This window comes from Bradyrhizobium sp. Rc2d (assembly GCF_900099855.1).
GTDB lineage: Bacteria > Pseudomonadota > Alphaproteobacteria > Rhizobiales > Xanthobacteraceae > Bradyrhizobium.
The window spans coordinates 113550-156641 of record NZ_FNCU01000020.1 but is presented as its reverse complement, the minus strand read 5'-3'; the positions used below and the strand labels follow the sequence as shown (position 1 = coordinate 156641).

At 64.3% G+C, this 43092-nt stretch carries 35 protein-coding genes (1 of these 35 cut by a window edge); 22 read left to right on the top strand and 13 right to left on the bottom strand.

The window, feature by feature from the left end; genetic code table 11:
- Together BLV07_RS24555 and BLV07_RS24550 are read right to left on the bottom strand one after the other, a co-directional pair.
- Positions 1-224 (bottom strand): transposase (locus BLV07_RS24555; protein WP_502690209.1); only part of this gene is annotated, 224 nt, incomplete at its 3' end.
- A gap of 141 nt (positions 225-365) precedes the next feature.
- Complete coding sequence (locus tag BLV07_RS24550; protein WP_091890686.1) at positions 366-1097, bottom strand: transglutaminase-like cysteine peptidase; 732 nt, start codon at positions 1095-1097, stop codon at positions 366-368.
- A gap of 622 nt (positions 1098-1719) precedes the next feature.
- Here BLV07_RS24550 and BLV07_RS24545 point away from each other — a divergent pair.
- Both BLV07_RS24545 and BLV07_RS24540 read left to right on the top strand, forming a co-directional pair.
- The gene (locus BLV07_RS24545) at positions 1720-7608 is read left to right on the top strand and encodes a VCBS domain-containing protein (protein WP_502690208.1); all 5889 of its coding nucleotides are present in this window, start codon (positions 1720-1722) and stop codon (positions 7606-7608) included.
- Between the two features lie 147 nt (positions 7609-7755).
- A complete protein-coding gene (locus BLV07_RS24540) occupies positions 7756-9987 on the top strand; it encodes a CHASE2 domain-containing protein (protein WP_091890683.1) in 2232 nt (743 codons plus the stop codon).
- A 366-nt stretch (positions 9988-10353) separates the two neighbouring features.
- On the opposite strand, the gene BLV07_RS24535 is transcribed toward BLV07_RS24540, so the two are convergent.
- Complete coding sequence (locus BLV07_RS24535) at positions 10354-11949, bottom strand: ABC transporter substrate-binding protein (RefSeq protein WP_091890680.1); 1596 nt, start codon at positions 11947-11949, stop codon at positions 10354-10356.
- 200 nt (positions 11950-12149) lie between these two features.
- On the opposite strand from BLV07_RS24535, the gene BLV07_RS24530 reads away from it, so the two are divergent.
- The 13 genes from BLV07_RS24530 (at position 12150) to BLV07_RS24470 (ending at position 26529) form a co-directional block, all read left to right on the top strand.
- Entirely contained in the window at positions 12150-13811 is a 1662-nt protein-coding gene (locus BLV07_RS24530; protein ID WP_091890677.1) for an ABC transporter substrate-binding protein, read from the top strand.
- A gap of 221 nt (positions 13812-14032) precedes the next feature.
- Positions 14033-14986, top strand: coding sequence for an ABC transporter permease (locus BLV07_RS24525; RefSeq protein WP_091890674.1), 954 nt, complete (start codon positions 14033-14035; stop codon positions 14984-14986).
- A 2-nt stretch (positions 14987-14988) separates the two neighbouring features.
- Positions 14989-15891, top strand: a complete 903-nt coding sequence (locus BLV07_RS24520; RefSeq protein ID WP_091890672.1) for an ABC transporter permease — start codon at positions 14989-14991, stop codon at positions 15889-15891.
- Between the two features lie 185 nt (positions 15892-16076).
- Complete coding sequence (locus BLV07_RS24515) at positions 16077-17138, top strand: ABC transporter ATP-binding protein (protein ID WP_176945727.1); 1062 nt, start codon at positions 16077-16079, stop codon at positions 17136-17138.
- The gene (locus tag BLV07_RS24510; RefSeq protein WP_091890669.1) at positions 17135-17332 is read left to right on the top strand and encodes a hypothetical protein; all 198 of its coding nucleotides are present in this window, start codon (positions 17135-17137) and stop codon (positions 17330-17332) included. Before BLV07_RS24515 ends, BLV07_RS24510 begins: the two co-directional genes overlap by 4 nt.
- Complete coding sequence (locus tag BLV07_RS24505; RefSeq protein WP_091890665.1) at positions 17329-18744, top strand: amidase; 1416 nt, start codon at positions 17329-17331, stop codon at positions 18742-18744. The genes BLV07_RS24510 and BLV07_RS24505 overlap by 4 nt, the downstream gene beginning before the upstream one ends.
- Entirely contained in the window at positions 18741-19718 is a 978-nt protein-coding gene (locus BLV07_RS24500) for an ABC transporter ATP-binding protein (protein ID WP_091890662.1), read from the top strand. Before BLV07_RS24505 ends, BLV07_RS24500 begins: the two co-directional genes overlap by 4 nt.
- Before the next feature lie 159 nt (positions 19719-19877).
- The gene (locus tag BLV07_RS24495) at positions 19878-20147 is read left to right on the top strand and encodes a GlsB/YeaQ/YmgE family stress response membrane protein (protein WP_091890659.1); all 270 of its coding nucleotides are present in this window, start codon (positions 19878-19880) and stop codon (positions 20145-20147) included.
- 254 nt (positions 20148-20401) lie between these two features.
- Complete coding sequence (locus BLV07_RS24490) at positions 20402-22150, top strand: type I secretion system permease/ATPase (protein WP_091890656.1); 1749 nt, start codon at positions 20402-20404, stop codon at positions 22148-22150.
- Positions 22147-23481 (top strand): HlyD family type I secretion periplasmic adaptor subunit, encoded by a 1335-nt coding sequence (locus tag BLV07_RS24485; RefSeq protein WP_091890653.1) that lies wholly within the window; start codon positions 22147-22149, stop codon positions 23479-23481. Before BLV07_RS24490 ends, BLV07_RS24485 begins: the two co-directional genes overlap by 4 nt.
- 372 nt (positions 23482-23853) lie before the next feature.
- Positions 23854-25323, top strand: a complete 1470-nt coding sequence (locus BLV07_RS24480; RefSeq protein WP_091890650.1) for an AMP nucleosidase — start codon at positions 23854-23856, stop codon at positions 25321-25323.
- A 155-nt stretch (positions 25324-25478) separates the two neighbouring features.
- A complete protein-coding gene (locus BLV07_RS24475) occupies positions 25479-26090 on the top strand; it encodes a tetratricopeptide repeat protein (protein ID WP_091890647.1) in 612 nt (203 codons plus the stop codon).
- 163 nt (positions 26091-26253) lie between these two features.
- Positions 26254-26529, top strand: coding sequence for a DUF1488 family protein (locus BLV07_RS24470; protein ID WP_091890644.1), 276 nt, complete (start codon positions 26254-26256; stop codon positions 26527-26529).
- A 184-nt stretch (positions 26530-26713) separates the two neighbouring features.
- Here BLV07_RS24470 and BLV07_RS24465 read toward each other — a convergent pair whose 3' ends face one another.
- Positions 26714-27196, bottom strand: a complete 483-nt coding sequence (locus tag BLV07_RS24465; RefSeq protein WP_091890641.1) for a CinA family protein — start codon at positions 27194-27196, stop codon at positions 26714-26716.
- A gap of 180 nt (positions 27197-27376) precedes the next feature.
- Between BLV07_RS24465 and BLV07_RS24460 the strand changes: the two genes are divergently transcribed.
- Genes BLV07_RS24460 through BLV07_RS24450 form a run of 3 tightly spaced genes read left to right on the top strand, consistent with a single transcriptional unit; the run spans position 27377 to position 29982 of the window.
- Complete coding sequence (locus BLV07_RS24460) at positions 27377-28435, top strand: amidohydrolase family protein (RefSeq protein ID WP_091890638.1); 1059 nt, start codon at positions 27377-27379, stop codon at positions 28433-28435.
- 24 nt (positions 28436-28459) lie between these two features.
- On the top strand, positions 28460-29569 hold the full coding sequence (locus BLV07_RS24455; RefSeq protein WP_091890635.1) for an amidohydrolase family protein: 1110 nt from the start codon (positions 28460-28462) through the stop codon (positions 29567-29569).
- The gene (locus BLV07_RS24450) at positions 29569-29982 is read left to right on the top strand and encodes a Rieske (2Fe-2S) protein (RefSeq protein WP_091890632.1); all 414 of its coding nucleotides are present in this window, start codon (positions 29569-29571) and stop codon (positions 29980-29982) included. The genes BLV07_RS24455 and BLV07_RS24450 overlap by 1 nt, the downstream gene beginning before the upstream one ends.
- Before the next feature lie 198 nt (positions 29983-30180).
- Here BLV07_RS24450 and BLV07_RS24445 read toward each other — a convergent pair whose 3' ends face one another.
- Positions 30181-31509, bottom strand: a complete 1329-nt coding sequence (locus BLV07_RS24445) for an MFS transporter (RefSeq protein WP_091890629.1) — start codon at positions 31507-31509, stop codon at positions 30181-30183.
- Positions 31510-31651: 142 nt separating this feature from the next.
- On the bottom strand, positions 31652-32551 hold the full coding sequence (locus BLV07_RS24440) for a transcriptional regulator GcvA (protein WP_091890626.1): 900 nt from the start codon (positions 32549-32551) through the stop codon (positions 31652-31654).
- 110 nt (positions 32552-32661) lie between these two features.
- Here BLV07_RS24440 and BLV07_RS24435 point away from each other — a divergent pair, with 110 nt between their 5' ends.
- Complete coding sequence (locus tag BLV07_RS24435; RefSeq protein ID WP_091890623.1) at positions 32662-32865, top strand: DUF1127 domain-containing protein; 204 nt, start codon at positions 32662-32664, stop codon at positions 32863-32865.
- A gap of 68 nt (positions 32866-32933) precedes the next feature.
- Positions 32934-33557, top strand: a complete 624-nt coding sequence (locus BLV07_RS24430) for a GNAT family N-acetyltransferase (RefSeq protein ID WP_091890620.1) — start codon at positions 32934-32936, stop codon at positions 33555-33557.
- 46 nt (positions 33558-33603) lie between these two features.
- Here BLV07_RS24430 and BLV07_RS24425 read toward each other — a convergent pair whose 3' ends face one another.
- From BLV07_RS24425 to BLV07_RS47720, 3 genes are all read right to left on the bottom strand, one after another.
- The gene (locus BLV07_RS24425; protein ID WP_091890617.1) at positions 33604-34434 is read right to left on the bottom strand and encodes an enoyl-CoA hydratase; all 831 of its coding nucleotides are present in this window, start codon (positions 34432-34434) and stop codon (positions 33604-33606) included.
- Positions 34435-34602: 168 nt separating this feature from the next.
- A complete protein-coding gene (locus BLV07_RS24420; RefSeq protein ID WP_091890615.1) occupies positions 34603-35304 on the bottom strand; it encodes an SDR family oxidoreductase in 702 nt (233 codons plus the stop codon).
- Positions 35305-35360: 56 nt separating this feature from the next.
- On the bottom strand, positions 35361-35528 hold the full coding sequence (locus tag BLV07_RS47720; protein WP_176945726.1) for a hypothetical protein: 168 nt from the start codon (positions 35526-35528) through the stop codon (positions 35361-35363).
- Between BLV07_RS47720 and BLV07_RS24415 the strand changes: the two genes are divergently transcribed.
- Positions 35527-37311, top strand: coding sequence for an acyl-CoA dehydrogenase family protein (locus tag BLV07_RS24415; RefSeq protein ID WP_091890612.1), 1785 nt, complete (start codon positions 35527-35529; stop codon positions 37309-37311). The two genes, BLV07_RS47720 and BLV07_RS24415, sit on opposite strands and share 2 nt — an antisense overlap.
- A gap of 156 nt (positions 37312-37467) precedes the next feature.
- Positions 37468-38556: a Zn-dependent alcohol dehydrogenase gene (locus BLV07_RS24410; protein ID WP_091890609.1), complete on the top strand. Its 1089-nt coding sequence runs from the start codon at positions 37468-37470 to the stop codon at positions 38554-38556.
- Positions 38557-38769: 213 nt separating this feature from the next.
- Here the strand turns inward: BLV07_RS24410 and BLV07_RS24405 are convergent, their stop codons facing one another.
- The 4 genes from BLV07_RS24405 to BLV07_RS24390 form a co-directional block, all read right to left on the bottom strand.
- A complete protein-coding gene (locus BLV07_RS24405; protein ID WP_091890606.1) occupies positions 38770-39123 on the bottom strand; it encodes a nuclear transport factor 2 family protein in 354 nt (117 codons plus the stop codon).
- A 188-nt stretch (positions 39124-39311) separates the two neighbouring features.
- Entirely contained in the window at positions 39312-40784 is a 1473-nt protein-coding gene (locus tag BLV07_RS24400; RefSeq protein ID WP_091890605.1) for an amidase, read from the bottom strand.
- A 250-nt stretch (positions 40785-41034) separates the two neighbouring features.
- Entirely contained in the window at positions 41035-42006 is a 972-nt protein-coding gene (gene mbfA, locus BLV07_RS24395; protein WP_091890602.1) for an iron exporter MbfA, read from the bottom strand.
- Positions 42007-42071: 65 nt separating this feature from the next.
- Positions 42072-43092, bottom strand: the 3' portion of a protein-coding gene (locus tag BLV07_RS24390) for an alpha/beta hydrolase (protein ID WP_091890599.1). 128 nt of this gene lie beyond the right edge of the window; only the last 1021 of its 1149 coding nucleotides appear in the window; its start codon lies beyond the right edge, outside the window; its stop codon occupies positions 42072-42074.

Below are 43092 nucleotides of genomic sequence, written 5' to 3'. Positions count from 1 at the left end.
CGGTTGGTGTAGCCATAAAGATAGAGCTTCAGCAGATCGGCAGGATCGTAAGGCGGTTGTCCCGCCCCGCCACCCGACCCGGCATGACCGAAGCCAAGCCGCTCAAGGTCCAGCGCTGCGACAAACGCCTCGATCGCCCGAACCGGGTTCTCTCGACCCACATAATCTTCCACCCGCGCGGGCAGAAGGCTGACCTGATCCCGGCTCACCCCGGTCTTGAACATGCGATTCGTCATACCGAATCGTACACTCGTTCACCCAAACGGCTAGGATTCTTGCCCAACCTCGCAGCGCAATCCGGGATTCGCTCTGCGGACACAGGGGTCCCGGATTACGCTTTCGCTCCATCCGGGCTACGAGATGGATCAGTGAGCCTCGGTGGCGGCCATCGAGAACCGCACGGGTTCGTCGACATATTTCATCACGGCTGACTGATAGAGCACGAACAGCGGCTGGTAGATCGGTGCCGCGTCGTCCTCGACCATCGCCATGCGGCGGTTGTCGAGCATCAGCCAGTGGCCGTCGAGCCGTGCGGCGGCCACCGCATGCGCCTCGCCGGCGTGGGTGTCGCGCACCACGACGATGCGGAGGTCTTCGGCGGCAACGCCGGCGAGCCGCAGGGCGGCGAGCTTGGCAATGGCATAGTCTTCGCAATCGCCGGCGCCGCGCTGGAAGGTCGCAAGCGGCGAGCTCCAGACGTCGTCGGTGCCGTCATTGGCGGCCCGGATGGCGAGGTTGATGGCGCGGTTGGCCTCGCCCAGCCGCGCGCGGCCGTCGCGATCACGGGCCTGGTCGACGATGGCGAGCAGCTTCAGGGCCGGAGGCGATGCACAATGGTCCCGGTCGCCATCGCACAGCGCGAGCTGCACCATGTCGTCGTCGAGCTTGTCCTTCAGCGCGAGCCATTTCCGTTGCAGGCTGCCCGACGAGATGGCGAAGGCGAACACGCCGAACGGCTCGGCGGATTTGCGCACGAGGACGCCAGCGCCCGGCGACAGCAACGTGCCGGCGCGAAGCTCGGCGACCGATCCGAGCAGGATCAATGCGCACAAGACAAGGATTGCGCGCCAAGCGCGCGAGCGAGCAGCGGTCTCCATCTGACATCCCCTTCCCAAGCTTCGCGAGATCCCCTCGATCTCGACGTGCCGGGCTTTGTTGCTTTCGCGGAAATAGTGCGAGATGGGCCGTTTTGTTCTGCTTAACGCGCCCGGCAGGGGTCCCGAAACCGGGGAACAGGCTGAAACGAGCCTGCCCAAATTGCATAAAATTTTACGAATCGGGGGCTAGGGGAAGCGCCGCCTGCCGCGAAATGGAGCCAATTGCAGGTATTGGTTGTGCGCTAGCCGATTCCGCGTCCCATGGCTAACGACCCCGATATTTCACGGGTTCTGTTAGTTGGGTCACAGATTTGGTTCCGTATTTGCCCCAGTGTGCTGCGGGGCACCACGAACAAAAGATGACACAAGTATTCGTCGCCAGATCTATACAATGGAATACGTGGGAGTGCCGGAAATGGGCTCAAACAAGCGAAATTATACTTCGAAATATTTCTCGAATTGCCCTGCTTCCTCCATGGAGACTTGGTCCGATGCAGCCGGCGATGGCTCGGTGACGCGAAATCACACAAGCAATAGATGGTTTCGCTAAGGACTTGGTAATGCTATGCAAGCTTAGGCGGTCGATACTTACTTAGATTTTAACCCTTTTTACGGTGCCCGATTGAATTACGCTGGCAAATTTGACGCCGCGATGTCCTTGGACGGCCAGGATTCCCGTTCGCTCGCCGATGGCCATGTCGATTTCTCTGCTGCCAAGCCCTTTATCGCCAAGGCGCATGGTCACGTGCCCGATGGCGCGTTCGTTGTTCCCGATCCCAACCTGATCTTCAACGGCGAGTTCAAGCGCGCAGGTCTCGACCTCGTGCTGTCCCATGAGGGTCATGAGTTTGTCGTTCACGATTATTTTAGGGGCGACAAGCGCGCGGCGATCGCCTCGCCCGATGGCGCCCACCTCACCGGCGACATCGTCAATGCGCTCACTGGCCATGTCCAATATGCGCAGGCTGCGCCTGGCGCTGCCGCGGCCCAGATCATCGGTCACGTCACAAAACTCTCCGGCAGTGCGACCGCGGTCCGCAATGGCGTTTCGGTCATCCTGAACAACGGCGACAATGTCGAGAAGGGCGACGTGGTCTCGACGGGCGCCGATTCGACGCTCGGCATCACCTTCATCGACGGCACCGTGTTCGGCCTGTCCTCCAATGCGCGGATGGTGCTGAACGAGATGGTCTATGACCCCAACGGGTCGAGCAACTCCTCGCTGCTGAGCCTGGTCGCGGGCACCATCACCTTCGTCGCCGGCGAGACCGCCAAGCATGGCGACATGAAGATCGACACGCCAGTCGCCACCATGGGCATCCGCGGCACCGCGGTGCTGACCCAGATCAATTTCGTCGTTCCCGCCGGCGGCGGCGATCCGCAGCCGCAGGCGAGCTTCCAGGTGCTGGTCGAGCCGAACGGCACCACGGGCTCCTACATCCTGTTCGACAAGGTCACGCTGCTGCCGATCGCGACGGTCAACCAGGCCGGCCAGATGATCCAGATCAGCGGCGGCAACGTCTCGATCAGCAATGCGCTGATGTCACCGGACGTGCAGAAGCTGATCACGGACGTGTTCACGCTGAAGTTCACCGACAACAACACCAACACCAAGCTGACCACGAACTTCACCGACACGATCACGCCGATCAGCCAGGACGTGGTGTTCAAATCGGGGTCGGGCGCCATCGCGGTCGCGACATTCGTCAATCTCAATCCGCAGGGACAGGAGGCCCCCCACACCTCCACGCCCACGGCCACCCGTGTTCCCGGCCAGCCGCTGGTGCAAAGCCTCGATTCCAGCGGCAATGTGAAGACGGCGTTCGAGTTCACCGAGCGCGCAGACACGACTGGCGATACGACGCCCGATAAGGTCATCGGCCAGATCACCTTCGTCGATCAAAATCTCGGCGACCTGCCGACGGTGTCGGTGAGCCTCGCCGAGGCGCCGAACTACGTCTACAAGAACGCCGCCCAGCAGGACGTCACCGGCTCGCTCTCCGCGCTGCAGAAGCAGGACATCGCGGCGACGCAGATCCAGATCAACGTCGTTGCCGACGCCGGCAACAACAACAATGGCTCTGCGCTCTGGACCTACACGGTCCCCGATCACGTCTTCGACTTCCTCGCAGCCGGCGAAACGCTGACGCTGACCTACATGGTTCGCGTCGATACCAATTTCGCGGTGAACCCGGAGTCCAAGTTCATCCCGATCACCATCACGATCACGGGAACGAACGACAAGCCCACCGTCGCGACATCGGGTGGCACCGTCATCGAGAAGGTCGGGACCGGCAACGAGGCTCTGGACACCATCACGGGCACTGTCACCTTCGCCGACGTCGATCTGACGGACCGGCCGATCGTGAGCGCGGCGCTCTCGTCGACCCAGCCGTTCAAATATCTTGATGCCGAAGGCAACGATATCACCGCGACGCTGACGCCGGAGCAACGCGCCGCGATCGCCGCCGTCGAGGTGCCGCTGACCGTGGTGCAGGGCGCGGGAAACAGCAACAACGGCTCGGCCACCTGGACCTACAGCGTTCCCGACCATCTCTTCGATTTCCTCGCCGAAGGCGAGACGCTGACCCTCAACTATGTGGTGCAGGTCGATGATGGGCACGGCGGTGTGGTCAGCACGCCGATCACCGTGTCCATCAACGGTGCGGACGTCAACGTCGAGGGCACCAACGACGTGCCGACGATCGTCGAAGACTCCACGATCTCGACCGGCGCGGTGACGGAGGATGCGGCGACCCTGACGGCCGAGGGTACTATTACCTTCAACGACCCTGATCTCACGGATACGCACAGCGCGAGCTTCGTCCTGAAGTCGACGACGTCGAGCGCACATCTGCCGGGGTTCAGCGACGGCAGCTCGCATATCGGCACTTTCGCGCTTCTGCCGGTGAGCGAGAGCCCCGGCGTCAGCACGCGAGGGTCGGTGGGCTGGACCTTCACGCTCGACGATAACGATCCGGTGCTGCAGTCGCTGGCGGAAGGCCAGACCATCACGCAGGTCTACACCGTTACCGTCGACGATCATCACGGCGGAACGGTCACCCAAGACGTCACGGTCACCATTACCGGGACCAACGATGCGCCGACCGTGACCAGCAGCGCCGCGGCGGCGACGGGCAACGTCATCGAGGACACGGGCCTGACGCTGTCGATCGACGGCACGCTGGCAATCCAGGATCTGGACCTGATCGACACCCATACGGCGCAGGCGGTGTTCAAGTCGTCGTCCTCGAGCGCGCATCTGCCGGGCTTTGTTGAGGGCGCTACGAATATCGGCACCTTCACGATCGATCCTTCGGTGCTCGAATCCAACACCGACACCAACAACGGCGCCACGCTGGGTTGGCACTTCACGCTCGACAACAGCAATGTGATGCTGCAGTCGCTGGCGGAAGGGCAGGCCATCACCCAGGTCTACACCGTCACCTTCACTGACAATCACAATGCGACGGTCACGCAGGATGTCACCGTCACCATCACGGGCGTCAACGATGCGCCGACCGTCACGAGCGATGCCTTGGCGGCAACGGGCGAGGTCGCCGAGGACACCGGTCCGACATTGTCGATTGACGGGACGCTGGCGATCCAGGACCTCGACCTGATCGACACTCATACCGCGCATGCGGTGTTCAAGTCGTCATCCGTCAGTTCGGCTCTGCCGGGGTTCGACGCCAACAGCACGAATATCGGCACGTTCACGATCGATCCGGCGGTGCTCGAATCCAGCGCCGATACGAGCAATGCCGCTACGCTGGGCTGGCACTTCACGCTCGACAACAACGACGCGATGCTGCAATCGCTCGCGCAGGGCCAGACCATCACCCAGGTCTACACCGTCACGTTCGATGACCACCACGGCGGCACCGTCAGCCAGGACGTCACCGTCACGATCAACGGCGTCAACGACGCGCCGACCATCACGAGCGATGCGGCCGCGGCGACGGGCGCGGTCACCGAGGACAAGGGCTCGTCGCTGTCGGCATGCGGCACGCTGGCGATCCAGGACGTCGATCTGATCGACACCCATACGGCGCAGTGGTCGTTCAAGTCGTCGTCCGTCAGTTCGGCTCTGCCGGGCTTCGAGGACGGCAGCACGAACATCGGCACCTTCACGATCGATCCGGTGTCCGAATCCGCTAGCGACACCAGCAACGGCGCGACGCTGGGTTGGCACTTCACGCTGGACAATAGCGATCCCGTGCTGCAGTCGCTGGCGGAGGGGCAGACCATCACCCAGGTCTACACCGTTACCTTTACCGACGATCACGGTGCGCAAGTCTCGCAGGATGTCACCGTCACGATCACCGGCACCAACGATGCGCCGGCTGTCTCCTATGTGACATCGAACTACATGAACTTCGACGGCCACACCATCGCGGTCGGCGACGTGCCGACGGTCGCCACCGATGACGTCACGCTGGACGGCTGGGTGAACTGGAGCGGGGGCGCCAATCCCGATCACGGCCAGATTCTGTTCTACAACGGCAACACCTCGACCACCGGCTTCGGTCTCCTTGGCACCGTCAACGCCGATGGCACTATGGAGCTGCAGATTCTCGCGGGCGGCGTCCAGATCGCCGATACCGGCATGGCGCTCACCGCGTCGCAGTGGCACAACGTCGCGCTGACCCACGACAACGACACCTTCACGCTCTATCTGGACGGACACCTCGAATATTCGCAGTCATGGGGCTTCCACCCGATCGACGGCAGTCCGTCGAATCCGTCGGCGTCCTACATGATGATCGGCGCCGCGAGCGCCCCAGGCGCGGCGGGCTTTGGAGCGGAAGGCTTCTTCGGCTCGATCGCCGATGTCAGCGTCTGGACCACTGCGCTCACGCAGACGCAGATCCAGTCGATCGATTTCACCGGCCTCAGCGGCAGCGAGGCGAATCTTGCCGCGTATTATCAGCTGGGCGACGGCAGCGGGACCACGGCCACCAATACGGTCAACTCCGCCCACAGCCTCGCCATCGAGGGCACTGCAGACTGGGCCAGTGGGACCTCCGGCCCGGGCGGCGCCGTCGCCGATCTGATGGAAACCAATGCCGGCCAGCTTTCGCATGGCGTGCTGACGGTCTCCGACGTCGACGCGATCGATCACGTCACGCTGTCGGTCAGCCAGGTGCAGGTCTCTCTTGACGGCGTGCCGCAAACCGGCGACGTCGGCGGGCTGTCGCATGCGGACCTTTTGAACTATCTCACCGTGCCGTCCGGCGACATCCTTGACGGCACGGCCAGCTACGCCCAGTTCTCCTGGAATTTCAATTCGGGCAGTCAGGCCTTCGACTTCCTCGCCGCCGGCCAGACGCTGTCGCTGCAATACACGATCGTGCCGTCGGATGCCGAGGGCGCTGGCACGGGCGGCGTCGTCACCATCAACATCGCCGGCAGCAACGATGCGCCGACACTTGCCGATCTCCACATCGGCCCGCTCACGGACACCGCCGGGGCCGACACCTTCTCCGATCTTACCGGTCAACTGGCCGGCACCGACGCCGATAGCGGCGAGACGGCGACGCTGACCTATGCCGTCCTGAACGCGGATCACCATGCCACGACGACGGTTGCGGGTCTGTACGGCTCGCTGACGGTCAACCCGGACGGCAGCTACAGCTACGTTCCCAATGCAGCGGCCATCAACGCGCTGTCGGACGGGTCCTATGCGGATATTTTCACGGTCCAGACCACGGACGCGCATGGTGCCACCGGCACGGCAACGCTCACGGTAGACGTGACCGGCGCCGATGACGCCAGCGGCCCGGTCATCGACACCACGAGCTTCTACGTCTGGCACGCCAACGAGAGCAACACCGACTTCATAACCGGTCTCTCGGTCATCGACACCGATCCCGGCGCTGCGACGGATGAGTTCAAGATCACGGCCGTAACTGCACATGATCCGGACAGCAGTGTCGCCCCGGGGGCGGCGTGCGGCTCTCTCGACGACATCAACTTGGCCCTCGCGGATGGGGTCACCTATGATCCGGGCCAAACGCCGCCGGACAAAGATCAGATCACGCTGACGGTGACGGACAAGACCACCGGCCTGTTCGATACCGCCCACTTCATCTTCAACGAGGCGGGGGACACCGGCCAAGGCGTCACTCTGGAAGGCACCGACGGCAAGGACGTCATCTTCGCGACCGACACGGGCGACACGCTGACCGGCGGCGCCGGCAAGGATCAGTTCGTGTTCTCGCCGGGCGTGCTGTACGACCAGAACGGGCAACCCATCACCGACCTCTCGCACACCATCACCGATTTCACGACGGGGCTGGACAAGATCGACCTGCGGCAATTCTCGGACGTCAACTCCATTAGCAATCTCACCATCGTCCAGCAGGGCTCCGGCGACACGCTGATCACTTGGCATCAGCAGGTCACACAGCCTGAGGGCGCGCCGTTCACGGAGAACGAGTCGCTGCTGCTGAAGAACGTGATCGCGGCAAATCTCAAGGCCAGCGATTTCATCTTCCACATCACCTGATGAACGCCCGGCCTCTCCACGGGCCGGCGGCTTTCTTGACCGCGGCAAAAAATCCATAATCCTCAGCTGCCAGGGCATAGCAAATCGCACGCGGACGCTCCATGATCGGTGCGCGCGGCAGCAGGCGGGACAGGAAGCCCAACCGGCATGAAACGTCTAAAAATCCTGCGGCGGTGGTTTGCACGCAAGTTCGGCTTAGCGCGGCTGATGTGCCTTGCGCTGCTGGTCCTGTTTGCCGGCGCCCGTCTCTGGGACCCGCCGCCGATCCAGGAATTGCGGCTGCGCACCTTCGACATGTTCCAGCTGATCGATCCGCGCCACAAGACGGTGCGGCCGGTCACTGTCGTCGACATCGACGACAAGAGCCTCGGCAAGCTCGGCCAATGGCCGTGGCCGCGGACGCGAATCGCCGATCTGATCCAGAACCTCACCAACAACGGCGCGGTGGCGATCGGCTTCGACGTGGTGTTCTCGGAAGCCGACCGGCTCAATCCGGATCTGGTCGCGAGCCAGATGCGCTATCTCGACGAGGTCACCCGCGCCAAGCTGCGCGAGCTGCCGACCAACGACCAGATCCTCGCCGAGGCGATCAAGCGCTCGCGCGTGGTGCTGGGCGAGACCGGGCTTCCAGGCGTGTTGTCCGAACTCGACCAGTCGCTGCCCTTTACCGGCGTCGCGACGGTCGGCGAGGAGGGCGCCGAGCGCTTCCTGTTCGAATTCCCGGGCTTGTTGCGCAACGTGCCGATCATCGAGAAGGTCGCCGCCGGCCGCGGTCTGTTCTCGATCAGGACCGAGCGCGACGGTCTGATCCGCCGCGTGCCGATGATCATGCGCGCCCAGGGCAACATCATGCCCTCGCTCAGCCTCGAGGTCCTGCGCGTCGTCACGGGCACGCCGACGTTGCTGGTTCGCGCCGACAAGACCGGTATCAGGGCGATCCGCCTCAAGGGCGTAGAAATTCCGACCGACAAGAACGGCCAGCTTTGGGTGCATTACGCCCGCCGGGATCCCTCGATCTACGTCTCCGCGGCCGACGTGCTCGACAACAGCGTGCCGCCGAACAAGATCGCCGGCAAGCTGGTGCTGATCGGCACCTCCGCAGGCGGGCTCAACGACATCAAGACGACACCGGTGTCCTCGACCATGCCGGGGGTCGAGATCCATGCCCAGGTGCTGGAGAGCGTGCTGAGCGGCGCGGTGATCTCCCAGCCGAACTATGCGCTCGGCGTCGAACTGATCGCCGCGCTGGTCATCGGCCTGCTCGTCATCGTCTTTACGCCAAACCTCGGCCCCGTGCGCCTGGTGCTTGCGGGCGCGATGTTCGCTGCCATTCTGGTCGGCGTGTCCTGGTTCTTCTACTCGCAGTACCGCTACCTCATCGATTTCACCTATCCGCTGCTGTCGACCACCGCGGTCTACCTGACGCTGATCTTTGCCAGCTTCGTGCGCGAGCAGCGCCAGCGCGTGCAGATCCGCGGGCAATTCGCGCAATACATGTCGCCGGTGCTGGTCGAGCAGCTCGTGCAGTCGCCGGAAAAACTCGTGCTCGGCGGCGAGGAGCGCGAGATGACGATCATGTTCTCCGACGTGCGCGGCTTCACAACGATCTCGGAGAGCTACAAGGACGATCCGCAAGGGTTGATTGAGCTCATGAACCGCTTCCTGACGCCGCTGACCGACGTCATCATCGAGCGCAAGGGCTACATCGACAAATACATGGGCGACGCCATCATGGCGTTCTGGAACGCGCCGCTCGACGATGCCGAGCACGAGGTCAACGCCTGCGAGGCCGCGATCCAGATGCTGGAGCAGATCGACGCGGTCAACAAGGAGCGCGAGCAGGAAGCCGCCGACGGCGGCCACGTCTACATTCCGCTTAATGTCGGCATCGGTCTCAACACCGGCATCGGCGTGGTCGGCAACATGGGCTCCGACCTGAAGAAGAACTACTCGGTGCTCGGCGACAGTGTGAACCTGGCCTCGCGCCTCGAAGGGCAGACCAAGGAATACGGCTTCCCGATCATCGTCGGCTCCAGGACCGCGGTCGCCGCCAAGGACAAGTTCGCGATCCTCGAGCTCGACTTCATCATGGTCAAGGGCAAGACCGAGCCGGAGGTGATCTACGCCATCGCCGGCCGCGAGGACGTGATGCATTCGGGCGCTTTCCAGCGCCTGCGCAACATCACCATCGAAATGCTCGGCTGCTATCGTGGCCGCGACTGGCAGGGCGCGCTGGACGCCATCGAGCGCGGCCGCCGCAGCGAGGACGCCGACACGCTGGAAAAGCTGTTCAGGCTCTATGAAGCGCGGATCAGGGATTTCCAGCTCACGCCGCCGCCGGAAGGATGGACCGGGGCTTATGCGCTGCTGACGAAGTAGTGGGGCGTGTGACTTAGCTCCGTCCGAGCCTCATACACGATGTCGTCCTGGCGAAAGCCAGGACCCATTACCCCAGGGAGCAGTTGCGGCACCGAGCTGCCAACCACCAATCTTCGCCAAACTGAATTCGGTGGCTATGGGTCCTGGCTTTCGCCAGGACGACAGCTGAATACTTTGCGGAAGTCCGCAGCCAAACCAAAAGTGTCGTCCCGGCCTAGTGCGCAATTGCGCACGGGGGCCGGGACCCATACTCCGCAGCAGAAGTTTTTGCGTGTGATCGGAGTTGGCTATCGTCGCCAAACTCAACTCGGTGGCAATGGGTCCCGGCCTTCGCCGGGACGACAGTATGACGCTGCGACCGTGCCCTCACTCCACCCCGATCGTCGTCAAATCCTGGAACCAGTGCTGCGCCTGTACGAACTGCTTGATCTTCGGCGAGAGCGCGTGCGGATTGGTGTCGTGGACCACCCAGACCAGCGCAGCATCGTTCACGATCAGCGCATGCGCCTGCGCCAGCAGTGCGTCCTGTTTGGCGGAATCGAAGGTCTGCTTGGCCTCGTCGATCAACGCATCGACCTCAGGGTTCTTGTAGCCGCCCCAGTTGACGCCAACCGGCGCGATCTGCCCGGAATGGAAGAAGCGGACGATGGCGTAGAGCGGATCCGAGGTGACATAGGCGATGTTGTTGGCGGTGATGCCGGCGTTCATCTCGTCGGCCGCGCCCTTGCGCCAGTGTGTATATAGTGTCTCGAGCTCGACGACCTTGAAGTCGATCTCGATGCCGATCTCCTTGAAACTCTGCTGCAGGAATTCGTTCATCGGCAGCGACAGCATCTGGCCGGTGCCGCCCTGCGCGATGATGAAGGTGGTCTTCAGCGGCTTCGCCTTGGAGTAACCGGCCTCTTCGACCAGCTTCTTGGCTGCGGCAAGATCATATTTCAGCTCGAAGCTCGGCTTGCCGAACCACGGGCTGGACGGATCGACCTGTCCCTTGGCTGGCTTTGCCAGCCCGTTCATCAGGCCGACCACCGCCTCGCGATCGATCGCGAGGTTCAGCGCCTTGCGCAGGCGGATGTCGGTCCAGGGCGAGCCCGGCAGCACGCTGAGATGATAATTCCAGACATGCGGCGTGATGTTGTCGACGAGCTTCATGCCGGCGGCTTTCAGCTGCGGCACGGCATCCGGCGCGGGCGTTTCGATCAGGTCGACTTGCCCCGCAAGCAGTGCGTTGGTGCGCGTCAGCGCCTCCGGCATTGGCACCAGCACGATCTTGTCGGCCTTGGGAATGCGCTTCTTGTTCCAGTAGTCCGGGTTCTTGGTGAGTTCCGCGAGCTCGCGCGGCACCAGTTTGGTCAATTTGAACGGACCGGTGCCCGAGGGCTGGCTGGCGAACTTGTCCCAGTCCTTGCCGAGCTTTTCGTATTGCGCCGGGCTCGACACCAGGAACCACAGCATCTGATAGGGAAAGAAGGAATCGACCGTCTTGGTGGTGATCTCTACCGTGAAGTCGTCGATCTTGGCGTAGCTCGCGACCGAGGGCAGGCGGGTCTTCACCTGCGCGCTCTGCCGCTTGTCGAATTGCGGCGCCTTGTCGCTGAGCACCTTGTCCAGATTCCAGATCACCGCATCGGCGTTGAACTCGCTGCCGTCGTGAAACTTCACGCCCTTGCGCAGAGTGAAGCGCCATTTGGTCTTGTCGGCATCGTCGACCTTCCATTCGGTGGCGAGCCCCGGCACCAGCTTGCCGGGGCGATCGGCGACGTCCATCTCCCAGGCGATCAAGGGATCGTAGATCGTGTAGGCGGTGAACTGATAAGCGCCGGCGCCGCGATCGGGCTGGCCCGTCGTCAGCGGAATGTCCGCCATCGAGATGCCGTAGCGCACGACACTTTCGGCGCGCGCCGAGATTGCGGAGGCCGCCAGCGCAAGCACGGCGAGACAGGTCGACAGTCGAATACGCATTGGCCCAAGGCTCCCAGGAGACATCGGGACCAAACTTGCAATCTTGATGCCAGAATAGGCAGGGCGATGCGTTCGCCCGCGCGCGCCCCACAAGGACTTGTCGTCGCAGTGACAAATGGCAGAATAAGTTTCTCTTTGGCATAGCCATTGCATACGATTGCATCAAAAATAGTCATCGAAGCCGGAAAAGGATTGAGGCGATGCTTATCAAGAAGAACAAGAAACATGCCGCGCTGATCGCACTGTTGGCGCTCGGCACGGCGGCCGCATTCCCGCGCGTCGCCAGCGCCGAAACTGTGCTGCGCATCGGCATGACCGCCGCCGATATTCCGCGCACGCTGGGCCAGCCCGACCAGGGTTTTGAAGGCAATCGCTTCACCGGTCTCACCATGTATGACGGGCTCACCGGCTGGGATCTGTCCTCGGCCGACAAGGCGAGCGTGGTGATCCCGGGCCTTGCCACCGAGTGGAAGGTCGACGACGCCGACAAGACCAAGTGGATCTTCAAGCTGCGCTCCGGCGTGACCTTCCATGACGGCTCGCCGTTCAATGCGGACGCCGTGGTGTGGAATGTCGAGAAGGTCTTGAAGCAGGACGCGCCGCAATTCGACGCCAGCCAGGTCGGCGTCACGGCCTCGCGCATGCCGACGCTGGCGTCGGCGAAGAAGATCGACGACATGACGGTCGAGCTCACCACCAAGGAGCCCGACAGCTTCCTGCCGATCAACCTCACCAATTTGTTCATGGCGAGCCCGACGAAGTGGCAGGCCTTCTACGACAAGGCCGAAGGCGCTGACGCCAAGGCGAAGTCGCAGGCTGCCTGGACCGCCTTCGCCAGGGACGCCTCGGGCACCGGCCCGTGGAAGATGGCGAGCTTCACGCCGCGCGAACGGCTCGAGTTGGTCAAGAACGCGAACTACTGGGACAAGGCCCGTGTGCCCAAGGTTGACAAGATGGTGCTCTTGCCGATGCCGGAGGCCAACGCGCGCACCGCGGCGCTGCTGTCCGGGCAGGTCGATTGGGTCGAGGCCCCGGCGCCGGATGCGCTGCCCGAGCTCAAGCAGCGCGGCTTCAAGCTCTACGCCAACGAGCAGCCGCATGTCTGGCCCTGGCAGTTCTCGCGCGTCGAAGGCTCGCCCTGGAACGACATCCGCGTGCGCAAGGCCGCGAACCTCTGTGTCGACCGCGAGGGCCTGAAGGATGGCCTGCTTGCCGGCCTGATGGTGCCGGCGACCGGCACCTTCGAGCCCGGCCATCCCTGGCGCGGCAAGCCGAGCTTCGAGATCAAGTATGACAAGGCGGCTGCGCAAAAGCTGATGCAGGAGGCCGGCTTCGGTCCGAACAAGAAGCTGACGGTGAAGACCCAGACATCCGCCTCCGGCTCGGGACAGATGCAGCCGTTGCCGATGAACGAATATCTCCAGCAGGCCCTGGCCGAATGCTATTTCGACGTGCAGCTCGACGTCATTGAATGGAACACGCTGTTCACCAACTGGCGCCGCGGCGCCAAGGATCCCTCAGCCAACGGCGCGAACGCGACCAACGTCACCTATGCGGCGATGGACCCGTTCTTTGCGCTGGTGCGCTTCCTGCAATCGGGCATGGCGCCGCCGGTCTCGAACAATTGGGGCTTCATCAACAACCCCAAGTTCGACGACCTCGTGAAGAAGGCGCGCCAGACCTTCGATCCCGCCGCGCGTGACGCCGCGCTCGCCGAGCTGCACGCGGCCTCCGTCGACGACGCCGCCTTCCTCTACGTCGCCCACGACGTCGGTCCTCGCGCCATGAGCCCGAAGGTGACAGGCGTGGTGCAGCCGAAGAGCTGGTTCATCGACTTCTCGCCGGTGTCGGTGAAGCAATAATTCGCGCGTACTCAGTGTACCCTCTCCCCTCCTGTCCGCCGAAGCCTTGGCGAAGGCGGATGTGGGAGAGGGTGGCTTCGCGTTAGCGAAGCCGGGTGAGGGGTCTCTCTCCGCGGATGCGAACCCCTCGATCGCTGCAATGTCATCCGCGGAAACAACCCCTCATCCGGCGCTTCGCGCCACCTTCTCCCACAAGGGGAGAAGGAAAGAAAAGAAACAACGTGCTCACTTATATCGCCAGACGCATCGTCTACGTCGTCCCGATCGTCATCAGCGTGGCGCTGGTGTGCTTTCTGCTCGTGCACATCACGCCGGGCGATCCGCTCGTGGCCGTGCTGCCGGCCGACGCCTCGCAGGAGCTCGCCGCGCAGCTGCGCGCCGCCTACGGCTTCGACCGGCCGCTGCCGGTGCAGTTCGGGCTTTGGCTGCTGCGCGCGCTGCACGGCGATCTCGGCAATTCCATCGCCACGGGGCGTCCCGTGCTGGCCGAGGTCATGCGCGCGGTCGGCAACACTGTCACGCTGGCGATTGCCGCCGCCATCATCGGCTTCACCATGGGCATCCTGTTCGGCCTGATCGCCGGCTATTTCCGCGAGACCTGGATCGACAAGGTCGCGACCTCCTTCGCCATCGCCGGCGTGTCCGTGCCGCACTACTGGCTCGGCATGCTGCTCGTCATCATCTTCTCGGTGCAGCTGAACTGGCTGCCCGCGGTCGGCGCCGGGCCGAGCGGCTCCAACTCCTGGGCCTGGGACTGGGCGCACCTGAAATATCTGGTGCTGCCGGCGATCACGACCTCGGTGATCCCGATGGGCATCGTCACCCGCACGGTGCGCGCGCTCACCGGCGACATCCTCAGCCAGGATTTCGTCGAGGCGCTGCGGGCCAAGGGCCTGCGTGAAACCGGCGTGTTCCGCCATGTCATCAAGAACGCCGCGCCCACTGCGCTCGCGGTGATGGGGCTCCAGCTGGGTTACATGCTCGGCGGCTCGATCCTGATCGAGACCGTGTTCTCCTGGCCGGGCTCGGGCTTCCTGCTCAACTCGGCGATCTTCCAGCGCGACCTGCCGCTGCTGCAAGGCACGATCCTGATCCTGGCGCTGTTTTTCGTGTTCCTCAACCTGCTGGTCGACATCGCGCAAGCCGCGATCGACCCGCGCATCAAGCGGGGCTAGCAATGAGCGAGCTTCCGTTGTCCGCCACCAGCGATGCCGCGCTGCAGGCCGCACCCGCCACCAGGGCGCGCGGCTATTGGGCGACCGTCGGCCGCCGTATCATGCGCGACAAGGTCAGCATGGCCTGTGCGCTCGTGTTGTTGCTGATCTTCCTGTCCGCGATCCTCGCGCCGTGGCTCGGTCTCGAAGATCCCTACAAGGGCTCGATGATCCGCCGCCTTCGCCACATCGGCACGACTGGCTATCCGCTCGGCACCGATGAGCTCGGCCGCGACATGCTGGCGCGGCTGATCTATGGCGGGCGGCTGTCGCTGGTTATCGGCATTTTGCCCGTGATCCTCGCCTTCTGCATCGGCACCTCGCTCGGCCTCGTTGCCGGCTATGTCGGCGGCAGGCTCAATACCGCGATCATGCGGACGGTCGACGTGTTCTACGCTTTTCCCTCCGTGCTGCTCGCGATCGCCATCTCCGGCGCGCTCGGGGCGGGTATCCTCAATTCCATCGTGTCGTTGACCGTCGTGTTCGTGCCGCAGATCACCCGCGTCGCCGAGAGCGTCACCACCGGCGTGCGCAACATGGACTTCGTCGAAGCTGCGCGCGCCTCCGGCGCGGGCGCCTTCACCATCATGCGCGTGCACATCCTCGGCAACGTGCTCGGCGCCATCTTCGTCTATGCCACCAGCCTGATCTCGGTCTCGATGATTTTGGCGGCAGGTCTGTCCTTCCTTGGCCTCGGCACCAAGCCGCCGGAGCCGGAATGGGGCCTGATGCTCAACACGCTCCGCACCGCGATCTACGTCAACCCCTGGGTTGCCGCATTGCCCGGCGCGATGATCTTCGCGGTCTCGATCTGCTTCAACCTGCTCTCGGACGGCCTGCGCAGCGCCATGGACATCAGGAACTAAGCTATGGTGATGCAAGAGCGAACTGCCGTGGCATCCTCCGTACACCTCTCCCGAAGGGAGAGGTCGGATTGCATCGCAAGATGCAATCCGGGTGAGGGGTTACGCTGCATCGAGTTTGCCGCGCCCCCTCACCCGGCGCTTCGCGCCGACCTCTCCCCGATGGGGAGAGGTGAAGGGCGGCGGCCATGAGCGAGACCAATCCATCCATCGCCATGCTTGAGCCCGTCGAAGACCGTGGCGGCGTCGCGCAGCCGCTGCTTCAGGTCTCCGGCCTGACAAAACATTTCCCCGTACGCGGCGGGCTGTTCGCCGCCAAGCGCACCGTGCGCGCGGTCGACAACGTCTCCTTCGCCGTCGCCAAGGGCGAGACCGTCGGCATCGTCGGCGAATCCGGCTGCGGCAAGTCGACCACCGCGCGTCTCTTGATGCATCTGATGCCGCGCGATACCGGCGACATCATCTATGACGGCATGACCGTCGGCCAGTCGCTGAGCTTGCGCGAGCTTCGCCGCGGCATGCAAATGGTGTTTCAGGATTCCTACGCCTCGCTCAATCCGCGCCTCACGATCGAGGAATCCATCGCGTTCGGTCCCAAGGTCCACGGCATGGCCGACGGCGCGGCGCGCACCCTGGCGCGCGAGCTGCTCGGCAAGGTCGGTCTGCGCCCGGAAAACTTCGCCAGCCGCTATCCGCACGAAATCTCCGGCGGCCAGCGCCAGCGCGTCAACATCGCGCGGGCCCTGGCGCTGTCGCCGCGGCTGGTGATCCTGGACGAGGCCGTCTCCGCGCTCGACAAATCCGTCGAGGCGCAGGTGCTCAATCTGCTCGCCGACCTCAAGCGCGAGTTCGGCCTGACCTATCTCTTCATCAGCCACGATCTCAACGTCGTGCGCTACATCTCCGACCGCGTGCTGGTGATGTATCTCGGCGAGGTCGTCGAGCTCGGCCCGGTCGACCAGGTCTGGGACCGGCCGGCGCATCCCTATACGCGCGCGCTGCTGGCGGCGATGCCGTCCTCCGACCCTGATAGCCGCACCGAGACGCCGCCGATCACGGGCGATCCGCCCAATCCGATCGATCCGCCCTCGGGCTGCCGCTTCCACACCCGATGTCCGTTTGCGGAGCCGCTCTGCGCAAATGCGACACCAAAGCTCACTGCGCTGGATAATATGGGCCACGAGGCCGCGTGCTACATGGCGATACCGGGTTCAGGCCATAGCCGCGCGCCCAGGGAGAAGACCGTATGACGAGACCGACACCGAAAGAGATCAAGCCGATGGCGCAGATCGCCGGCGTCCCCGTGGACGACGAGATCGCGACCCGCATCTCCAATTCCATTGGGCCGGCGTTCGAAGGCTTTGCGGCCATTGCCGGCACGCTGCCGTTCGACCTCGAGCCAGCGCTCTATCCGATCGCGCAGACGCAGAAGGTGTCGAAATGAGCACCGAGCCTGCCTTGATGACGCTCACCGAGGTCGCGCGTGCGATCGCGATGAAGCAGCTGTCCTCGCATGAGGTGACGCGCATGCTGCTGCAGCGCATCGCACAGTGGCAGCCGCATCTCAATGCCTTCATGTCGATCGAGTCGGAAGCCGCGCTGAAGGCGGCCGAGACCGCCGACGCCGAGTTCGCCAAGGGCAATGTCCGTGGTCCGCTGCACGGCGTGCCGCTCGCGCACAAGGACATGTATTACGACGCCGGCAAGATCGCGACCTGCGGCTCGCTGATCCGCCGCGATTTCGTCCCGACCGTGACCTCCACCGCCTTGCAGCGGCTGAAGGATGCCGGCCAGGTCCGGCTCGGCACGCTGCATCTCGCCGAGTTCGCCTATGGCCCGACCGGGCACAACGCTCATTACGGCCCGGTGCGCAATCCCTGGAACGTGGCCCACATTACCGGCGGCTCGTCGTCCGGCTCCGGCTCGGCGGTTGCGGCGCGACTGACCTATGCGGCGCTCGGCTCGGACACCGGCGGCTCGATCCGCATGCCCGCCCATTTCTGCGGCGTCACCGGGCTCAAGACCACCGTCGGCCGGGTCAGCCGTGCCGGCGCGATGCCGCTGTCGCAATCGCTCGACACGGTCGGCCCGCTCGCCCGCACCGCCGAGGACTGCGCGCTGCTACTGGTGCTGATGGCTGGTCCGGACCCCGCAGATTCGACCTGTAGCCACGAGCCGCTGTCGGATTATGTCGCCGCCACCAAAGGCTCGCTGAAGGGCCTCAAGATCGGCGTGCCTACCTCGTTCTATGTCGACGATCTCGACAGCGAGGTCGCGCGCGTGCTGGACGAAACCATCGCCGTGCTCAAGCGCGAGGGCGCCGACATCGTCACGGTCGAGCTGCCGGATCAGCGGCAATTGTCGTCGGCGAGCCAGCTCGTGCTCGCGGCCGAAGCCGCCGCCTTCCACAAACGCTGGATGATCGAGCGTCCGCAGGATTACAGCGCGCAGGTCCTGATGCGGCTTCAGAACGGGCTCGCCGTTCCTGCCATCACTTATCTCGAGGCGATGCGTTGGCGCGGCCCCGCGCTCGCTGCGCACAACGCGGCGACCGCGGGTGTCGATGCGGTGATCGCACCGGCTTCCCCGGTGCCGGCGCCGACGATCGAGGAGAGCGATGTCGGCGGCGGTCCGAACGCGCCGGCGCTGTTGCAGCGGCTGACGCTGTTCACCCGCCCGGTGAATTTCCTCGGCCTGCCGTCGCTCACGGTGCCGTCCGGCTTCACCAAAAGCGGCCTGCCTGTAGGCATGCAGCTGATCGGCCGCTCCTTCGATGAAGCCACCTTGCTCACCATCGGCGCCGCGTTCCAGCGCGTCACCGACTATCACGACCGGATACCGAAACTGCCGTCATGACAAAGCTCGTCGAGATCTCAGGCCTCAACATCCGCTTCACCGGCGAGCGCACGGTCTATGCCGTGAACGATCTCAGCCTCTCGCTCGGCAACAGTGAGGTGCTGGGCCTGCTTGGCGAGTCCGGCTCGGGCAAGAGCGTGACGTTGCGTGCGCTGATGCGGCTGCTGCCGAAGAAGCGCACGCAAATTTCGGGCACGGTCAACGTGATGGGCCGCGACGTGCTCGCCATGAACGACGAGGAGCTGTCGTCGTTCCGCGGCCAGACCGTCTCGATGATCTTCCAGGAGCCCGCGCTCGCGCTCGATCCGGTCTACACCATCGGTGCGCAGATTGCCGAGAGCGTGGTGCGCCACGAAGGCAAGAGTTTTGCGGAAGGGCGGGCGAGGGCGCTCGACATGCTCGAGGTCGTGCGCATCCCCTCGGCCAAGCGCCGGCTTGATGCCTATCCGCACGAAATGTCCGGCGGCATGCGCCAGCGCGCGATGATCGCGCTCGCACTGGCCTGCCGTCCCAAGATTTTGCTGGCGGACGAGCCGACCACCGCGCTCGACGCCACCGTGCAGATACAGATCCTCTTGCTGCTGCGCGAGTTGCAGCGCGAGTTCGGCATGTCCGTCATCTTCGTCACCCACGACATCGGCGTTGCCATCGAGATCTGCGACCGCGTCGCGGTGATGTATGCCGGCCAGATCGTGGAGCAGGGGAACCTGCGCGACATCGTCCGTTCGCCGGTGCATCCCTATGCCAAGGGGCTGCTTGCCTCCACCATCCACGGCGCCAAGCGCGGGCAGCGGCTCGAAACCATTCCCGGCACCCCGCCCTCGCTGGCCGAGAAACCCCACAACTGCTCCTTCGCCCCCCGCTGCAAGTTCGCCGAGCCGCGCTGCCTGGAGCGGCTGCCTGCGAATGTGGAGGTCGGGCCGGGTCGGGCGGCAAGGTGCGTGCTGGCGGAGCAGGTCACCGCATTGTCGTGATACTGAGCGCACCGGCCGGGGCCTGCTCTACTGTGCATGGGGTTGTTTTCGACATTTTTTGTCTGCACTGCCGCAACCGGGCAGCCACGAACGCCATTCAGACCCCATTCATCCCGATTCCGGTTCCATGCGGTCATTCACGCCAGAGGGACCTCACTTATGTACATTTCCAACGAAGGCCTGCTCGTCATCCTGTTCGTCGGCCTGGTCGCCGGCTGGCTGGCCGGAAAGATCGTGAGGGGCGCCGGCTTCGGCATCATCGGCGACATCGTGATCGGCATCGCCGGGGCCCTGGTGGCGAGCCTCTTGTTCCCAAAGCTCGGCATTCGTCTCGGCACCGGGCTCGTCTCCGAGATCGTCTATTCCGCCATTGGTGCCGTCATTCTGCTTCTGGTGGTGCGGCTGGTGCGCGGCGGGGGCCGGTTCTAGCCGGCGTTCGGCAGATCGGAGCTTGCGGCCTCTCCCTTTTCCGGGGAAGAGCCTGAAAGCCTGCAAGAAAAAGCCGCAAGCCTGTGAAATTCCGGACTTGCGCGGAAGTCTATCAGGGGTAGATGTGGCCCATCAGGGCCCCGGATTAATTCGACTGCGTTGACGGCCGGAAAACAGATGTTAATCCGAGGCGAGTACCCTGAATCGCCTTTGAAATCAGGGGCATTGCCCCTCACCCGAAAGAGATCAGACTGATGGCAGCCATCCCTGGCGTCCGCCGTTCAGAGCTCGGTGACGCCTTGCGCGCTTGTCGCATGGCGTTCGTCGGCGTCGGCTTGATGAGCTGCATGATCAACCTGCTCTATCTGACCGGGTCGATCTTCATGCTGGAGGTCTACGACCGGGTGCTGCCGAGCCGCAGCATCCCGACCCTGGTCGGCCTGATCATCCTCGCCAGCTTCCTCTACATGGCGCAGGGCGTGCTCGACATGATCCGCAACCGCATTCTGGGGCGGATCGGCACTTCGCTCGACGAGGCCCTCAACAAGCGCGTATTCGACACCATCGTGCGACTGCCGCTGCTGGTCGGCAGCCGCAACGAGGGCCTGCAGCCGCTGCGCGACCTCGACAATGTCCGTTCCTTCCTCGGTGGCATGGGCCCAAGCGCGTTCTTCGACCTGCCCTGGCTGCCGCTCTATCTCGCCATCTGCTTCGCCTTCCACGTCCTGATCGGCGTCACCGCGCTGGTCGGCGCCATCATCCTGGTCGGTCTGACGCTGGTCACCGAGTTCATGTCCCGCCAGCCGGCGAAGGAGGCGATGGGCCTTGCTGCCCAGCGCAACGATCTCGCCCAGGCAAGCCGCCGCAACGCCGAAGTCATGGTGTCGATGGGCATGGCCAGCCGCATGAACCAGCGCTGGAGCGAGGCCAACGAAAAATACCTGGCCGGCAATCAGCGCGCGAGCGACGTCGCCGGCGGTCTCGGCGCGGTCGCAAAGGTGCTGCGCATGATGCTGCAATCGGCCGTGCTCGCAGTCGGCGCCTATCTCGTCATCCATCAGGAGGCGACCGCCGGCATCATCATCGCCGGCTCGATCCTCTCCGCCCGCGCGCTCGCGCCGGTCGATCTGGCGATTGCGCACTGGAAATCCTTCGTCGCGGCCCGCCAGAGCTGGCAGCGTCTCACGCGGCTCCTCGAGCAGATGCCGGCGCAGGCGATGCCGACCCAATTGCAGGCACCCACCAGCCGGCTCTCGGTCGAAGGCGTCGCCATGGTGCCGCCGGGCGACCAGCGCCTCATCGTCCAGGACATCACCTTCGCGCTCACCGCCGGCAACGGCCTCGGCGTGATCGGGCCGAGCGGCTCCGGCAAGTCGTCGCTGATCCGCGCGCTGGTCGGCGTCTGGCAGCCGGTGCGCGGCAAGGTGCGGATCGACGGCGCGGCGCTCGACCAATGGTCAAGCGACGTGCTCGGCCGTCACATCGGCTACCTGCCGCAGGACGTTGAATTGTTCGGCGGCACCATCGCGCAGAACATCAGCCGGTTCGATCCCGAGGCCACCTCCGACGCCATCATCGCCGCGGCCAAGGAGGCCGGCGTGCACGAGATGATCATCAAGATGCGCGAGGGCTACAACACGCAAGTCGGCGAGCAGGGCGCCGCGCTCTCCGCAGGGCAGGCGCAGCGCGTTGCGCTGGCGCGCGCGCTCTACGGCAATCCGTTCCTGATCGTGCTCGACGAGCCCAACTCCAATTTGGACACTGAAGGCGACGAGGCGCTGACTCGCGCCATCCGCTCGGCGCGCGAGCGCGGCGCCATCGTCGTCGTGGTGGCGCACCGGCCGATCGGCGTCGAGGCGGTCGACCAGATCCTGGTGCTGCGCGATGGCCGCATGCAGACCTTCGGTCCCAAGGAGCAGGTGCTCGCCCAGGTGCTCCAGCCGCGCGTGACGCCGCCGGCGCCGATCAAGATCGTCAGCGAAGGTGGAGTACCCAAGCCATGAGCACGTTGGCGATCGGCGGCCCGAAGCCTGCCGCGAAGAAGACGGTGCGCGATTCGATCAAGTTTCACCTGATGCTCGGGCTTGGGATCGTGCTGGTCCTGGTCGTCGGCTTCGGCGGCTGGGCCTCGACGGTGCTGATCTCGGGCGCGCTGATCGCGCCGGGGCAGATCGTGGTCGAATCCAACGTCAAGAAAGTGCAGCATCCGACCGGCGGCGTGGTCGGCGAGGTGCGCGCCCGCGATGGCGACGTGGTCAAGGCCGGCGACATCGTGGTGCGGCTCGACGATACCGTCACCAAGGCCAACCTTGCCATCGTCACCAAGAATCTCGATGCCGCGCAGGCGCGCGCGGCGCGGCTCCAGGCTGAGCAGCGCGGTGTCGACAAGATCGAATTCCCGCAAAGCCTCATCGAGCGCGCCGACGATCCTGACGTCAGGGTGCTTCTCTCCGCCGAAACCAAGCTGTTCGACGTCCGCGTCAACGGCCGCACCGGGCAGAAAGCGCAGCTGCGCGAGCGCATCACCCAGCTCAACGAGGAAATCGCAGGTCTCAGCGCCCAGGAGAAAGCCAAGGACCAGGAGATCGCGCTGGTGCAGAACGAGCTCACCGGCGTGCGCGAGCTCTACGACAAGCGCCTGGTGCAGATCTCGCGCCTGACCCAGCTCGAACGCGACTCGGCGCGTCTCAACGGCGAGCGCGCGCAGTACATCGCTTCGCGCGCCCAGGCCAAGGGCAAGATCACCGAGACCGAGCTCCAGATCATCCAGATCGACAAGGACGTGGTCAGCGAGGTTTCCAAGGACCTGCGCGAGACCAACGACAAGATCGGCGAACTGATCGAGCGCAAGGTTGCCGCCGAAGACCAGCTCCGCCGTGTCGACATCCGCGCGCCGCAGGACGGCATGGTGCTGCAATCGACGGTGCACACCGTCGGCGGCGTCGTCACCGCCGGCGATGCCCTGATGCTGATCGTGCCGCAGGCCGACGATCTCCAGGTCGAGGCCAAGGTCAATCCGGTTGACATCGACAAGCTCCAGATCGGCCAGAAGACGTTGTTGCGCCTGTCCGCCTTCAACCAGCGCACCACGCCCGAGCTCAACGGCGTCGTCAGCCGCGTGTCGCCCGACGTCACCACCGACCAGCGCACCGGCCAGAGCTATTACACCATCCGCGTCTCGATGCCGGCCGAAGAGGTCGCCCGCCTCGGCGACGTCAAGATGATTCCCGGCATGCCCGTGGAAGCCTTCGTCCAGACCGGCGACCGCACCATGTTGTCCTATCTGATGAAGCCGCTGCACGATCAGCTGATGCGGGCGTTCCGGGAGAAGTGACGTGCGAAAGCGCGGCATCCCGGAGCGCGCTTAGCGTGCATCCGGGATCTCGTGCCGCACGCGTGCTGTCATCGCCCGGCTTGACCGGGCGATCCAGTATTCCAGAGACCGTTGTGATTGAATCGAGGGGCCGCGGCGTACTGGATGCCCCGGTCAAGCCGGGGCATGACCGCGGTGTGTGTGGCGCGATCTCGTAGGGTGGGCAAAAGCGCGATGCGCCGTGCCCACCGCGTTCCGCGCACGGTCAGCATGATGATGGGCACGCTTCCGCCTTCGCTCTCCGAGCTACGGCGGACAAGTCGCTTTGCCCACCCTACGGCACCGCCTTCTTTGCTATAGTTCGACTCAAACCCAGCAACCCGGCGGTCGACCATGCAATCCCCACCCTCCATCGCCACCGAATCCTTCTCCGACGCCGACCTCGCCGTCGCGCGGCTCGAAGAGATCTATGAGCGCAACACAAAATTTCTGCGCGACCGGTTCGAGGCTTATGTCAATGGCGAAACGGTCACCACACGGGTTCGCGCATACTATCCCTTCGTCCGTCTCACCACCGCGACGCATGCGCGGCTGGACTCGCGCCTGTCCTATGGTTTCGTCCATGGCCCCGGCGTGCACGAGACCAGCGTGACGCGGCCGGATCTGTTCCGTGCCTATCTCACCGAGCAGATCGGACTCCTGATCCAGAACCACGCGGTACCCGTCGAGATCGGCGAGTCCACTGAGCCGATCCCGATCCACTTCGCCTATCGCCGCGACATCAACATCGAAGCCGCCATCACCACCAGCGAGAACTCCGTCATCACGCGATCGCTGCGCGATGCGTTCGACGTGCCTGATCTCGCCACGATGGACGATTCGATCGCCGACGGCACCTTCGAGCTCCACCCCGGCGCGCCCGAGCCGCTATCCTTGTTCCGCGCGGCCCGCGTCGACTACTCGCTGCGTCGGCTTTACCACTACACCGGCACGGATCCCGAATATTTCCAGAACTTCGTGATCTTCACCAACTATCAGTTCTATGTTGACGCCTTCGCGCAGCTCTGCCAGCAGCGGCTTCAATCCGGCGAGGCTGGTCTCGATGCCTTCGTCGCGCCCGGCAATGTGATCACGTGCAATGGCGGCGCCATCAGCGGAATGGCGCCCGTGCGCGCACCGCAGATGCCGGCCTTCCACCTGGTCGCACCCGACTACCGCGGCATCACCCTGATCAATATCGGCACCGGTCCATCCAACGCGCGCAACGTCACCGACCATGTCGCCGTGCTGCGGCCGCATGCCTGGCTGATGCTCGGCCATTGCGCCGGCCTGCGCAACACGCAGCGGCTGGGCGACTACGTGCTCGCCCACGGCTACGTGCGCGAGGATCACGTGCTCGACCGCGAGCTGCCGCTGTGGGTACCGATCCCGGCGCTGGCCGAGATGCAGGTTGCGCTCGAAGAGGCAGTCGAGGACGTCACCGGGCTCGAAGGTTTCGAGCTGAAGCGCCTGATGCGCACCGGCACCGTCGCGAGCGTCGACAACCGCAATTGGGAGATCTCTGGGCCTGCCGTGATCCGCCGCTTGTCGCAATCCCGTGCGGTCGCGCTCGACATGGAATCGGCCGCGATCGCCGCCAACGGCTACCGCTTCCGCGTCCCCTACGGCACGCTGCTTTGCGTCTCCGACAAGCCGCTGCATGGCGAGATCAAGCTCGCCGGCATGGCCAGCGAGTTCTATCGCCGCCGCGTCGGACAGCACCTCGAGATCGGTCTGAAGGCGCTGGAGCGGCTGAAGCAGCAGGAATCGGAGCGGCTGCATTCGCGAAAGCTGAGGAGCTTTGCCGAGGTCGCATTTCAGTAGCGCGTCCGTCCCGCTTGCCGGCAGGATCTGGCAGCAAGACTGTCGCACGGCCCGAGACCGGCGTCCCCGTGAGAACGCTGTCATCCCGGAATATCGCCGCCATAGCAGTGTTATCACGTCATTCGGGGCCGCGTAGTCAGAAGCAGGAGACAGCAATGATCACAGCAATGATCAGAGTCGTCGTGCTGGGAACGTTCGCAGCGGCGCTGTTCGCTTCGCCAGTATTGGCTGCGGGCGGTGGAGGAGGCGGTGGAGGTGGTGGCACCAGCTCCACGGATCCCTATGCGGGCGCCTATTCGGATCAGAAAGTGCAGCCCACCTACCCGAAACGCTCCAACCCAAAGGCAACCCAGAAAGGCAAGAAGCCGAACAACCAGTCCAGCATCGGTGATCCCGCATTCGCGGCCGGCTACCGCGCGGCCTATGACACGATCTACGAGCGCAACGACTATGCGGTCGCGATCGAGCAATTGAAGGCGCTCGGCCACGACGATCATCCGAACGTCGCCAATCTCATCGGTTACTCATATCGCAAGCTCGGCGACTACAAGCAGTCGCAGATTTGGTACGAGCGCGCGCTGAAGGCCGATCCGAATCACGTGCTGACCTGGCAGTATTATGGGCTTTGGCAGTTCGAGCAGGGTAACCGCGAGCAGGCAATGTTTCACCTGAACCGTATCGCCGCGATCTGCGGGACCGATTGCGAGGAGTACAAGTTCCTGGCGACTGCGCTGGAGAAACCCACAGGCGCGGCACTCGTTTACTGAGAACACAGGGTGGGTCTAGGCCCGCGGCTGTACGAAGCGCAGTCCGCTCGGCGTAGTCCACTATCGCGACAAGAGGTCGCTTTGGGCTAACCCGCCTACACATGGTGACAAGCGAAGAAATTTTCAGCATTGTCCGACGCGGGGGCTCGACCGGGACGACTTGATGCCACTCATGCGCGACAAGATCATTGGCCATGACCTCGAACGGCTGGCCTTTCGCTTCACTATGCTGAACGACGGCGATGTGGTGCAGTGCCAGATCAGCGACGCCGCGATGGACGAGCTCGCGGGCATGCAGGGCACCGAAAGCAGCGCACGTCAGGCGCAGTTCCTGTCCCTGCGCGAGACCATCGAGCGGATCGCGTCAGACCTCTACGACGAAGCGCCGAGGTTTCAGGGCTATGTGGTGCGGATCTTTATGCGGCATTTGGGACGGTAAGGCGCACAACGCGCCCTCAATGTCGTCCTGGCGAAGGCCAGGACCCATTGCCACCAGCTTATATTGTTTGAAGAAGCTGTGGCTCCGCCATCCGCACAACTCTCATTCGGGGTAATGGGTCCTGGCTTTCGCCAGGACGACACCGGAGATGAGGCGCGGCCGGTCCATCGACGCAAACGGCCTGCTACTCCTCCAGCTTCTTCAGCAACAATTTCAGCGCCGCTGCCGCGAACACCTGCATGTTAGCGAGCCGGTCATTGCTGCCCGTCTCCAGCGTCATCACCTCTGCCGCAGGGCCCGCCACCGCCATGCAGCTATGGCCGGCGGCGTCGCCGTAGCGGTTGCCAGTGGGGCCGGCGGCTCCGGTTTCGGACAGGCCCCAGTCGCACCCGAAGCGCGTTCGCATCCGCTCAGCAAGCAGTTTCGCATACGGCTCCGACGAGGAGCGAAAGCCCTTCATGCCGTCGTCCGAAATATCCATCAGCACGCGCCTGGCGTCGCGGGTGTAGACCACGGCGCCACCGAGGAAATAGGCGGACGCGCCGGGCACGGCGAGCAGGCTGGCCGAGATCAGGCCACCGGCCGAGGATTCTGCCACCGCAATGGTCTGTTTGCGCGCGATCAGCTTGGCCGCGACCTGTTCCGCAATGCCGACGAGCTCTTTCATGTCCTTCACCTCTGATCCTCGCAACTGTGCTCAGCCTTCCTAGCATATGACGGAAGCCTTGGCCGAGTTGCGGGCGGCGGGCAGGCCTGCTTGAATGGCGGAGACAAAGCGGAGCGGCCAGGTGCCGCCCGCGAGAAGACGAGGCCAAGAAGCTTTGAAGGGAAACGTGAAGGAGACGTCATGGCGTCCCTGATCGCCGGCGGGGTGGATTGCGATTTGCATCCGGCCGTGCCGCATCTGACCAGCCTGCTGCCGTACCTGAACGATTATTGGCGCGATCAGGTGGCGACGCGCGGCATGGTCGATCTCGTCTCGCAATCCTATCCGCCGAACTCGCCGATCGTGGCGCGGCCCGATTGGCGCCCCGAGAACGGCAAACCCGGCGAAAGCCTGGAGGACATGCAGCGTCATGTGCTCGATCCTTTCCAGCTCAAGCTCGCGATCTGCAATCCGCTCTACGGCGTGCAGATGGTGTTCTCCGAGGACATGCAGGCGGCCTTCTGCCGCGCGCTGAACGACTGGCTCGTGAAGGAATGGCTCGATCGTGATCCGCGGCTGCGCGGCTCGATCGTGATTCCCACGCAAAGCGTCGAGAAGGCCGTCGCCGAGATCGAGCGCTGCGCGCAGGATCGCCGCTTCGTGCAGGTGCTCATGCTGGTCATGGGCGACACGCCGCTCGGCAAGCGTGCGCTATGGCCGATCTATGCGGCCGCGGAAAGTCTGGAATTACCGATCGGCATCCATGCCGGTTCCGCCTACCACAATCCGCCCACCGCCGTGGGGTGGGGTTCTTATCACATCGAGGATTATGTCGGTCAGGCCCAGGCGTTCCAGACCCAGCTCACCAGCCTGATCGTCGAGGGCGTGTTCGCCAAATATCCGCGGCTGAAAATGGTGATGCTGGAGTCCGGCGTCTCCTGGATCGCGCCTTATCTCTGGCGTTTGCACAAGTTCTGGCGCGGGGTGCGGATGGAGACGCCCTGGGTCGATCGCGCGCCGCTGGAGATTGTGCGCAGCAACATCCGCTTCTCGTTACAGCCATTTGATGCGCCGCCGGAACCTGAGACATTAATTCGCCTGTTTGATCATATGCAGTCGGACGAATTGGTCCTATTCTCCACGGACTATCCGCACTGGCAGTTCGACGGCCAGGACGCGCTGCCCGAAGGTCTGTCCCCCGATCTCGTGCACAAGATCATGATCGACAATCCGCATGCGACCTATCCCCGCCTGACTTAGCCCGCTGCCAAAGGAGGCAAGGCGATGAATATCCAGTTCCGCGAGAGCTCCGAAGCTGCTTCCCCACTGACTGCGAAAACCGCGATCGCGGATTGCGACATCCATCCGGCCCGCGCCACCCGCACCGAGCTCTATCCCTACCTCGCCAAACGTTGGCAGCATCACCTCGACATCTACGGCGTCCATGCCTATCAGGGCATGATGGAAGGCCCGCCCTATCCGAAAGCCCAGCCCAACGCCTCGCGCCGCGACGCCTATCCGCCGGAAGGCGGCCCGCAAGGTTCCTCCCTCTCCTTCATGCAGAAGCAGCTGCTCGATCCCAACAACGTGCAGCTCGGCGTGCTCAATCCGCTCAACGCCGGGCAGGGTATCCGTAATCACGAGCTCTCGGCTGCACTGTGCTCGGCGATCAACGACTGGCAGATCGACAAATGGACCAGCAAGGACAAGCGGCTGAAGGCGTCCATCGTCGTCGGCAATGAGGACGGGCTCTCGGCCGCCGCCGAGATCCGCGAGCGCGCCGGCGACAAGAACTTCGTCCAGGTGCTGCTGCTCAGCCGCAATGTCGAGCCGCTCGGCCAGCGCCGTTATTGGCCGATCTATCAAGCGGCAGAAGAGGCCGGCCTTCCCGTCGGCGTGCACGCTTTCGGCTTCGGCGGCAATCCGATCACGCCGTCGGGCTGGCCGTCCTATTACATCGAGGAGATGGTGGGACACTCGCAGTGCCAGCAATCGGCGCTGGCGAGCCTCGTGTTGGAGGGCGTGTTCGCGCGCTTCCCGAAACTGAAGATGGTGATGATCGAGGCCGGCTTCGGCTGGGCGCCGTCGCTGGCGTGGCGGCTCGACAAGGCCTGGCAGCGGCTGCGCAGCGAGGTGCCGCATGTGAAGCGGCCGCCGTCGGAATATATCCGCGAGCAGGTGTGGTGGACCACGCAGCCGATGGAAGACCCGGAGCGGCGCGAGGATCTGTTCGACGTCATCAACTGGATCGGTTGGGACCGGCTCTTGTTCGCAACCGACTATCCGCATTGGGATTATGACGAGCCGTCACGAGTGCTGCCGGCCGGCGTCAGCGAGACCAATCGCGAGGCGTTCTATTTCGGCAATGCGCGCAAGCTCTACGGACTGGCTTGATGGCGCGTCATGTGATCGCCGCGGTCGACGAGCTTCCGCCGGGCACGCGAAAATTCCTCGAGATCGACGGACGGCCGATCGCGATCTTCAACATCAAGGGCGAATATTTCGGCCTGATGAACCGCTGCCCGCATCAGGGCGCGGCGTTGTGCGAGGGCCCGCTGATCGGCCTCGCGCAATCGAAGGATCCCGGCGAGATCGAATATACGAAACTCGGCGAGATCATCCGCTGCCCCTGGCACGGCTGGGAGTTCGATATCCGCACCGGCCAGTCCTATTGCGACCCCCGCCGCTTTCGTGTGAAGGCGTATCCGGCCAATGTCGAACCGGGCGCCAGCGTGGTGAAGGGGCCCTATGTCGCCGAGACGATCCCGGTAAAAGTCGAGAGCGACTACGTGGTGGTGGAGCTGTAGTCTCGCTTCTTCACCCTCCCCTGGAGGGGGAGGGTCGTTCGCGCGCAGCGCGAGCGGGGTGGGGTGATCTCTCCACTCGGGCACTGTTGGTTTTGGAGAGACCGTCACCCCACCCCGTCTCACATTATCGCTGCGCTCAATGTGAGCCGACCCTCCCCCTCCAGGGGAGGGTAAGAGGCGCCCCGGAATGACGCCCTCTCAATGCCCCGCCACCGGCTCCGGCACCACGTCATAGGCCGGCACCGCCTTGCCGCCGCCGCGATACACCGTCGAGGCCGCGATGATGCCGAGCAGAGCTGCGAACATCAGCCAGAAACCGGGCGAGGCCTTGTCGCCGCTCCGCTCGATCAGCCAGGTCGAGGCGAATGGCGTGAAGGTGCCGAACAGAGCGGCAGCGAGCGCGAAGGCGAGCGAGAAGCAGGTGGTGCGCACATGCGCCGGCACGATCTCGACGAGAGCACCGAGCATGGTGCCGCTGTAGACGCCGAAATAGAACGAGAACATCATCTCGACCGCGAGCAGCTTGCCGAAGGTCGGCGCCGTCACCAGCCAGTGCAGCGCCGGATAGGCGGTGACGAGCGAGAGGCCGGCGATGGCGAGCAGCACCGGCTTGCGGCCGATGCGATCGGACAGCGCACCGCCGACTGGATTCCAGATGAAGTTGGTCACCGCCACGAGCAGCGTGACCAGCAGCGCGTCCTGTGTCGACAGCTTCAGCACGGTCTTGCCGAAGGTCGGCGTGTACACCGTGACGAAATAGAACGTCGTCGTGGTCAGGATCGCGATCATCATGCCGAGGATGACGATGCGCCAATTGGCGAGTGCAGACGCGAACACCTCGTTCGCGGTCGGATGCTTCTTCATGGCGAGGAAGGCCGGCGTCTCCTCCAGCGTCCGCCGCAGCAGGAAGATCAGCGGAATGATCAGGCAGCCGACGAAGAAGGGAATGCGCCAGCCCCAGGCGGCGACGGTGTCGGCCGGCATCACCTCGGAGAGGATGAAGCCGAGGATCGAGGCCACGAAGATCGCGACCTGCTGGCTCGACGACTGGAACGAAGTGTAGAAGCCGCGATTGCCGGGCGTTGCGATCTCCGCGAGATACACCGACACGCCGCCGAGCTCGACGCCGGCGGAGAAGCCTTGCAGCAGGCGGCCGATCAGCACGATGACGGGCGCCGCGATACCGATGGTCGCGTAGCTCGGGCAGAACGCGATGACGACGGTGCCGAAGGCCATGATGCCGAGCGTGACGATCAGGCCCTGGCGGCGGCCGATACGGTCGATATAGGCCCCTAACACGATCGCGCCCACCGGTCGCATCAAGGCGCCGAGCCAGAACACGCCGAACGTGTTGAGCAGCGAGGCGGTCTCGTTGGTGGAGGGGAAGAACGCCTTGCCGATCGCGGCGGCATAGAAACCGAACAGGAAGAAGTCGAACTGCTCGAGGAAATTGCCCGACGTGGCGCGCAGGATGGCGCCGATGCGCGACTTGATCGCGGGTGGATTCGATGCGGCTGATCCAGCCATGGCGTTCTCCCCTTGGAAAGGCGTGGCCGGCCGGAATTCATCTTCGGCCAGCCGACAGATTGATGCTGCGACAATCTGCCTCACCCCTTCCCGCACGGTGGGAGCCGAGTCAATCGATTTTGCCGAGAAAGCTGATGATTTTTCAGGCTTTATTTTGCGTTGCAGCGATCATCCAGTTCCGGAAAGCGGTCAGCTTCGGCGCTTCGCGGCGGCCCTCTGGCGAGACCAGGTAGAAGCCGGCATCGGCCGGCAGCGCGATCTTGAAGGGCACCACGAGGCGGCCCTTGGCGATGTCGTCCTGCACGTAGGAAGTCCGGCCCATCGCGACGCCGATGCCGTCGATCGCGGCCTGGATGGTCATGAAGATCATGTCGAAGGTGATGCCGGGCTGCCTGGCGATATCGGCCGGCAGGCCCGCCGCCGTCAGCCACAGCCGCCAGTCGTCGCTATTGGCGTTGGAGGTGTGCAGCAGCGGATGGTTTCGCAGGTCCTCCGGCCGGCGCAGCGGCTTGTCGCCGCGCAGCAGTGACGGGCTGCACACCGGAAACAGCTCGTCCGCCATCAGCCAGTCGGCACGCAGGCCCGGCCACTGGCCGCGGCCGTAGCGGATTGCGGCATCGACGTCGTCGCGCTGGAAGTCGACAAGACTGGTCGAGGTGGTGATGCGGACGTCGATGCCGGGATGCTGTTCCTGGAAATCGGTGAGCCGCGGCAGCAGCCATTTTGCGGCGAGCGAAGCCAGCGTCGACACCGTCAGCACCTTGTCGTCGTCCTTGCGCAGCAGCCGATCGGTGGCGAGGCGCAGGTCGTTGAAGGCCGCGCGGACGCCCGGCAAATAGTCACGCGCTTCCGGCGTTAGCGCCAGGGCGCGGTTCTGCCGGACGAACAGGCGGATGCCGAGCTCCTCCTCCAGCCTCCGGATCTGATGGCTGATCGCCGTCTGGGTCACGTTCAACTCGGCCGCCGCCAGCGTGAAGCTGAGATGGCGCGCAGCGGCCTCGAACGCCCGCAATCCGTTCAGGGACGGCAATCTGGCAGTCATTTGGCAGCAGGATACATGACGTTATTTCATGCGAAAAGGTACAAATTGTCGTTTGTCGCGGCGCAGCAGAAGGCAGATATTCGCGGTCAAATTAGCTCCAGGAGCTGAAGATGTCTACGTTGACCCAGAATTCGATGACAAATCATCATGCGCCAGGTCTGCTCCACCAGATCGGCGACACCCTCCACCTCTGGCATGAGCGCTACCGTAACAGGCGCGAGCTCACCAACTGGACCGCGCGCGATCTACAGGACGTCGGCCTGTCCTGGTCCGACATTGCCTATGAGGCCGACAAACCCTTCTGGCGGGCCTGATAGGCCGCCAGGCCGGCGCCGCCTGAGTGTGGGGGCGCCGGCGGTCCCCTTTTCGCACGGTGCCGGTCATGAGCGCGCTTCGCCTCGAAGATCTCACGCAATATTCGGATTCGCTGCGCACCCGGCAGGGTGAGGCCGTCACTGTTCGCTTCGTCGAGCCGCGCGACACCGAAGAGCTCCAGCACTATTTCCGCTCGCTCTCGACCCGCTCCCGCTACAACCGCTTCTTCGGCGCGATCAGCGAATTGCCGAAGGGGCTGCTGCACGATTTCCTCGAGGTCGGTGAGCGCGAGCGCTTCACCGTGGTCGCGACCATGATGGTCGACGGCTTCGAGACCATCGTCGCCGAAATGCGCTATGCGCTCCATCCTGAAACCGCGACGGTCGAGTTCGGCCTGTCGGTCGATGACCGCTGGCACGGCCACGGCATCGCCACCGCGCTTCTGAACAATCTGGAATGCCGCGCCGCCGCGCTCGGCGCCGAGCGCATCTTTGGCGACACGCTGCGCTCCAACGAGACCATGATCTCGCTCGCCCGCAAATCCGGCTTCGCGTTCGTCAACCATCCCGACGATTGGAAGCTGGTGCGCTTCGACAAGGAGATCACGGTCGCACCGAAAGACATTCCCTGCGCGAGCTGGCACCTCGCCGCGCTTTCCCGTCAGGCCGACAGCCCCTCAGCCTCGGCCTGACACCACTCGATGCCCGGTTTGCAGCCGGGCATTTTTTTTGCCTCGCCTACTTCCCCGTGAACGCCGCCTTGCGCTTCTCGATGAAGGCCTGCACCGCCTCCTTGTGATCGGCGGTCGTGGTGAGGCGGATCAGCCGCTCGGCCTCGTGGTCGCGCGCGGTCTCGAAGTCGAACAGCAGGGCCTCGTCGAGATTGTCCTTCATGTAGCGCAGCGCGAGGCGCGGGCCTTCAGCGAGCGATTTGGCCAGCGCGAAGGCCTCCGCTTGCAGCCTGTCGTTGGGCACGACGCGGTTGACGAGGCCGATGGCCTCGCATCTGACAGCATCGACACGGTCGCCGGTGAACATCAATTCGCGCGCCCGCGCGGTGCCGACCAGCCGGGTCAGCAGCCAGGCGATGCCGTAATCGCCGCTGAGCGCGATGCGGGCATAGCCGGTGGCGACGAACGCGGATTGCGCGGCGATGCGGATGTCGCAGGCCATGGCGATGGCAAGCCCGGCGCCGACCGCCGGGCCGGGCAGGGCGGCGATGGTCGGCTTGCGCACCGACACCAGCGCGCCGGTGAGCAGCCGCTGCCGCTCCTGGAGATCGGCGATACGATCGTCGAGCGACATCTCCAGCTTCTTCGGATCACGATGCGCGCCCATGCCCTTGACGTTGCCGCCGGCACAAAAGGCTTCGCCCGCGCCGGTGAGCAGCAGCGCGCCGACATCCGGATTCTCGCCGCAACTCCGGATCATCGTGCGCAGCGCTGGCGTCAGCGCGTCGGACAGTGAATTGCGCGCTTCCGGCCGGTTCAGCGTGATGACAGCGACGCGGTCGCGGATCACGCAGAGCAGTTCATCGGTGCCGGTATCGATGGTGGTTTCCGTGGTCATGTCGCCTCCCTTATTGTTCCGTCATTGCGAGGAGCCCGCGACAAAATCGCGAAGCAATTTTGCGCTGGCGACGAAGCAATCCGGTCTGTATCCGCGGAGATATCTCTGGATTGCTTCGCTGCGCTCGCAATGACGATTGTTGTGACGCTATTGCCTCAAAACACCGCTTCAAAAATTCTCCACCCACGGCCGCAACTCCAGCTCCCAGCTCCAGGCGCTGCGCGGCTGCTGCAATACGTTCCAATAGCTCTGCGCGATGGCGTCGGGGTCGAGCATCGAGTCCGGCTTGTCGGCCGGCTCGGTGCGCGCCGCGCTGCGGATCGCGCCATCGATGACGAAATGCGCGACATGGATGCCCTGCGGCGACAATTCGCGCGCCATGCTCTGCGCGAGCCCGCGCAGCGCGAACTTGCCCATCGCAAAGGGCGTCGACTGCGCATAGCCCTTGACGCTGGCGGAGGCGCCGGTGAACAGGATCGCGCCGTGCTTGTTCGGCAGCATGCGTTTGGCCGCCTGCTGCGCCACCAGGAAGCCGCCATAGGCGCTGACCGCGATCGCCTGCGCGACTTCGGCAGGGACCAGGTCGAGGAACGGTCCGCGCGTGCGGCCGCTGGCGTTGTAGACGACGAGGTCGGGCGTGCCGATCTCGCGCTCGACCAGGCCGAACAGCCGCTCGACCTCCTCAGGCTCCGTCGCGTTGCAGGCATAGGCCTTGGCCCCGGTCTTGGTGCAAAGCGCGCCCAGCTTCTCGATCCTGCGCGCGGCAAGGGCGACGCGGATGTTCTGGGCGGCAAACAGCCGCGCCAGCGACGCGCTCAATCCTTCGCCGGCGCCGACGATGAGCGCGATCTTGTATTTTGGGTGTTCCATGGCGTGATCTCTCGGAGACAGGAAGCCGTTGATCTATGCATGGTCCGCGCGGACAACTAGCCGGGGCGGTCACAATTCCGCAGGGCGAATTGCTCCCCCGCGGCGATCATGCCGCCCTGACGATTTGCGGCTTTATCCGCATCCGCCTCTGGAGCATGATCGACATCATCCCAAGCGGCAAGCGCAAAGAATTGCCGTCGGGCGGAAACGAAGAGGACGATCATGCACAAGTCGGTCCCAGCGCAGTCAGCAGGTGTCGCGGCCGAGCCGTCCGGCCTGCTGGCGCCCGACACGTCAGGCATGAATTTCTACCGCGCCGATCCCGCACTGACGGACCTCTTGCGCATCCATCTGCCGGACACGCTGTTCCGCCATATCGAGCCGCATCTCGATCGCCTCGGCGAACTCGCCGGCGGCCCGCTCGACGAATGCGCGCGGCTTGCCGACCGGCATACGCCCATCCTGCATCAGCGCGACAAGTTCGGCCGCGACGTGCAATGGATCGAATATCATCCGGCCTATCGCGAATTGGAGAAGGCTGCTTTCGGTGAGTTCGGCATCCACGCGCTCTCGATCCGCAAGGGCATCATGGGCTGGCCAGACAAATATCCCGTGGTGGCCAAACACGCCTTCACCTTCCTGTTCAATCAGACCGAATTCGGCATGGGCTGCCCGATCAACGTCACCGACGGCTGCGCCAAGCTGCTGGCGAATTTCGGCAGCGATGCGCTGAAGGCCAAATACCTTGATGGTCTCACGCAGACGGACATGAGCAAGCTGACCCAGGGCGGCCAGTTCATGACCGAGAAGGAAGGCGGCTCCGACGTCGGCACGCTGACCTCGCGCGCGGTGCAGGAGGGCGACCATTGGCGCCTTTATGGCGAAAAATGGTTCTGCTCGAATGCCGACGCCAAGGTCGTGATGCTGCTGGCGCGGCCCGAAGGCGCCGGCCTCGGCACCCGCGGTGTCGGCCTGTTCCTGATGCCGCGCTTCCTCGACGACGGCGCGCAGAACCACTACCGGATCGTGCGTCTCAAGGACAAGCTCGGCACGCGCTCGATGGCCTCGGGCGAGATCAAGCTCGAAGGCGCGATCGCCTATGCCGTCGGCAAGCTCGACCGCGGCTTCGTGCAGATGGCCGAGATGGTGAACTCGTCGCGGCTCTCAAATGGCGTCAAATCCGCCGCGCTGATGCGCCGGGCCTATCACGACGCAATGACGGTCGCGAAGAACCGCGTGGTGTTCGGCAACCGCATCATCGACCTGCCGCTCGGTCGCCGGCAGATGCTGAAGATCATGCTGCCGGTCGAGCAGGCGCTGTCGATGAGCTTCCTCACCGCCGACGCGCTCGATCGCGCCGAGGCCGGCAGCCAGGATGCGGCGGCACTCTTGCGCATTCTCACACCAACGCTGAAGTTCCGCGCCACGCGCGATGCGCGAAAGGTCTGCGGCGATGCGCTCGAGATGCGCGGCGGCATCGGTTATATCGAGGAGTTCGCCACCGCCCGCCTGCTGCGCGATGCCCATCTCGGCTCGGTCTGGGAAGGCACCGGAAACATCGTCGCGATCGATGCGCTGCGGCGCGCGGTCGGCCGCCATGGCGCGGAATCCGCGCTGGCCGCGGATCTGCATGCCCGGCTCGACGACAGCGCGTCCGTGCCGCAGGCCTGGCGTGATAATCTGCGCGGTCTTGTCGATCGTGCCGTCGGCTTCGCACGCGAGGTCGCGGGCAAGGCCGACAACGAGGCGGACGCGCGTCGCGCCACCAGCCTGCTCTATCATGTCGCCAGCGCCGTCGCGCTGGCCTGGGAAGGGCATCGCATCCACGACATGCGCGGCGATGCGCGCCGGCTGTTGCTGTCGCGTCTCGTGATCGACCACCGCGTGTTGCCGAGCGATCCGTTCCGGCTGACGGAAAATCCAGTGCAGCAGAAGATCGCCGCGCTGCTGCTCGGCGATCGCGACGCCGGCATGAGCGAGGTTGGCGAACTGGTTCTGGCGGCGTAGGCTCTTCACCTCTCCCGTAGGGAGAGGTCGATTTGCGCAGCAAATCGGGTGAGGGGTCCAGGTCCCACGAGGGAGCGTAACCCCTCACCCGGCGCTTCGCGCCGACCTCTCCCCATGGGAGAGGTAAAACGAAACAACAACACCGAGGAAACACCGATGAAGGCCGCCGTCCTCTATGAAGTCAACCAGCCGCTCGTCATCGAGGATATCAGCCTGCCGAAGCCGGGCCCGCGCGAGGTCCTGATCCGCACGGCGGTCGCCGGCCTCTGTCACTCCGATCTGCACTTCATGGAGGGGCTCTATCCGCATCCGCTGCCCGCGGTGCTTGGGCACGAGTCCGCCGGCGTGGTCGAACAGGTCGGCTCCGACGTCACTTACGTCAAGCCCGGCGATCACGTCGTCACCTGCCTCTCGGTCTTCTGCGGCACCTGCGACAACTGCACGACGGGGCGCACCGTGCTCTGCACCGACACCACGGTGAAGATGCTGCCGGGCGTCTCCAACCGGATGCAGTGGTCCAGACCGGAGAAGCTGCACCAGTTTCTCAACCTCTCGTCCTTCGCCGAGCAGATGCTGGTGCACGAGAACGCGATCGTCAAAATCAGGAAGGAGATGCCGCTGGATCTCGCCGCGCTGATCGGTTGCGGCGTCATCACCGGCTACGGCGCGGTCGTGAACACGGCAAAGGTGACGGCCGGCGAGACCGTGGCGGTGATCGGCTGCGGCGGCGTCGGCATGGCCGCGATCAACGGCGCGCAGATCGCCGGCGCCGGCCGCATCATCGCCATCGATACCAATCCGGCAAAACTCCAGCTCGCGACCAAGCTGGGAGCGACCGACATCATCAACCCCGCCGACGGCGACGTTGTGAAGCAGGTACGCGATCTCACCAATGGCGGCGTGCATCATTCCTTCGAGGTGCTTGGCCGCAAGGAGACTGCGGAGCAGGCCTTTGCCATGCTCGCTTCGGGCGGCACTGCGACGATCGTCGGCATGATCCCGTTCGGGCAGAAGATCGAGCTGCACGGCTTCGACTTCCTGCGCGAGCGCAAGATCCAGGGCTCCTCGATGGGCTCCAACCATTTCCGCGTCGACATGCCGCGCCTGGTCGATTTCTACCTGCGCGGCCGGCTGCACCTGGAGGACTGGATCTCGGCCAAGCTGAAGCTAAACGAGATCAACGAGGGCTTTGCCAACATGAAAGCCGGCAAGACGCTGCGCAGCGTGATCGTGTTCGATAGTTGAGCGCTGGCGTTTGCCGGCTGCTCAGGCTTGTCGCCCCAATTCAGGTGTCATCGCCCGGCTCGACCGGGCGATCCAGTACGCCGCGGCAGAAGTTGTGTGAACGAACTGCGGCCGCGGCGTACTGGATGCCCCGGTCAAGCCGGGGCATGACAGCTGGCGGTGGAGCGGCAGCGTGCCTGCCTCACCCTTCCACGACCTCACCGCATCACGATCTCACCGCGAAACGTGCGCGGATACGGCGAGCCACCTCCCGTTCGTCTTCGTCCAGCAATCGGTATATCGCCCGGTCGCCTGCTGGCCATCCGCCGTGGTGTAGCTGGTCGCGGCGTGGATGATGGCGAAGTCGCCCATGATGCGGATGATGACGTCATGCGCATGCAAGTTGCGAATCGCGATTGGCCGCGCCGTCTGCTCCAGGAAGGCTGTGCGATCGACCAGCGTCTTGTCGGGATTGGAGCAGTAGAATTCCGGCGCCAGGATCTCGTCGAAGCGCTTGACGTCGCTGTTCTGCACGGAGGCGACATAGTCGCGGTTGAGCGCGGTGAGCTGTTCGAGGTCGTTGCTCATTCTATTTTCTCCCTCCCGGGGGTGTGCGTAGCGCAAAATCTCGACGTTGTTTTTACCTCGTCATTGCGAGGAGCCCTTGCGACGAAGCAATCCAGAATCGTTCCGCGGTGACAGTCTGGATTGCTTCGCGGAGCCTGTCATCGGGCCGCGCTTCGCGCGGACCCGTTGGCTCGTAATGACGGGAAGGACTAGTCGTCAAACATCTTCGGCGGCACGAATCCGCCGAACTCGCGCTCGATCAGCTCGGCGAGCTTGAGCGGCGTCCGGTCCTCAAGGAAGGGACCGATGATCTGCACGCCGACCGGCAGGCCGTCCTTCGACAGACCGAGCGGAATGGCCGTTGCCGGCAGGCCCGTCAGCGTGGCGATGCCGGGCCAGGCAAGCTGGTCCGGATAGAAATGGTCCTTACCGTCGATGTTGATCCGGCGCGTCTCCTGCTGCGGCGAATGATCATGCGGATAGGCCGGTGTCGGCATGATCGGGCAGATCACCGCATCGAATGTCCTGAACAATTGCCGCCATTGCGCGCGCAGCCCGGCGCGGGCGCCCTCGTCGAACACCCAGGCCTGATGCGTGTAGGTCATGCCGCGCAGCCGCTCTGCTGTAAGGCTCTTGTCCTCAGGTGAGAGTTGCGCCGCCCCCGCACGCGCGCCGGCGAGAATGTCGGGCGGAAAGAACGCGCCGAGAAAGCTCATCAGCATGCGCATGTAGAGGCGCGAGGCTTCCGTGAAATCCGGAAACAGCGGGCTCTCGCGTGCGACACGCGTGCCCATGCTCGCCAATCGGCCCGCCAGCTTCTCGATCGCGCCGCGAACGTCAGCATTCGCTGGCAGCAACGGGTGGCTGTCGATCACCAGCACCCGAAAATCCTTCAGCGCGTGGTGTCGCGCCTCCGGTAGCGCGAGCTTGTATCCGATGCCGAGGTCCAGCGGATCGGGACCTGCCATCACCTCCAGGAGCAGGGACAGATCGGCCGCACTCCGCGCCATCGGACCGATAACGGCCATGTCGCGCTCCATCGGGATGGCCGGAAATGGCGGCGGCGTATGGCCGCGCGTCGGGCAGAGATTGTAGCTCGGCTTGTGCGCATAGACCCCGCAATGGAAGGCGGGCACCCGCAGCGAGCCGCCGATGTCGGAGCCGAGCGAGAGCGGTCCGTAGCCGGCTGCGAGCGCCGCAGACGAGCCGCCCGATGAGCCGCCGGGCGTGCGGTCGAGATCGAACGGATTGTTCGTGGTGCCGTAGATCTCGTTGTAGCTCTGCCAATCGCCCAAGCCGACGGGAACGTTGGTCTTGCCGAGGATGATGCCGCCGGCGTTCTTCACCCGGGTGATCGACAGTGCGTCCTCCGCCGGCTTGAAATCCTTCTGCGGCGTCCAGCCCCAGGTCGTGGGGAGGCCGGCGACGTTGAAGGACTCCTTCACGGTGACGGGGAGGCCGAGCAGCGGTTTGCTTTCGCCGCGCGCCAGCGCAGCGTCCGCCTCGCGCGCCGCAACGAGCGCGCGATCGAAATCGCGCACGCAGATCGCGTTGATCTTGCCGTCGTGACGTTCGATGCGGTCGATCGCATCCTCGGTGAGCTCGACCGCCGAGACCTTCTTCGCGGTCAACGCGGTCGACAGCTCGACCGCGCTCTTGAAACTCCATTGCGATTTGGCCACGGCACCTCTCCTATTCTTCTTGTTGGACGATGATGCGCAGTTTGGCCGAATGCCGCAACGGCTGTTTGATCGCGATTGATATTCGGGCGGGACGGAGCGGACGGAGTTCAAGAACTCGCTGTCATCGCCCGGCTTGACCGGGCGATCCAGTATTCCAGAGGCCTTCGTTGGAGAGCTCGCTCTCACCATATCTGGCGCGGCGTACTGGATCGCCCGCTTTCGCGGGCGATGACAACGGCCGGTGAGGCTACTACGCCGCCCCGATCACGATCCCCACCGCCAGCACGATGGCGCCGCCGAGCACGATCTGGAATACGGCCTGGAGGAACGGTGTGTCCATGTAGCGCGCGCGGATGAAGGCGATCGCCCACAATTCGAAGAACACGACGACGCAGGCGATTGCGGTTGCAATCCAGAATGCGTTGGCCCAGCTGTCCGGCACGAGATAGGGCGCGGTGTGGCCGAGTCCGCCGAGCGTCGTCATTGCGCCGCAGGTGAGGCCGCGCAGCCAGGGCGAGCCGCGCCCGGTCAGCGAACCGTCATCGGACAGCGCCTCCGCAAAGCCCATGCTGATGCCGGCGCCGATCGATGCGGCAAGGCCCACAAGAAATGTCTGCCAGTTCTGGTGCGTGGCAAAGGCTGCCGCAAAGAGCGGCGCCAGCGTCGAGACCGATCCGTCCATCAACCCGGCGAGGCCCGGCTGCACATATTGCAGCACGAACATCCGTCGCCGCGTCCGGTCTTCCTCGGCGCGCACGTCGGGCTTGAGGATCTCGCCCGTCAGTCTGGCGGCAGTGTTCTCGTGGCTCTTCTCGGCCTCGGCGAGGTCGCCGAGCAGCCGGCGGACGTTGACGTCCTCGGCCTGCTCGGCGGCCTTCGCATAGAAGCGCTCGGCCTCGAGCTCCATGGTCTCGACTTCTCTGCGGATCGTATCGAGCGGCAGGTTCTTGGTCAGCCAGATCGGGCGGCGGCGCAAAAAGCCCTTGACGTCCTCGCGGCGGATCGGCGGCAGGTGCTGGCCGAAACGCTGCTCGTACATTTCCAGTAGCATGTGCCGATGGCCGCGCTCCTCCTCAGCCATCTGCTCGAACAGCTTTGCCGAATCCGGATAGCGCTCCTTCAGGTCCTCGGCGAAGGTCATGTAAATGCGACTGTCCTCCTCCTCGGAGGAGATCGCGACCGCAAGCACCTCGCGCTCGGTCAGATCGGCAAAATTCTTCACGACGGCCCTGTCACGAGTTTAGAATTATTCTAAACTATATAAGACGCCGCGGTTCCCCGGTCAAATCAGCCGGTGCCGGCCTTTGCGAGGAAGTCCAGCAGCAACCGGGTGACTTCGGCCGGCTGCTCCTGCTGCACCCAATGGCCGGCGCCATCGACGAGATGGCAGCCGAGCATCTTCGTGCAGGCGCGCGCCTGCATCGCCTCGAACACGCCGGGGCGCTGATAGGTGCCCCAATCCTGCTTGCCCGAGATGAAGCAGGAGGGCACGTCGATGCTGCGGCCGGAGAACAGTTGCAGTTCGCGATTGAAAGCGCCCGACGTACCGCAGCGATACCATTGCAGCCCACCCTGGAATCCGGTGCGGCCATATTCGGCGGCGTAATAGGCGAGCTCGCGATCGGGCAACCATTGATTGGCGGCGATCGCGGCCGGCGACGGCATCTCTTTCGCCACCGTCTCAGGCATGGTCTCATTCAGGTCCATGACGTAATAGGTCGGCAGCTTCGCCAGTTCGTTCGCCGACCACGATTCCAGCGGGTAGGGTTTGTTGCCGGTCCAGTCCGCGCTCTTGTGATGATAGTAGGCGCGCAGGAAATCGTGCACGCCCTGGGGCGCGCGGTGCATGTCGGCGTTGGCCGCGCGTGTCGAATAGTACCATTGATAGTGTTTTCGCGGGCGCGGCAGCGCGGCGAGCTCGCGATGCACGGAATCTTCGGCCGCAGGCTTTGCCGGCGTGTCGACCGTGTTGAAGGGCAGCGGCGGGGGCCCGCCAAACGGCGCGCTCATCATCGTCACTGAGTGAAACACGTCGGGCCGGATCAGCGCGCACCAGGCCGCGACCGGGCTGCCGAAATCATGCCCGACCACATCAACCTGTCTGTAGCCGAAAGCCGACACCAGGGCGAGCGCATCACGCACCAGGCTGAAGAGCGAGAAGGGCGCGAGATCGTCGTCGTACTCGGCGCTCCATCCCGTCGTACGTCCATAGCCGCGCTGGTCCGGCGCGATCGCGTGATAGCCGGCGGCTGCGAGCGCCGGCATCACCTTGCGCCAGGAGAAGGCAAGCTCGGGAAAGCCGTGCAGC

Bases quoted from the DNA above. Each gene is read 5' to 3' on its own strand.
- BLV07_RS24450 (WP_091890632.1), top strand. From the start codon at position 29,569: ATGGCGCGTCATGTGATCGCCGCGGTCGACGAGCTTCCGCCGGGCACG.
- BLV07_RS24415 (WP_091890612.1), top strand. From the start codon at position 35,527: ATGCACAAGTCGGTCCCAGCGCAGTCAGCAGGTGTCGCGGCCGAGCCG.
- BLV07_RS24420 (WP_091890615.1), bottom strand. From the start codon at position 35,304: ATGGAACACCCAAAATACAAGATCGCGCTCATCGTCGGCGCCGGCGAA.
- BLV07_RS24410 (WP_091890609.1), top strand. From the start codon at position 37,468: ATGAAGGCCGCCGTCCTCTATGAAGTCAACCAGCCGCTCGTCATCGAG.
- BLV07_RS24475 (WP_091890647.1), top strand. From the start codon at position 25,479: ATGATCACAGCAATGATCAGAGTCGTCGTGCTGGGAACGTTCGCAGCG.
- BLV07_RS47720 (WP_176945726.1), bottom strand. From the start codon at position 35,528: ATGATCGTCCTCTTCGTTTCCGCCCGACGGCAATTCTTTGCGCTTGCC.
- BLV07_RS24465 (WP_091890641.1), bottom strand. From the start codon at position 27,196: ATGAAAGAGCTCGTCGGCATTGCGGAACAGGTCGCGGCCAAGCTGATC.
- BLV07_RS24515 (WP_176945727.1), top strand. From the start codon at position 16,077: ATGAGCGAGACCAATCCATCCATCGCCATGCTTGAGCCCGTCGAAGAC.
- BLV07_RS24490 (WP_091890656.1), top strand. From the start codon at position 20,402: ATGGCAGCCATCCCTGGCGTCCGCCGTTCAGAGCTCGGTGACGCCTTG.
- BLV07_RS24485 (WP_091890653.1), top strand. From the start codon at position 22,147: ATGAGCACGTTGGCGATCGGCGGCCCGAAGCCTGCCGCGAAGAAGACG.
- BLV07_RS24430 (WP_091890620.1), top strand. From the start codon at position 32,934: ATGAGCGCGCTTCGCCTCGAAGATCTCACGCAATATTCGGATTCGCTG.
- BLV07_RS24500 (WP_091890662.1), top strand. From the start codon at position 18,741: ATGACAAAGCTCGTCGAGATCTCAGGCCTCAACATCCGCTTCACCGGC.
- BLV07_RS24480 (WP_091890650.1), top strand. From the start codon at position 23,854: ATGCAATCCCCACCCTCCATCGCCACCGAATCCTTCTCCGACGCCGAC.
- BLV07_RS24470 (WP_091890644.1), top strand. From the start codon at position 26,254: ATGCCACTCATGCGCGACAAGATCATTGGCCATGACCTCGAACGGCTG.
- BLV07_RS24445 (WP_091890629.1), bottom strand. From the start codon at position 31,509: ATGGCTGGATCAGCCGCATCGAATCCACCCGCGATCAAGTCGCGCATC.
- BLV07_RS24530 (WP_091890677.1), top strand. From the start codon at position 12,150: ATGCTTATCAAGAAGAACAAGAAACATGCCGCGCTGATCGCACTGTTG.
- BLV07_RS24455 (WP_091890635.1), top strand. From the start codon at position 28,460: ATGAATATCCAGTTCCGCGAGAGCTCCGAAGCTGCTTCCCCACTGACT.
- BLV07_RS24435 (WP_091890623.1), top strand. From the start codon at position 32,662: ATGTCTACGTTGACCCAGAATTCGATGACAAATCATCATGCGCCAGGT.
- BLV07_RS24425 (WP_091890617.1), bottom strand. From the start codon at position 34,434: ATGACCACGGAAACCACCATCGATACCGGCACCGATGAACTGCTCTGC.
- BLV07_RS24550 (WP_091890686.1), bottom strand. From the start codon at position 1,097: ATGGAGACCGCTGCTCGCTCGCGCGCTTGGCGCGCAATCCTTGTCTTG.
- BLV07_RS24520 (WP_091890672.1), top strand. From the start codon at position 14,989: ATGAGCGAGCTTCCGTTGTCCGCCACCAGCGATGCCGCGCTGCAGGCC.
- BLV07_RS24505 (WP_091890665.1), top strand. From the start codon at position 17,329: ATGAGCACCGAGCCTGCCTTGATGACGCTCACCGAGGTCGCGCGTGCG.
- BLV07_RS24535 (WP_091890680.1), bottom strand. From the start codon at position 11,949: ATGCGTATTCGACTGTCGACCTGTCTCGCCGTGCTTGCGCTGGCGGCC.
- BLV07_RS24460 (WP_091890638.1), top strand. From the start codon at position 27,377: ATGGCGTCCCTGATCGCCGGCGGGGTGGATTGCGATTTGCATCCGGCC.
- BLV07_RS24495 (WP_091890659.1), top strand. From the start codon at position 19,878: ATGTACATTTCCAACGAAGGCCTGCTCGTCATCCTGTTCGTCGGCCTG.
- BLV07_RS24510 (WP_091890669.1), top strand. From the start codon at position 17,135: ATGACGAGACCGACACCGAAAGAGATCAAGCCGATGGCGCAGATCGCC.
- BLV07_RS24405 (WP_091890606.1), bottom strand. From the start codon at position 39,123: ATGAGCAACGACCTCGAACAGCTCACCGCGCTCAACCGCGACTATGTC.
- BLV07_RS24540 (WP_091890683.1), top strand. From the start codon at position 7,756: ATGAAACGTCTAAAAATCCTGCGGCGGTGGTTTGCACGCAAGTTCGGC.
- BLV07_RS24440 (WP_091890626.1), bottom strand. From the start codon at position 32,551: ATGACTGCCAGATTGCCGTCCCTGAACGGATTGCGGGCGTTCGAGGCC.